Source organism: Actinoallomurus sp. NBC_01490, from assembly GCF_036227085.1.
Taxonomy (GTDB): Bacteria; Actinomycetota; Actinomycetes; order Streptosporangiales; family Streptosporangiaceae; genus Actinoallomurus; species Actinoallomurus oryzae.
Genome location: NZ_CP109433.1, coordinates 1696994 through 1752683 on the forward strand (window position 1 = coordinate 1696994; position 55690 = coordinate 1752683).

Genomic DNA, 55690 nt, shown 5'->3' on the forward strand with positions numbered 1-55690 from the left:
AGTTGGTGATCTTCTCGTCCGACGACGCCCAGGACACGCTGTTCCAGCAGCCGCTGCCGGTCTTGCCCTCGTACAGGTCGGTGGCGTAGTCGGCGAAGGACTCGTCCAGCCAGGGGCTGTTGTACTCGTCGTCGCCCACGATGCCGTACCACCACTGGTGGGCCAGCTCGTGCGCCAGCGAGGTCGAGCCGACCAGATCCAGCACGAAGCCGGGATACTCCATGCCGCCGAACCAGAAGTTGTTGTCGAGCACGACGTCGGCCTCGCCGTACGGGTAGGCGCCGAACCGCTGCGCGTGCGCGTCCAGCGCCGCCGTGGCCGTGTTCAGCATCGACGTCGCCGAGCCGGCGGAGATGCCGCTCACCCGGTACACGTTGACCTTCACGCCGCCCGGTGAGGTGCCCGACGTCGCCGCGAAGGGTCCGGCCGCCCAGGCGAAGTCACGCACCTTCGCGGCGGTCGCGGTCGTCACCGTACGCCCCGAGGCGCCGGCCCGGTCCGTGGAGGTGCCCGTCGCCGGAACCTTCAGCGAGGTCGGGTGGTCGAGCGTGACGGTCCAGTCGCTCGCGAGCGAGTAGAAGGACTCGCCGTGGTTCGTGTACGGGTCCAGGTGCCAGCCCGACGCGTCGCGTACCGCGAGCACCGGCAGCGCGTTGCCGAGGAAGTAGTAAGCCCCGTCGTGGCCGAACCGGTCGGCGCCGCTCGGCACGACGATGCTCAGGTCGAAGCCCACCGTGCCCGACGCGCCCTGGGGGAGCGGCGCGGGCAGGGTGACCTTCAGCGCGGTGCAGCCGACCTCCGGCGCGCCCGCCGTGCCGCCCGTCACGTTCGTCACCGTGACCGGCGTCGACGGGCAGCTGCCGTGGTAGTTGTCCCACAGCCGCAGGTAGACCTCGGTCAGCGGCGTGGCGGAGGCGTTGGTGAAGGTCACCGACTCGTGCCCGGTCCACGTGCCGCCGGTGGCGTTGCTGGTCAGGCTGACCGTGTACGACGGCGACTCCGGCGTACGGGTCGAATCGGCGGCCTGGTGCGTGGCGCTCGCCGCCCGCGCGGCGACGAGCGGCGCCGTCGCCGCCACCACGGCGGCGACGATCGCGATCTTCGTTCTCATCAAGTACTCCCGAGGATGCAAGGGCCTGGGGTGACGAGCATTGTCACGTGGAGGCACCAGACGATTACAGCAGGTGTCCACGACAAAACCAGCCGCGCAAGGGGTCGGCACCCACGGCGCGGCGTTCGCCGGGGGAGAAGGCCCGGCGAGCCGCGCGGCGGCTCGCGCGCGGCTCACCGGGTCGTTCGTCCAGGGCCCTTCAGGCCGTACGGGTCAGGACGCGTTCACCGCGACGTCGTCGAGGACGAAGCTGGTCTGCAGGTAGGCGTCCTCGGTGCCGCTGAACGACAACGTGACCGTCTGGCCGGCGTAGGAGGACACGTCGAAGGTCCTGGCCGTGTAGCCGGAGGCGGCGTTGGCGTTGCTGTAGGTGGCGAGGGTCGTGCCGCCGATCTTGACGGTGAACTTGTCGTAGGCGGTGGACCCGCTCTCACTGGTGTCGATGTGGAGGTAGAAGGTGAGGGAGGCGTGGCACCCGGAGGGGATGCTGATCGACTGGGTGGCGGTGTCGGTGTGGGTGGTGCCGTAGCCGTCGAACCAGGCGAAGTGCGTGCCGGAGTGGGCGCTCTCACCGCTGCCGTTGGTCGAGACGACCCCGGACGTGGTCGTCCACGGTGACGTGCCGGACTCGAAGCCGCCGTTGCTCACCTTGTCGCCGGTCGAGGAGCATCCGCCGCCGACCGGGCTCACCGTCCAGGTGAACGTCGTCGAGCCGGTCGCGTTCGCGGTGTTCTTCGCGGTCACCGTCACCGATGAGGTGCCGGTCGTGGTCGGCGTGCCGGAGATCAGGCCGGTCGAGGCGTTGACCGACAGGCCGGCGGGCAGGCCCGTGGCGCTGTAGGTCAGGGTCTGGCCGTTCGGGTCGCTCGCCTGGATCTGCAGGCTGACGGCCGTGCCGACGGTGGTCGTCTGGTTGCCGGGGTTGGTCACCGACGGGCTGCCGGGCTGGCCGGGGCAGGTGCCGGGGACCGGGTCGGTGCCGGTGACGCTGACGGCCGCCCAGGCGGCGTTCACCGTGTCGTACTCGGTGCAGTGGGTGCCGTACAGGTCGGCGGCGGCCTTCAGCGAGTCGGTGCGCGCGCGGGCGTAGTTCTCGCCGCTGCTCGCGTACGAGGCGAGCGCGCGGTACCAGATCTTGGCGGCCTTGTCGTTGCCGATGCCGGTGACCGTGGAGCTGTTGCAGGTCGGGCTGTTGCCGTACCCGTGGTTGCCGCTGCCGACGGCCAGCAGGAAGAACCAGTGCGCCAGCGGGCCGAGGGAGTAGTGCGGGTCCAGCGAGCCGTTGCCGCTCGTGTAGCAGTTCGGCGACGCGCCGTCGAGCGACGGGTTGTACATGTAGCGCAGCGGCGTGCCGTCACCGTTGATGTTGATCAGCTCGCCCATGGTGTAGTCGGGCGTGTCGTGGGAGTTGTTCGCGTAGAACTCCACCATCGTGCCGAAGATGTCGCTGGTGCCCTCGTTCATGCCGCCGGTCTCGCCGGTCTCGTCCCAGCCGGTGAGGGCGCCGCTGACGCCGTGGCTCATCTCGTGCCCGGCGACGTCGATCTCGACGAGCGGACGGGCGTTGCCCGAGCCGTCGCCGTACGTCATCTGCGAGCCGTCCCAGAAGGCGTTGACGTAGCTGTTGCCGTAGTGCGTCCGCGACGGCACGCCCGCGCCGTTGCCGAAGATGCCGTTGCGGCCGTGCACGTTCTTGTAGTAGTCGAACGTCTCCGCGGCGCCGAAGTGCGCGTCGACGCCGGCCGACGCCGCGTCGCTGTTGCTGCCGTTGCCGAACGTCCCGGTGGAGTTGCTGAAGATCGTCCCGGTGCCGCTCGTGGCGTGGTTCAGGTTCGTGGTGTACCCGTTGCCGTGCGACGGGTCCCTCATCTGGTACGTGCCGCCCGACTGGGTGAGGTCGATCGGCACCGTACCGCTGTAGATCGAGTTGCCCGTGCCGGCGACGAGCGGCGTGACGCTCTTCCGCGCGGCGGCGGCCTTCTCCTGGGCGGGGGAGAGCAGGGTGTCGACCTCGTCCCGCTGGGTCACGACCTTGCCCTTGAACGCGTCGACCAGGACGTGCAGGACGCTCGGCGTCTGGTCGGCGCGCACGCCGCGTACGACGGTCTCCCAGACGAGCTGGGAGGACCGCCCGGTGGCCCAGACCGCGAGGTGCGGCTTGCCGACCGAGGTCACCGTGCCGCGCAGGCGCGCGCGGGACGTGCTCGCGGCCGCCGACGCGGCGATCTTCGGGGTGGTGGACACCGAGGCGGCGGGCGTCGCGATGTTCAGCGCGCGGTAGGAGCCACCCGGCTTGAGGTGGACGATCAGGTCGCCGCCGTACACGGGCAGCCCGTGGAAGGTCCGGTCGAAGCGGACGTCGGCGGCGCCGTTCCCGGCGACGACGACCGTACGCGGCGTGAACGCGTCACCGGCCTTCACGTGGGCGGTGCCCTTGTGCGCCGAGAGCGCCTTGCGCGCGTCGGCGATCGCCCGCTTGCGCGTGCTCGCGGGCGGGTCGGTGGTGAAGTCGTCCGGGGTGAACGCCGAGCGCCCCGCGTTCGCGGTGGGCTTGGGGGCGGCGGGGCGCTGCGGTGATGCGCCGGCGGACGGGGTCACCGTCAGCGCGGCCACGACGGCGAGTACGGCGGTCGCCGACACCGTCGCGATGCGTGGTCTGGACATGGGCGGAGGGTTCCTTTCGCCGTTGAGCGACGGGCCCGCGGTAGCGGGCCGGCGGAAAGGACAGGGCCGGAGACCGCCCCGGGGGACGGGACGGCCGTGGTCGCGGGGGCCTGGCGGGCGTGCCGCCCGCTCCGGAGGGCCTTGGCGGGGGAGGTCCAGGGAGCGGGCACCGCGGCGGCGACCCGGACACCGCTCGCCGGCCCCGGCGCGCGTTCCGGCATCCGGCGGGCGTGTTCCGGCGGCGAGCCTCCTTCCGGATCTCGGCGAAGTGACGCCGTTCGCCGCCTCCTGGGCAGGAGTCTCCGTACGAAGGCCGAAGCGGTGAAGGCCCAACCGCGAGCCGTAGGGATATCCCTAGGGGCGCCGACCGAGACCCGTCGCCGTGTCGGCGAGGCCCTCGGCTCGTTGGGCTTGGCAAGGTGAGGGGCTCCCTCACCACCGCGCCGTCTCCGGCGGCTGACCGGCCGGGTTCAGGGAGGTGGTCGGCGGTATGGCCGAGCGGCGGGTACTCGGGGCAGACGTGTGTGCGTCCGGATGGGTGGGCGTGGTCCTTGGCGACGGTCCTCCCGCCGCGTACTTCGGTGCCGACATCGACCGTCTTCTCGCGAGCGTGGTTCAGGACGGGCCGGTCGCGGTGGTGGGTGTCGACATGCCCATCGGGCTGGCCGACCACGGGCCGCGGCAGGCGGACCTGCTGGCGCGGGCGTACGTCGGTGCGCGGAGGGCCTCGGTGTTCATGACGCCCGTACGGGCCGCCATCGAGGCGACAACGCACCCGGAGGCGGTGCGCGTCAACCGCGGCCTGGCCGGAGCGGGCGTGTCGGCGCAGGCGTTCGCGCTGCGGACCAGGATCCGCGAGGTCGACCGATGGGTGAGGCGGGCGCCCTTCCGGGTCGTCGAGGTCCATCCCGAGGTGTGTTTCGCCCGTATGGCGAACCGCCGCCCGCTGCCGCGCAAGACGACGTGGGCGGGCGCGGAGACCCGCCGGCGGTTGCTGACCGACGCCGGCATCGTCCTCACCGGCGACCTCGGACCGGCGGGCGCGGCGGCCAAGGTCGATGACGTCCTCGACGCCGCCGCGGCCGCCTGGACGGCACGGCGCGTGCTGGAGGGCGAGGCCGAGAGCCTTCCGGACATTCCGGAGGTCTTCAGCGACGGGCTCCGGTGCGCGATCTGGGTCTGACCGTCCTTTCGTCGACGACGGCCGCAGAATTCAGCGCGCCGCACCGTGCCGGAGCCTCACGACATTCCGGGAAGGGGCCAGCGACGATGACCGAGATGCGGACAGGGTCGGAGGGACGCAGGGGGGACCGCCGCGCGCGGCGGCGAAGGCGTTCCTCGCCGGTCTCACCGACGACCAGAAGTCCAAGACGCAGTTCACCGTCCACTCCACCGAGTGGCGGCTGCGGAGCGACCTCGACCCCGGTGGGTTCAAGCGGCAGGGCGTCTCCCCGGCCGACCTGACGGACGCGCAGAACAAGCTGGGCACCGCCCTGCGCAAAGCCGCCCTGAGCGCCGACATCGTCGAAGCGTTCGCGGCACGCGGCACGGCGGATGTGGCGAAGGTCCGCATCGCGGAGGTTCGCAGGCACCTGAACGACACGTACACGGCCTGGATCGGCGGCACCGGGCCGTGGTGCGCTGCGGGCCGTCAGCGCGCACCCCGGCTGCGAAGTCTGGTGTGCTTGAGCAGCATCCGGCGCATCAGCCCGTAGCTACGTTGATATGAGAAAAATGCCGCTGGCCTGGAAGTCAAGTCCGCAGCGGAGCCGATCAGGATCACCGGGGCACATGTTCAGCTGTTCATCTGTCCCGGGCCTATTTCGAACCATATTTGGGGCGGTCGAGTGTCGATACTCTGCTGACATTCCGGTCAGTGCGCGAGCGAACCTGGCGTCGGAACCATCAATAGGTAGATAGCCACAAGAGACACGGTGATGATGACTATCGACCACAGTGGGAATGCGTTCATAAAGGTGAATTGACCGGCGACGGCAAGCAGCATGAGTGCGATTCCTGCCGTTCTCGCCCACGTTCGTCTTGCAAAGATCGAAGCACCAACGAAGATCTGCAAGATTCCCACAATGATCCAGATCCAGCCCCAGGCGGTGAAATTAAAGATGAGTAGCTTGCTCGATGGGACCAGATAGAGGCTCCTCTTATTCAAGGAGGTAAGGCCATCCACTATGTTAAAGAAGCCTACTATCCCAATGAGAAAACCGGCGAATGACAACAAGCCCGATGTGATCGGTTCGCGGGAAGTGTGACCACCGGCAGTACCCGGCATGGCAGCCCTCCGGTCGACGGACCTGTACAGCTACCCCCGTTCCCTGCCCGCTCTCCGTCCTAAACGGCAGGAGTCACTTAATAGCCGATTCCATGGGATGGTCTTGACACATCGAAACGATCCGCGGGAAGCCGACTAGTGGCGCGGCCACCGCGGGGCAAGGCCGTCGCGCCGTTCGAACATCGCTCGGTAGCTGGACACCGTGTCAGATGCCCCGAAATGCTCGCCGATCCAGGTGCACGTCTTGGCCGGCCTCAGATGAAAGTGAGGTGGCGAGGCGGGCGAGGTCGACGCGGGAGCGGATGTTCAGTTTGCGGTATGTTCGGGTGAGGGCGGCTTCGACGGTCTTCACGCTCACGAACAGGCGGGCTGCGATTTCGCGGTTGGTGGCGCCGTCGGCGACCAGGACCGCCACGCGGCGTTCGACGCCGGTCAGCGTGCGCAGCGGGTCGGTCTCGCCCGTCGTCCTGCGTACGCCCACGTCCAGGTGGTCCAGTTCGGCGGCGACGGCCGCGACCCAGGGCGCGGCTTTCGTGCGGGAGAAGATCCGGTGGGCCGCGCGCAGCGACTCGCGGGCGGTCGCCGGGTCGTTCATCCGGGTGCGCAGGCGGCCGAGTTCGAGGCGGGTCCGGCCCTCCTCCAGCGGATACGGTGAGGCGGCCAGTGCGTCCACGGCGCGGGTCAGGCCCTCGGCCGCGCCCTCCAGGTCGCCGCGTGCCGCCGTCACCAGGGCCGACGCGCGCTCCAGCACCGCCAGCACGCCGCGGCGGCCGAGGCGTACGGCGTTGCGCCTGGTCTCCTCGATCAATTCGGCCGCCTCATCGGCCGCGCCGGTCGCGACGAGAGCCTCCGCCAGGTCGGCGTGCCAGCGGCGCATCGCCGGCTCGACCAGGCCCTGCGTGCGCTCCAGCCGGCGTACGCGGCGCAACACCTCGGCTGCTCCGGCCGCGTCGCCGCGCAGCAGCCGGATGTGCCCGGCCGCGTGCAGCGAGTGCGGCAGGAACAGCAGGTCGCCGTCGTCCTCGTTGTGCGCGACGCCGCGCTCGGCCGCGTTCAGCGCGCGGTCGAGCGAACCGCCGGCCGCCTCGGCGAAGGCCACCGCACACCAGGCCGGCCCCCGGCTCAGCTCGCTGTCCTCGGCGAGCCGCAGGCACTGCTCGGCCAGGTCCAGCGCCCGGTCGCAGCGGCCACGGAAGATCTCCACCTGCGAGGACCCGTACAGGCACATGAACAGGCTCTCCACCGCGCCCCGCTGCCGTACCGCGTACGTCAGCGAGCGGAGCTCGGCCCGCGCCTCCTCCACCCGGTCGTGCAGAAGGTGGTGCCGGTGGCGCAGGTACACCGGGCCGTTGTGGTCGAACCGGATGGCCGGGTCCTGCGGGCCGGCGAGCGCGCGTTCGAGGGTGCGTTCGGCCGCCGGCCGTCCGGTGCCGAACTCCGCGAGCGCCTGCTTGGTCAGCGCCAGCACCTCGGTACGGCGGTCGCCCGCCTCGGCGGCGAGCCGGGCCGCGGTGGCCGCCTCGTCGCGGGCCCGCGCCGCCGATCCCTTCACCAGCCACGCCCGCCAGGCGAGCCGGTAGTGCAGCGGGGCGAGCAGCGCGGGGTCGTCGCGGGCGTCCGCGAGCGCGCGGGGGAAGACGTCGTCCAGTTCGGCGAGCGCCTGGCCGCCGGAGTCGAGCAGCACGATCCAGGCCCGTACGCGCTCCGCCGGGATCGAGGCGTGTGCGAGCACCTCCTCGGCGATGCCGCGGGCCAGCGCGTACTCGCCCGCGGCCAGGGCGTCCTCGGCGGCCGTGAGCCGCAGTCCGGTCTCCTCCTCAGCCCGTGTGGTGCGGTCGGCGGCCAGCAGGCCGAGCCGTGCCGCCGCCGCGGGGGCGCCCCGCCGCCGGGCGGCCGCGGCGGCCTCGCCCAGCGTGGCGGCCACCTCCGCGTCGCGGCCGGGAGAGACGAGGGCCAGGTGGCGGGCCCGCTCGACCGGGTCGGTGACGACGTCGGCCAGTGCCGCGTGCACGGCGAGCCGGTCGCGTTCGGGAGCCTCGGCGTACAGGACGTCGGCCAGCAGGGGATGCGTGAACCGGATGCCCTCTCCCGGCGCGACGATGCCGGCCTCCCGCGCCTCGGCGAGGTCCGCGTCGGCGCCGGGGCATCCGGCGCCGCGCAGCAGGGCGAGGGTGGGGCGGGCCACCGCGCAGGCGGTGAGCAGGGTGCGCCGGGCCCCGGCCGACAGGGCCAGCAGCCGGCCGAGCATGAGGGAGCGCAGGCTGTCGGGTACGGGCAGCGGCGCCGCCGGGTCCAGCGGGCCGTCGTGTTCGGCGAGCGCGCGGCCCAGCTCGACGGCGAAGAACGGGTTGCCGCCGCTGGCGCGGTGAACCTTCGCCAGCACGGCACGGGGCAGTTCGCGCTCGCCGAGCAGCCGGGTGATCTCGGCGGCGGTCATCGGCGGCACGTCGAACGTGCGGACCGGCGGGGGACACAGCCGGGTGCCGCCCGCTCCGGAGCGCTGCCCGACCAGGGCCCGCAGCGGCATCCCGCGGGCGCGGCGCGCGATGAACGCCAGCAACTCGGCGCTGGGCGCGTCGAGCCACTGGGCGTCGTCGACCACGATCAGCACCGGGTCGCTCGCGCACAGGGCGCGGAAGGTGGCCAGCACGGCCATCCGGAGGCCGAGCCCGTCGCGCTCGCCGACCGGGTCGCTGCGCCGGAGCAGCGCGGACTCCAGGGCGGCGCGCTGGGGCGCGGGCAGTGCGTGGAGGATCTCGTCGCCGGTGCCGGCCAGCAGGTCGATGAGGCCGAGGAAGGGCAGGTGGCGCTCGGTCTCCGACAGCGCGCAGCGCAGGATCCGGTGGCCGGTGACCTCGGCGGCCAGCGCGGACAGCAGCGTAGACTTCCCGATGCCCGCCGGACCGGTCAGCAGCACGCTGCCGCCGGTCGCGAGCTGCGCACGGGCCTCCGCGAGTAACGGCCCGCGGTCCACGAGGGCATGCGCCGAGGGCCCGCCGACCGATCCCGCCGCCGTTGGCGGGCCGGTTCTCCCGCGGACCGCTCCGATCGCTTCGGTCATGCGCGTCGGCCCTCCGGACGCTGCACTCTCAGCGTGAGCCCAGGCGCGAAAGTTAACAACCGGGCATACCGCCGTCAACACCTCGAGTTGGGGTCGCCTCATACGGGGAATCTGGTACGTGTTCCACCTACCGTCGGTGCGCGCGTCCTGGCTGCCCGTACTTGGAACTAGAACACGTTACAGTTTTGTGTGTATTGTCGAAGACGTGCGGACACGAGCCACGGAACTCTTCGGCATCGAGTACCCGATCTTCGCGTTCAGTCACTGCCGCGACGTGGTCGCGGCGGTGAGCCGCGCGGGCGGCATGGGCGTCCTCGGCGCCCTCTACTTCACTCCGGACGAGCTCGAGACCGAGCTGGCCTGGATCGACGAGCACGCCGGCGGCCGGCCGTACGGCGTAGACGTCGTCATGCCGGCCAAGTACGAGGGCGCCGGCCTCGGCGACGCGGGCGAGATCCTCAGCGGGCTGCAGGGCATGATCCCCGACGAGCACCGGCGGTTCGTGAACGAGCTGCTCGAACGGCACGGCATCGCCCCGCTCACCGAGGAGAGCGCCGGGCGCTACCTGCTCGGCTGGACCGACGCCACGGCCCGCCCCCAGGTCGAAGTGGCGTTGAAGCATCCGATCGCGCTGCTCGCGAGCGCCCTGGGCCCACCTCCGGCGGACGTCGTCGAGGAGGCGCACCGGCACGGCGTGACCGTCGCCGGCCTGGCCAGCAGCGCCCGCCACGCGCGCAAGCAGGTCGACGTCGGCGTCGACGTCATCGTCGCCCAGGGCACCGAGGCCGGCGGCCACACGGGCGAGATCTCCACGATGGTGCTGATCCCCGAGGTGGTCGACGCCGTCGGCCCGGACACGATGGTGCTCGCCGCGGGCGGCATCGGCCGGGGCCGCCAGATGGCCGCCGGAATGGCGCTCGGCGCCGACGGCGTGTGGACCGGCTCGATGTGGCTCACCGTCGAGGAGGCCGACACCCCGGAGGCGTCGCGCGACCGGCTCCTCGCCGCGACCTCCCGCGACACCGTACGCTCGCGATCCTGGACGGGGAAGCCGGCGCGGATGCTCAAGACCGCGTGGACCGACGCGTGGGAGGCGCCCGAGTCGCCCGGCACGCTCCCGATGCCGATGCAGTTCATGCTGATCTCCGACGCGCTCCAGCGCATCAACCGCGCCGGCGCCGGCGAGCTGACGACCTTCCCGGTCGGCCAGATCGTCGGCACCATGAACCAGGTCAAGCCGGTCTCGCGGGTCATCTACGAGATGGTCGAGGAGTACATCGAGACGATGGAACGCCTCGGCGCGCTCGCTGAAGACTGACCTGCGACTGTCCGATTTGACGCGAGATACTCGCGGCGGGGCACATGCCGCTCCGGGCCGTCAGCCCGTCTCGACCGGCCCGGCGGGACGTACGGCGTCGAGCTCGGCGAGGAGCGCCTGCTTACGGCTTTCGGGGAGGAACGACGCGCGAATGCCGTTGCGGGCCAGTTCGGCGACGCCGTCCGCGCCGAGGCCGAGGTCGCGCGCTGCGACGCGGTACTCATTCGTCAGCGTCGTGTTGAACATCGGCGGGTCGTCGCTGTTCAGCGTGACGTACAGGCCGTCCTCCAGCAGCCGGGGCAGCGGGTGCGCGGCGATGGAGGGCACCTGCCGCGTGCAGACGTTCGAGGTCGGGCAGACCTCCAGCGGCAGCTGCGTCTCGCGCAGGTAGGCCATCAGCTCCGGGTCGTCCACGCAGCGGATGCCGTGGCCGATCCGCTCGGCGCGCAGCTCGCGGATCGCCTCCCAGATCGTCTCCGGCCCGCTCATCTCGCCCGCGTGCGGCACGCTGTGCAGGCCCGCCGCGACGGCCGCGCGGAACGCGTCGCGGATCGCCTCCTCGTGGCCGATCCGGTCCTGCTCGATGCCGCCGATCCCGAAGCCGACGAGGCTGCGCGGCGGGTGGCTGAGCGCGTGGTCGATCGTCGCGCGGGCCGCCTCGTCGCCGAACTCGCCGGGGATGTCGAAGACGTACGCGACCTCGATCAGGTCCGCGACCTCGCGGGCGGCGACGTCCAGCGCCTCGGTGACCGCGGGTGCCGGCATCCCCATCATGACGACGTGCGTGTGCGGCGTGACGGTCAGTTCGACGTAACGGACGTTCTGCGCGGCGAGGTCGCGGGCCGCGCCGACGACGAGCGCGGCGACGTCCTCCGGCTCGCGGATGAGGCCGTTGACGGCGAGGTAGACCTCGGCGAAGTGCGGGAAGTCGCGGAACTCATAGAAGTTCCGCAGCGCCTCCTCCTCGGTCGGGACCGTGTGCCCGGTGTGCCGGTTGGCCAGCTCGAGCACGGTCGGCAGTGAGGCGGAACCGACCAGGTGAACGTGAAGTTCCACTTTCGGCAGTGCGTCGATGAAATCGTCAAGGGCGGTCATGGCCCCCGAAGCTAACAGCGGCTGTTCCGTTCAGGCGAGGGTAAATAGCGGTATCTGACACAAATGTGGAAGATTCCGCGACAAGGCACTCCGTGAGGGTCTTGGTGCCTCGGTCCTCGAGCGCGGTCAGCCGAGCTGCCTGACCCGCTCGATGATCTCCGGGGCCGCCTCGTTCGTACGGCTCAGGTAGTCGAGGATCACCGTGAGCTGCTCGTCGGTGTAGCCGTCGAGGAGCTTGCCGTACGCCTCGGCCACCGGCGCGAACCGTTCGCTCAGCTCGACCGTCGGGGCGCCCTCGGTCGCCTCCACGATGACCCGGCGGCGGTCCTCCTCGTCGCGGCGGCGGCGCACCATGCCGGCCTTCTCCAGCCGGTCGATCACCGCCGTGATCGCGCCGCCCGTGGTGAGGAATATCGCGTCCGCGAGCTGGCCCGGCGTCATCGGGCCGCGCAGCTGGAGCAGGTTGATGCACTGCATGTCGGTGACGTTGGTCCCCGACCTGCTGGCGATGGCGTTGTGGAGCAGAACCGTCCACAGGGTGCGGACGCGTGCTTGGTGGCCCAGCTCTTCGATGAGCCGCGCCCGGTCGGGCGCCGTCATGGGACCCACCTCCGCAGGGTTCATCTCTCGGAGATAGAGAGTGTTCTGGTTCCGAGTCTACCGGCGCGGAGGCCGCCGCGCGTGACCGTGCCGGCACGGGGAGTCGCACCGCCACACCGGCCTCTGACCCCACTTCCGTCGCCCTGTTGATGGAATAACAGCAGGTCAGCGGCGGTTATGTTAATTAGGCTGCCTAACTGAATCGAGGTGCGCATGACCCCAGCCATCCTCCTCACCGACGATGTGACGTCCGCCACCTGGCTGCCCCTGCACGGCGTCGAACCCGGCGCACGTGGCACCGTCTCCGTCTCCGTCACGTTCAACGGCCCCGCCGACGCCGGCGTCGCCATGTACTCCCAGGGCGACGCGACCGGCCCCCTCGCCCAGCGGCTGCGCCTTTCGATCTTCGAGAGCACCCCGTCCCTCATGCCGTTCCCCGTCTTCACCGGAACCCTGGCCGACTTCACCGGCCGGACGTGTTACGACCAGGGCATCGGCCGGTGGACCGGCCACGGCGACCGCCACGACCACACGGTGACGTACGAGGTGATCTGGAGCCTCCCGAAGGACGCCGACGCCCCGGACGACGAGCCGAAGCTCGGCCTCGTCTGGGAGGCCCGCGCCGCGGAGGCGACCGCCGCCTGAGCGTGCCCGTCAGACCAGAGACACAAGGCGCCCGGCGATCGTGGCCAGCCGGTCCAGCGTGGCGTCGACCTGGTCGAGCGGAACGCCGGGCGTCAGCAGCGCCGGGGCCCACGTCAGGATGGCCGTACCCGAGATGCGCCACGCCAGGGCGGGCCCGTCGAGCAGAACCGCGGCCAGGTCGCGCAGGGCCCCACCCGCCCACGCCGGGTCGTCGGCGTGGACGTGGAACCGCCCGTCCACGCGCGGATCGCCGATCGTGACACCCGGCCGCGCGGGTGGCACCGGCGTGCGAGGCGTCACCTGGAGACGCGGCACCGGAGCCGGCAGGTCCAGCAGGGCGGCGACCCAGTGGCCGGAGTTCTCCCGGCCACGGCGCCCGAAGCCGTCGTCGAGGATCTCCTGCTCACGCGTGTAGGCGAAGACGACCGCGGACCGGTCGCGGTAGGCGCCGCGCATCACGTCCGACAGCCGGTGCCGGTGACGGCCGAGCACCGGGTACGGGAACGCGTCCGGAGGCCGCCCGGGCAGGTGGAACGGCTCGCCACGCAGCCGATCGAGGAGCGCGTCTTCTTCCCGGCCCGAGGCGGCGAAGGTCCAGCCGCGTTCCGCCGCGAACGCCCGTGTCGCGCGAAGTCTCCGGCCGAAGCCGTCCATGGATCCCATCCGCTCGCGGTCACGCCTCTTGGGCGGTCTTCCGGGCCCAGCGGTAGTCGGCCTTGCCCGCCGGGGAGCGTTCGATCCGCTCCACGAAAGCGTACGTGCGGGGGACCTTGTAGCCCGACAGCCGGGCGCGGCAGTGGGCGTCCAGGTCCGCCGCCGCCGGCGCCTCGTCGTACGGCTGGACCACGGCGGCCACGCGTTCGCCGAAACGGTCGTCCGGTATCCCGGTGACCACCGCGTCGAAGACCGACGGGTGGCCCTTCAGCACCGCCTCGACCTCCTCGGGGAAGACCTTCTCACCGCCCGTGTTGACGCACTGCGACCCCCGCCCGAAGATCGAGATCGTCCCGTCGGCCGCGACCGTGGCGATGTCGCCGGTCAGCAGCCAGCGCGTGCCGTCGATCTCCACGAACGTCCGCGCCGTCTTCTCCGGGTCCTTCCAGTATCCCAGGGCGATCGGGCCGCTCTTGGCCACCTGGCCGATGACGCCGGAACCGGGCGTGACCGGACGCAGACTCTCGTCCAGCACCTGAATATGCGCGTTGTTCGGCCGGTACCGCAGGCCCGACTCCGGCGTGGAGCCCTCCACCCCCGAGGCCGTGTAGCCCGACTCCGACGAGCCGAAACTGTCGATGATCATCACCTGGGGCAGCAGTGCCTGCAGCCGCTCCCGTACGGCCCCGGACAGGATCGCGCCGGTCGAGCTGATGGCCGCCAGCGACGAAAGGTCGTACGCGCCCGTGGCGATCTCCTCGGCGAGCGGCCGGCCCATCGCGTCGCCGGTGATGCCGACCGTGACGACCTTCTCCCGCTCGATGGTCCGCAGCGTCTCCGCGGCGGTGAACCGGCGGTTGAAGACCATCGTCCCGCCCATCCACCAGGTCAGGAACATCGTCATCTGGGCCGCGCCGTGCATGAGGGGCGCGGTCGTCATCATCGTCACGCCGCCCGAGGCGCACGCCGCGTCGATCACCTCCTGCGGCGTCGCACGCGGCTCCCCGTACGGGTTGCCGCCGCCGAACGCCATGAACAGGTCCTCGCACCGCCACATCACGCCCTTCGGCATCCCCGTCGTGCCGCCGGTGTAGATGATGTAGAGGTCGTCGCCGCTGCGCGCCGGAAAGTCGCGCGAGGCGGAAGACGACGACAGCGCGTCCGCGTACCCGACCGCCGACGGCGACGATCCGCCGCAGACCACGCGGTGCCGCAGCGTCGGGGCCTCCGGCGCGGCGGCGGTCACCCTCTCCTCGAAGGCCGCGTCGTAGACCAGCGCCACGAGCGATGCGTCGCGGTAGAGGTACGCCAGCTCCGCCGCGACGTACCGGTAGTTGACGTTGACCGGCACGGCACGGATCTTCAGCGCCGCCAGCACCGTCGCGACGTACTCCAGCCCGTTGTACAGGTGGACGCCGACGTGGTCGGCCGGGCCGACGCCCGCCTCCGCGAGGTGGTGGGCCAGCCGGTTGGCGTGCGCGTCCAGTTCGGCGTAGGTCAGGCGGACGATGCCGTCCGTACCGGAGGCGACCAGTGCGGTACGGCCCCCGATCGCGTCGGCGACCCCCTCGAACAGGTCGGCGTGGTTGAACTCCATCGCGTCCCTCCGCCGATCGCTCAGGGCCGGTCCGACCCGACCACCCACATGGCGTAGAACTGCGCGCCGCCGCCGTACGCGTGGCCGAGCGCCCGCCGCGCGCCGTCCACCTGGTGCTCGCCGGCGAGCCCGCGCACCTGCTGCGCCGCCTCGGCGAACCGGATCAGTCCCGACGCGCCGATCGGGTTGGAGGACAGTACGCCGCCGGAGGCGTTCCAGGGGATGTCGCCGTCGAGCGCGGTCGCGCCGGCCTCGGTCAGCTTCCAGCCCTCGCCCTCGCCGCAGAAGCCGAGGTTCTCCAACCACATCGGCTCGTACCAGGAGAACGGGACGTACACCTCGGCGCAGTCCAGCTCGTTCCGCGGGTCGGTGATGCCGGCCTGGGCGTACACGTCGGCCGCGCAGTCCCGGCCGGCCCGCGGGTTCACCGTGTCGCGTCCGGCGAAGAAGATCGGCTCGGACCGCATCGACCCGCCGTGCACCCACGCGGGCGGGTTCGGCGCGCGGCGCGCCGCGTCCGCGGAGGCCAGCACCATCGCGGCGGCCCCGTCGCTGGACGGGCACGTCTCCAGGTAACGGATCGGCTCCCACAGCATCGGCGTCGACTCGACCATCTCGCGCGAGATGCCGGGGATGCGCAGATGCGCGTACGGGTTCTTCAGCGCGTTCCGCCGGTCCTTGACCGCGACGAGCGTGCCGATGTGGGCGGGCGCGCCGGTGCGCCGCATGTACGCGCGGATGTGCGGCGCGAAGTAGCCGCCGGCGCCCACGACGATCGACGGCGTCAGCGGCGGATGCGTCGACAGCGCCCAGGTGGCGTTGGACTCCGACTGCTTCTCCCACGCGACGACGAGCACCCGGTCGTGCACCCCGCCCTGGACCAGCCCGGCCGCGACCAGCGCGGTGGACCCGCCGACCGAGCCCGCCGTGTGCACGCGCATCATCGGCTTGCCCCGCGCGCCGAGGGCGTCCGCGAGGTAGGACTCCGGCATCATCACGCCCTCGAACAGGTCGGGCGCCTTGCCGACCACGACGGCGTCGATGTCGCCGAACGTCAGCCCGGCGTCCTCCAGCGCCCGCAGCGCCGCCTCGCGTACGAGCCCGGCCATCGAGACGTCCTGACGCCGCGACCGGTACTCGGTCTGCCCGACGCCGATCACGGCGCACGCCTCACCCATGGTTCTACGCCTCCATCACGCACACGAGGTTCGACTGCAGGCAGGGGCCGTGCGACGCGTGGGCCAGGACCCGGCCCGCCTCGCCGCTGCGGATCCGGGCCGCCGCCTCGCCGACGCGGATCAGGCCCGTCGCCATCACCGGGTCGGCGGCCAGCGGCCCGCCCGACGGGTTGACGCGCACGTCGTCACCGAGGCCGAGCGCGTCGCGCAGGATCAGCTCCTCGTGGCTGAACCGCGCGTGCAGCTCGGCCACCTCGACGTCGCGGGCGCCGGCCTTCTCCCCGGCGAGCGCGGCCGACTCCGACCGGGCCAGGTCGCGGGCGCCGAACGCGTGCGCGTCCGTACGGTGGTCGATCCCGCGGATCCAGGCGGGCCGTTCGCACAGCTCACGGGCCCGGTCGCCGGTGGCCAGCACGATCGCGGCCGCGCCGTCGGTCACCGGCGGGCAGTCCGACGGACGCAGCGGCGCCACCTCGTACTCCTCCTCACCCGGTTCGGCCAGGTCGAGCGCGTACGGGTTGGCGCGCCCGGCGGCACGCGAGCGTACGGCGACGGCGCGCAGGTCGTCCTCCTTGTGCCCGGCGTCGAGGTACGCCCGCGCCTGGAGCGCGGCCAGGGAGGTCTGGTCGGGTCCGAGCGGCGCCAGGTAGTACGGGTCGAGCTGGAGCGTCATCAGCTCCGGCAGGCCGGACTCGCCGTCCTCCCGTACGACCTGGGTGGACTTGCCGAACCCGTACACGAGCGCGGTGTCGATGTCGCCGTGCCGCAGCCGCACCCACGCCTCGTACAGGGCCCAGGCGGCGTCCATCTCGACGTGGCTCTCGGAGATCGGCGGCCACGCGCCGACCGCGTCGAGCGCCGAGACGAACGAGAACGGCGCCCCGGCGAGATAGTCGAGCGACCCGGAACAGGTGAAGCCGAACCGGGTCAGGCCGGTGCTCTGCTTCACCTCGGTGATGACCGGGGCGAGCATCTCGACCTCCGACAGCCCGGAGTCCTCGCCCTGGTGCTCGGTCTGCGCGAACGCCACCACCGCGATGTCGTTCATAGGTGGTCCTTCATGTCGTCGAAGGGGACGTCGGGTTCGCCGGTGGGTTCGAACCACTTGATGTTGGCCATCGTCTGACCCCACTCCTCGCGCGGGCGCCACGCGGCGCGTACCCGCATGCCCATCCGGACCTGATCGGCCGGTACGCCCGCCACCAGCGCGACCATCGCGATGTCGGAGCCGTCGAGAAGGACGTACGCCGACACGAACGGCACGTCGGGCGCGCGCGGGTCGGGGATGTTGTTGACCGCGAAGGTCGTGACCGTGCCGGTGTCGGGCACCTCCACCTCCTCGGTGGTCGGTACGCCGTCGACCGGGCACATCCCCTTCATCGGCACGTAGACCTTGCCGCAGACCCCGCAGCGGTGACCCAGCAGCCGCCCCTCGGCGACGCCGCCGAGGAACCGGCTCAGCGCCCGGCCCGCGCTCAGCCGGTAGTCCGCGCGGACCGGAGCGTTGATCATCGTCACGTCGGGCCGGAAGGCCTCGATGTCGCCGACCGTGCCGGTGCGCTCCGCCCGCCACTTCGGGCGCACGCGCAGCCCGGCGCGCAGCGTCTTCGGGGGCTTCGCCCCGGGTTCGAAGACGCCGAGGTCCAGGACGTGCAGCATCGCGGTGTCCGCGCCGTCGGGGGTGATCAGTGCCCACGCGAACGGCCGGTCGAGCGGATGGCCCGGGCGCGGACGAGACACCCAGGCGTACGCGCCGACCACGCACTCGGGCCCGACGTCGACGAACTCCCCGGTGACCGGCGTGCCGTCGGTGTCGTACTCCACGGGCGGGAACAGCACCCTGCCGTCGGCCGTACGGACGCCGACGAGCCGCCCGTCGCGCAGTTCGGTGAGGAACCGCCCGATCACCGGCCCGACGGAGCGCGTGTAGCCACCGGGGAACTCCAGCGCGTGATCCGCTGTGAGCGAGTCAAATCGCGTGTTCATGGCCCTTCCAATAAGGATCGCGGAGGCGGCGTTTGAGGAGCTTGCCGTTGGGTTCGCGCGGCATGTGCTCGACGAAGTCGAACGACTTTGGCCACTTCATCCGGGCCAGCCGTCCGTCGAGCGAGGCGAGGATCTCCTCCGCCAGCTCCGGGCCGGGCGGTACGCCCGCGGCCGGCTCGACCACGGCCTTGATCTGCTCTCCCCAGTCCTCGTCGGGGATGCCGAAGACCGCGACGTCGGCGACCTTCGGGTGGACCATGATCTCGTTCTCGATCTCGGCCGGGTAGATGTTCGCCCCGCCGGAGATGATCAGGTCGGCCTTGCGGTCGGACAGGAACAGGAAGCCGTCCTCGGTGAGGTAACCGATGTCGCCGACGGTGAAATGGTCCTTGAGCCGGGAGGCCTTGGTCTTCTCCTCGTCGCCCTTGTACTCGAACTCGATCCCGGCCATCTTCATGTAGATCGTCCCGGGCGTTCCGGCGGGCACCTCGGCGCCGTCGTCGTCCACGATCAGCAGCTCGCTGATCGGCCACGCCTTGCCGACCGTGCCCGGATGCTCCCGCCAGTCCTGCGGGCTCGCGATGGTGCCGCCGCCCTCCGTGGCGGCGTAGTACTCCCAGATGCAGTCGCCCCACCAGTCGAGCATCGCCTGCTTGATCGGCACCGGGCAGGGCGCGGCGGCGTGGATCGCCCAGCGCATGGAGGACACGTCGTAGCGCTCCCGCACTTCGCGAGGGAGCGTGAGGAGCCGCTTGAAGTGGGTCGGCACCATATGGGTGTTGGTGATCCGGTACCGCTCGATGAGCCGGAGCGTCTCCTCGGCGTCCCACTGGTCCATGTAGACGAGCGTGTGGCCCATGTGCAGCGCCGAGCCGCCGAACTGGGTCACCGCCGTGTGGTAGCTCGGCGAGGTCACCAGGTGGGCGTTGGGCGGGCCCGGGGTGAAGCCGAAGAACGTCAGCAGGAACGTCATCAGCTCGGCCGAGTCGTCGGGGTCGATGCCCGACAGTGCCCGGCGTACGCCCTTGGGCCGTCCGGTGGTGCCGGAGGTGTAGTGCATGGTCGCACCGGCCGTACGCTCGTCCGGCAGCGTGTCGGGCCGCCCGTCGACCAGGTCGTCCAGCGGCCGGAACCCCGGCAGCTCACCCGCGATCGCGAACCGGCGCCGCTCGTCGGTCTCCGCCGCGCCGGGGACGCCCTGGGCGGCGTAGCGCTCGTGCACGAAGAAGGCCTTGGCCTCGCTGTCGGCGACGATGTAGGCGATCTCGGGACCGGTCAGGTGCCAGTTGATCGGGGTGTAGTACCAGCCGGCCTGGAGCGCGGCGAGGTAGAGGACCAGCCCGTCGACGCCGTTGGGCACCAGGCCGCAGATGCCGTCGCCGGGCCGCAGGCCGAGGTCGCGCAGGCCGTGGACGAGGCGGTTGGAGCGTGCGAGGAGCTCACCGGCCGTGTAGGTGGTGCCGTCCGGATCGACCGCCGCGACCCGGCCGGGGTCGTTCGCGGCCAGCCGCCAAAAGCCCAGCGAGCCCATCGAATCCCTCCTGCTTCTCGCGTACGGAGGTGCCCTGAACCGCAGTGAATCATGTTCTCGTTTTGGGCGACAACCCCTGTTCGATGCGTGATCTCAACACTAGAATCCGTTCTCGTTACCGGTCCTTGAGGAGGCGGTCATGGCCGAGCCGCTGCCGATCAGCACCGCGCACTGCGTCGTCGAACGCGAGGGACACGTGGTCACGGTGACGATGCGCCGGCCGGAGGCGCGCAACGCGCTGAGCACCGACATGCTCGTGGGGATGGCCGACGCCTGGGCCTACATCGACGCCACCGACGACGTACGGGTGGGCATCCTGACCGGCGCGGAGGGCCACTTCTGCGCGGGCGCCGACCTGAAGGCGATGGGCGAGCCGTCGGCGGACGAGCGGGTCCGGCGCCGCGCCGCCGAACTGACCGACTTCCACTGGAAGGGACTGCTCCGCGACACCCGGCCGGGCAAGCCCCTGATCAGCGCGATCGAGGGCTACGCGGTGGCCGGCGGCACCGAACTGCTGCTCGGCACCGACATCCGCGTGGTCGCCGAGAGCGCGACGCTGGGCCTGTTCGAGGCGAAGCGCGGCCTGTTCCCGATGGGCGGCTCGGCGGTGCGGCTGCCGCGGCAGATCCCGTACACGTTCGCGATGGACATCCTGCTGACGGGCCGCCCGGTGACCCCGCAGGAGGCCCTGCGGATGGGCCTGATCACGCGGGTGGTGCCGGACGGGGAGGCCCTGACGGCGGCCCGCGAGGCGGCGGACCAGATCGCCGCCTGCGGCCCGCTGTCCGTCCAGGCGATCCTGCGGACCCACCGCCGCACGGAGGGGCTCGACGAGGACGCGGCCCTGAAGATCTCCGACGAGATCGGCTGGCCGGTCTTCGCCTCCGAGGACGCCAAGGAGGGCACCCGCGCCTTCCGCGAGAAGCGCCCCCCGAACTTCACGGGCGCGTGAGCTGATCCGCGACGACGGCGTTGCGGGGACCGCTCGGCGCGTGTGCTCCGGCGTCCGGCCGTAGACTCGGCGGTTGTGGCGGACACCCAGTACGAAGACCTGTTGAGGCTGGTACTCACCTCCGGGACGGCCAAAGCCGACCGGACGGGCACGGGCACCCGGAGTGTGTTCGGGCACCAACTGCGCTACGACCTGTCGCAGGGGTTCCCGCTGATCACCACCAAGAAGGTGCACCTGAAGTCCATCGTGTACGAACTGCTGTGGTTCCTGCGGGGCGAGTCGAACGTCCGCTGGCTCCAGGAGCACGGCGTCACCATCTGGGACGAATGGGCCGATGCGAACGGCGAACTCGGCCCGGTCTACGGCGCGCAGTGGCGCAGCTGGCCCACTCCGGACGGCCGGCACATCGACCAGATCAGCGAGGTCCTCGACACTCTGCGCCGCGACCCGGACTCCCGCCGGATGCTCGTCTCCGCCTGGAACGTCGCCGAGCTGACCAAGATGGCACTCGCGCCGTGCCACGTGCTGTTCCAGTTCTACGTCGCCGACGGCAGGCTGTCCTGCCAGCTGTACCAGCGCAGCGCGGACCTGTTCCTCGGCGTCCCGTTCAACATCGCCGGCTACGCCCTGCTCACGCACATGGTGGCGCAGCAGGTCGGCCTCACGCCCGGCGACTTCATCTGGACGGGCGGCGACTGCCACATCTATGACAACCACGTCGAGCAGGTGACCGAGCAACTCTCGCGCACGCCGTTCGACTTCCCCCGGCTGCGTCTACGCCAGGCCGACTCGCTCTTCGACTACGCCTACTCCGATGTGGAAGTGCTCGACTACCGGCACCACCCGGCCATCAAGGCCCCGGTCGCGGTTTGACTTCCTCCCCCTCTGAACGAGGGGATTCCTACGGCTCACGCCGCAGGGTTTCCTGCTTCAGTGCCGACAGCCCCGAGCGGGAGGAGCCCCGCCCGAGGTCTTACACCGGCTCCACAGGCCGACACCGCCAGTCCGGCGGCCAGAAGGTTCTTCGCCGCGTTCACGTCCCGGTCATGGGTCGTGCCGCAGCCGCACGTCCAGGAACGGACGTTGAGGGCCATCGCCTCGGCCACGGTTCCGCAGGCCGAGCACAGTTTGGAGGAGGGGAACCAGCGGTCGACCACGATGACCTCGCGGCCATACCATCGCGCTTTGTACTCGAGCATGCTGCGGAACTCGCTCCATGCGGCATCGGCGATGGTGCGGGCCAGATGGCCGTTTTTCAGCATGTTCTCAACGGTCAGGTCCTCGATCACGATCGTTTGGTTCTCACGAACGAGTCGAGTGGTGAGCTTGTGCAGCGTGTCGCGGCGCCGGTCGGTGATCCGTGCGTGGATCCGGGCGACCTTACGCCGGGCCTTGGCCCGGTTGGAACCATCCCCTTTGGTCTTGCGGGACAGTTCCCGTTGCGCCTTGGCCAGGCGCTTGCGGTCCCGGCGTTCGTGCCGGGGGTTGGTGATCTTCTCGCCGGTGGACAGGGTCAGCAGATGTACCAGCTCGGCATCGACCCCGACCGCGTTGCCGTTGCCGGGGAGCGGCTGGATGTCGGGGTCTTCGCACAGCAGGGACACGAACCAGCGCCCCGCCGCATCCTGGGACACCGTCACCGTCGAAGGCTTCACGCCCTCCGGAAGAGGCCTCGACCAGACGATGCCCAGCGGCTCTGCCATCTTGGCGAGGGTCAGTGTCGCTGCCTGCGCATCGGTGGGATAGAAGCGGTACTTGAAAGCACGCTTCACACGGGGGATGGTCACAGTCCGCAAACTAGCGCGTCAGAGTGTGACCGTCTGCGGGTTTTCGGGGACTGGATGCCGGATCGCCGTGACGGCGATCCGGCTACCCATGCCCTGCTCCGCAGGGGTCCGATTCCTCCCCGCCCTGAACGGCGGGGTCTCCTCGGAGGATTCAAATGAACGTCGGGCTGATCTGGGCACAGACCCTCGATGGCGTGATCGGGGCGGACAACGCGATCCCGTGGCGGCTGCCCGAGGACGTGGCGCACTTCAAGGCCGTCACCCTCGGCCATCCCGTGGTGATGGGGCGCCGGACCTGGGATTCTCTGCCTCCGCGCTTCCGCCCGCTCCCCGGCAGGCGCAACATCGTGGTGACCCGCGACCCGCACTGGACGGCCGAAGGCGCGGAGCGCGCGGGGTCCGTCGCCGAGGCCCTGGAACTCGCGGCCGAGTCGCCGGAGCCGGCCGCCGCCACGGAGTGCTGGGTGATGGGCGGCGGGGAGATCTACCGCGCCGCCCTGGGACACGCCACGATGCTCTGGGTGACCGAAGTCGACACGCCGGTGGCCGGCGACACGTACGCCCCGCCACTGGATCCGGCTTGGAAGGTCACCGAGGACCAGGGCTGGCAACTCTCGAAGTCCGGCCTGCGCTACCGCACCCGCAGATACACCCGCTGACGACCACCGAGCGTGGCGACGATGCCGCGGTCACCGACATCGTTCAGAGAGTCGGACGCGCTTACTCGTCCTTGATGTACGCGCCTGCCCGGGCCGCGGCCGTGGCCGCTTTCGCCGCGCGGTCGGCCGTGGCTTCGTCCAGCGGGTCGCCGCTGGCCAGGAAGCGGTAGTACAGCGGGGCCGACACCGCCCGGACGACCTCCTCGGCGTCGGTGCCCTTCGGGAGCTCGCCGCGGTCGATCGCCTCCTCCACGCATGGGACCCATTCGCGGATGCGCCGGGCGTAGAACCGGTGCAGGGCCTCGGCCGTACGGGTGTCGGAGGTGGCGGCCGCGATGATCGCGCCGAACAGGGCGCCCTGGCGCGGGTCGGCCAGCGTCTTTCGGACGAGGCGGGCGTTCGCCCGCAGGTCGTCCTCCAGCGAACCCGTCCGCGCGCGGGGGAGCGACTGTTCGGCCATGTCGGTGAGCAGGTCGGCGACCAGGCCGGTCACCGTGCCCCAGCGGCGGTAGACGGTGGTCTTGCCGACCTCGGCGCGGCGGGCGACGTCGGTCAGGTCGAGATGGGCGAAGCCGCGCTCGGCCAGGGCGTCGCCGGCCGCGCGCAGCACCGCCGCCCGGACGCGTGCCGTACGGCCGCCGGGGCGGATCGAGCCAGGTTCCTCCATAACGGGTCCATAGTTCCATTAAGCGTCCCTGTCGTGCTACTGTCCCGACACTAACGGAACTACAGAACCATTAAGGAGCGTCGGCATGGACTATCGACGGCTGGGCGCGTCCGGGCTCCAGGTGCCCGCGCTGAGCTTCGGCGCGGGCACGTTCGGCGGCCGGGGCGAGCTGTTCGGCAACTGGGGCGACACGGACGCGCGGGAGGCGCGGCGGCTCGTGGACATCTGCCTCGACGCGGGCGTCACGATGTTCGACACCGCGGACGTCTACTCCGACGGCGCATCGGAAGAGGTGCTCGGCGCGGCGATCAAGGGCCGCCGCGACCAGGTGATCATCTCCACCAAGACCGGCCTGCCGATGGGGGATGGCCCGTACGACGCCGGCACGTCGCGCTCCCGTCTGATCAAGGCCTGCGAGGACGCGCTGCGCCGGCTCGGTACGGACCACATCGACCTGTTCCAGCTGCACGCCTTCGACGCCGGCACCCCGATCGAGGAGGTGCTCGCCACGCTGGACGACCTCGTACGCGCGGGCAAGATCCGATACACGGGCGTGTCCAACTTCTCCGGCTGGCAGCTGATGAAGTCGCTCGCGGTCGCGGACCGCGACGGCCACCCCCGCTACGCCGCCCACCAGGTCTACTACTCGCTGGTCGGTCGCGACTACGAGTGGGAGCTGATGCCGCTCGGCCTGCGGGAGGGCGTCGGGGCGGTCGTGTGGAGCCCGCTCGGCTGGGGCCGGCTGACCGGCAAGGTCCGCCGGGGCCGCCCGCTGCCGGCGGGCAGCCGCCTGCACCGTACGGCCGCCTTCGGCCCGCCCGTGGACGAGGAGCGGCTGTACGCCGTCGTCGACGCGCTCGACGAGATCGCCGAGGAGACCGGCCGGGCGATCCCGCAGATCGCCATCAACTGGCTGCTCCAGCGCCCGACCGTGGCGTCGGTCCTCATCGGCGCCCGCGACGAGCACCAGCTGCGCCAGAACCTCGGCGCCGCCGGCTGGTCGCTGACCCCGGACCAGGTGGCCCGCCTGGACCGGGCCGGCGCGACGCCCGCTCCGTACCCGTACTTCCCCTACGAGCGACAGGAGGGCTTCGCCCGCCTGAATCCCCCGCTCACGGGCGTCGGCGCTCGCTGACCGCCGGCGCGGCGAGCGGGGTCAGACGGAGTGGAACTCGCCGGTCGTCGCGCCCGCCTCGGCCAACGCGTCGAGCAGGGCGGCGGTGGCCGGGGGCTCGGGCGGCTCGCCGTATGTCGCGGCCAGCACGTGGCGGGTCGCGTCGGGCAGCACGGCCGTGTGCACCGCCTCGTTGCGGGCGGCCAGCAGCGGCAGGCCCGGCAGGGCCGTCACGCCCAGGCCCGCGGCGACCATCGCCTGGACGGCCACGAAGTCGTCCGTCGTGAACGACACCCGTGGGGTGAAGCCCGCCCGCGCGCACATGGCGAGCAGGTGTGTGCGGCAGCGGTCGCAGCCGGCGATCCACTCCGCGTCCGCGTGGGCCGTCAGGTCGGGGGTGGTCTCCTCCGCCGTGACCAGGTAGCTCGGCTCGTCCAGCAGCCGGCGGGCCGTGATGCCGTCGTCCTCGTTCTCCCGGTCGTAGCGGAAGATCACGGCGACGTCGACGTAGCCGGCGCGCAGCATGCGGATCGCCTCCGGCGGCTCGGCCTCGCTCAGGCTCACCCGCAGGCCGGGATGGCGGTCGGCCAGCAGCGCCGCCGCCCGCGGCACGAACGTGCCCAGCGCCGACGGGAACGCGGCCAGCCGTACCCGGCCCTGGCTCAGGCCCACGTGCGCGGAGAGCTCGGCCTCGGCGGCGTCCAGGCGGCCCAGGATCTCGGCGCCGCGCTCGGCGAGGGTGCGGCCGGCCTCGGTCAGCCGGATGCCGCGCCCGACGCGGCGTACGAGCTGGGCGCCGGTCTCGGCCTCCAGCCGGGCGAGATGGTGGCTGATCGACGGCTGGGAGTAGTGCAGCTGCTTCGCCGCAGCCGTCACCGACCCCGTACGGGCGATCGCCACGAGCACGCGCAGTCGAGAAACTTCCAGCACAGAGCCAACATATCAACCAGATCTATCGTTCTGCGTCGATGTTGGCATTAGACCGATGATTGGCCCGGGAGGGACTATGGAGCGAGAAGGAGGTGGCCGAAATGGCAACACTGGTGCGCGGAGACGTACGGCCCGGACTGCAGGACCTCGTGACGGGCGTGCGCGGCGCCGTGGACCGGCACGTCGGCTGGCGGGAGACCGCGCTGCTCGTCGCCGGCGAACTGCGTCGGCACCTGCCCACCCCCGACGTGATGACCGCGGAGGAGCGGCTCGGCGACCCCGACCACTACCAGTGTCACACCCTGTACGCCGCGCCCGACGGCGCGTTCTCCATCGTCGGCCTCGTGTGGCGCCCCGGCCAGATCACGCCGATCCACGACCACGTGACCTGGTGCGTCTTCGGCGTCCTTCAAGGCGTCGAGCACGAGGAACTGTTCGTCCACGAGGGCGACCACCTGCTCAGCGCGGGCGTGAACGACAACATGCCGGGAGACGTCAGCGGCTTCGCCCCGCCCGGCGACATCCACCGGGTGCGCAACTCCGGCGACATCACCGCGCTCTCGATCCACATCTACGGCACCGACATCTCCCGCATCGACTCCAGCGTCCGCCGCGTCTACGAGCTCCCCGTACGCGGCTAAGCCCCGAGCCGTACGAACCGCTTGGACTCGGTCAGCTCGTCCAGGTAGTCCATGATCGGCTCCACCCCGAGCCCGGGGCCGGAGGGCACGGTCATCAGGCCGTCCACCAGCCGGAACGGCTCGGTGATGTCACGCGTGTAGTAGCGCTCGGACGCGGAGACGTCGCCCGGCAGGGTGCATCCGGGCATCGCGGCGAACGCCAGGTTCGCCGCGCGGCCGAGGCCGGTCTCCAGCATGCCGCCGCACCAGACGGGCACCCCGTGCGCGACGGAGACGTCGTGGATCCGGCGCGCCTCCAGGTAGCCGCCGACCCGGCCGGCCTTGACGTTGATGATCGAGCACGCGCCGAGCGACAGCGCGTCCGCGGCGGCACGCGCCGACACGATCGACTCGTCCAGGCAGATCGGCGTGGTCAGGGTGGCGGCGAGCTTCGCGTGTCCGAGCAGGTCGTCCTCGGGCAGCGGCTGCTCGATGAGCAGCAGCCCGAACGGCTCCAGCTCCGCGAGGTGCCGCGCGTCGGCCCGCGTGTACGCGGTGTTCGCGTCGACCTGGAGCAGGATGTCGCCGAAGCGCTCGCGTACCGCGCGTACCGGCTCGACGTCCCAGCCCGGCTGGATCTTGAGCTTGATCCGCGCGTACCCCTCGGCCAGGTAACGCTCGACGTGGTCCAGCAGCTCGGGGATCGAGTCCATGATCCCGACCGACACGCCGGCGGGCACCCGGGCCACCGTGCCGCCGAGGTAGGCCGCGTACGACATGCCGGCGGCGCGCAGCTCCGCGTCCAGCACCGCCATCTCGACCGCGGCCTTGGCCATCTCGTGCCCCTTGACCGGCGCGAACGCCGGGCCGAGCGCCCCCGCGGTGACGTCCGCGGGCAGCCGGGGCACCAGGAAGTCGCGGATGACCTGCTCGGCGCCGTCGACGTACTCGGGGGAGTACAGCGGCTCGGTGATGGCCACGCACTCGCCCCAGCCCTCGGTCTCCGTGCCGACGACACGTACCAGCAGTATCTCCCGCTCGGTCTCGGTCGCGAAGGACGTGCGGAACGGCGACACCAGCGGGAGACGGATCCGCCGCAGCTCGACGCCGGAAAGCTTCATCGGGAGACCTCCAGGAGGTAGTGGCCGGACCGGTTGAACCCGATCACGTGGTACCCGGCGTCCAGCGCGCCGGCGAGCGCCGTCCGCTGGGCCCGCCGCCAGGCGAGGGCGAGCGGCGGGTCATCGGCGCGCAGCGCGGCGACGTCCGCGGGTGTGCCGACCGCGATCCGGGTGGCGCCGGCCGATGAGCGTTCGACCGGGCGGCCGACCGCGTCGTCGGTGAGCACCGTGACCCCGGCGGGCGGGGGCTCGGCCGGCGGATCGCCCTTCATGGCCGAGGCCACCTCCGGAGCGTCGAGGTGCCAGAAGAGCAGCAGGCGGTCGCTCGGATCGCCCGCGTTCAGCTCGTCCGGCATCTCGCCGTAGAAGTCCGGCAGGTACTCGGTCGGCCGTGCCGCCAGTTTCGCCAGGTTGAAGTACGCGTTGCGCCGGACCAGCGGGTCGAACGTCCAGGTGATCGTCCGTATCCCGTGGGCGAGCGCCCATTCGCGCTGGTGCCGTTTGATCGCGAAGCCGGCGCCCCGGCCGCGGGAGGCGACGCCGGTGATGTGCGAGTGCAGGCTCCCGTCGGCGGCCGGGAAGGCCGCGCAGGCCCCCACCATCGCGCCGCCCTCGAAGACGCCCGAGATATAGCCGCCCAGGTGCTGGAGGACGCGCATCATCTCGTACGGCATCGGGTCGGTGGGCCGCCAGATCCCGGCGAGCACCTCCGAGGCCGTGCGCAGGTCATCGGGCGTGGTCAGCTCGCGTACGTCCATAACCCGATCGTGCCGCGTCATCGGATCGAGCGCACGACCGGGCTCACTTGACGATGGGCAGCGGGTTCCCGTTCGACGGCGTGGACGGGCTCGGAGTGGCCGCGGACTTGCTCTTTCCGCCCGACGCGCCGGGGAGCTTCACCGACGCCGGCAGCGGGATGAGGTTCTGCAGGTAGACGTCGAACCAGCGGCCGGTGCCGGTGAAGTCGGCCACCTCGCCCATGAACGGCCCCATCGCCTGGAAGGACTTGTCGAGGTTCTCCTGGTTGCGGGTCAGGATGTTCACCGTGCGGTGGAGGTTCTTGAGCGCGGGGCCGAGCGTGGCCTGGTTCTCCTGGATCGTCCCGGTGATCTGCTGGGACAGCGTCACCGTGCCGGTCAGGAGCTGGCTGATCACCTGCCGGCGCGCGTTGATCTCCTGGAGCAGCAGCCCGCCGTCGCTGACGAGCGTGGCCAGGTCGCCGCTGCGGTCGGCGAGCAGCTTGGTCACGTTGTTGGTGTGCTGGAGCAGCTCGGACAGCTCGTCGTCGCGCGAGGCGACCGCACGTGAGATCTTCTGCAGCCCGGCCAGGGTGCCGCGGACGTTCTCCGAGGACCCCTGCATCGTCTGCGACAGCGTGTCGAACGACTGGGCCAGCTGCTTGGTGTCGATCTTGCCGAGCTGCGCGCTGGCGTCCTGGAGCGCGGGCACCACGTCGTACGGCGCGGTGGTGCGCGACACCGGGATCTCCCGGTGCGGCGACTGGTGTCCGGGCCCCTTCGGCTCCAGCGCCAGGTAGTGCGAGCCGAGCAGGGTCTTGATCTTGATCTGCGCGCGGGTGTCGGTGCCGAACGGCCGGCCGCTGGTGAACTTCACCTTCACGTGGTCGCCTTCGAGGTCGACGCTCTCGACCTTGCCGACCTTGACACCCGCGATGCGCACCTCTTCGCCCGACTTGAGCCCGGCGGCCTCGCTGAAGGCGGCGGAGTAGGTGGTGCCCCCGGAGAAGTGCTGGAGGTTGAAGGCGAGCGCCGCGACGACGCCGACGGTCGCCAGTCCGGCGATTCCCATCGGCAGCGGGTTACGTTCACGGAAGGGACGCATGCGGGGGCACCTCGCGTCGATTCTCAGAGCCTGCGACGCGGCGGGGACCTGCCCGGTCACGTGAGGCCTTCACGCCCCGTCGCGGTCACCATCGCGTCCGTGAACCCTACTGACGCGTATTTTCCCACGACAAGGACGAGAGCCGGGAAAAATGCGGAAGAAAGCTACGGCATCGCGTTCTCCCAGGTCAGCAACGCCTTACTGACGTGGGGGAGTGATGGACATCACGCCCGTCCGGTCCGCGGCGGCGGTCGTGGCGACCGGCCCTCGTGCACGGTCCCCACCGGCGGAAACGCGCACTCCCAGCGCCGCGACGAGGGCGACCGCGAGCAGCGCCACGCCGTACACGACGGTCGCCGACCAGTGCCCGTGCTCGTACGCCAGGCCGCCGGCCGACCCGCCGACACTGCTGCCGAGGTAGTAGGCGAACAGGTAGAGGGCGGACGCGTGGGCCTTCGCGGTGGTCGCGCGGCGCCCCACCCAGCCGCTGGCGACCGTGTGCGCGGCGAAGAAGCCGGTGGTCATGACCAGGAGGCCGGCACCCACCGCCGGCAGCGAGTCCGGCAGGGTCAGCAGCAGGCCGCAGGCGGCGAGCGCGCACGCGCCCAGCAGCACCCGCCGCCGTCCGATCCGGTCCGCGAGCGATCCCGCGACGGGGGAGCTGAAGGTGCCCGCGAGGTACATGAGGAACACCAGCGCGACGACCGACTCCGGCAGGCCGAACGGGGCGGCGATCAGGCGGTACCCCAGGTAGTTGTAGACCGTGACGAACATGGCCATCAGGACGAGCCCCACCACGTACAGGCGGCGCATGCCGGGGTCGGCCAGGTGGCGCGCCGGCCCGCCGAGGCCCGGCCGCGACGGCGTGAAGAAGCGCGAGCGCGGCAGCAGGGCCCAGAACGCCGCGGTGAGCAGTGTGACGGCGAGCGCGGTCGCGGCCAGGCCCCAGCGCCAGCCGGCCAGATCGGTGACGAAGCCGGGCAGCAGCCGCCCGGCCAGCCCGCCGACCGTGTTGCCGGCGATGTAGCGGCCCATCGCGCCGCCGAGCGCCTCCGGATGGACCTCGTCCGCCAGGTACGCCATGGCGACCGCGGGGACGCCCGCGAGCGCGACGCCCTGCACGGCGCGCACCGCGGCCAGCGCCGGGAACGACGGGCACAGCGGGATCAGCAGGCCGAGCGGCGCCGCGATCGCCGAGGAGACCAGCATGACGCGGGTCCGGCCGAATCGCTCCGACAGCGCGCTGACCGGGATCACCGCCAGGGCGAGCGTGCCGGTGGTGAGCGAGACGAGCAGGCTGGAGGTGGTCGGGGAGACGCGGAAGGACGCGGAGAGGGCCGGCAGCAGCGCCTGGGTGCAGTAGAGCGACATGAACGTCGTCAGCCCGGCGACGAAGAGCGCCAGGTTGACGCGGCGCAGCGCGGGGGAGCCGCGGCGGTGCCGCTCGCGAGGATCTTCGAGGTCGCGACGGGACGAGCCGGGGACGGGAGACGAGCGCACGTCTTCCACAGTGCGTGACGCAAGGTTGATGCGTCCAATGAAATTTTTATCGGAAAGCTATGCTTGGCACGCATGGATCTGGTGACGGTTCGCTGGTTCCTCGCCGTGGCGGAGATCGGCAACGTCACGCGGGCGGCCGAGGAGCTGCGCGTCTCCCAGCCGGGCCTGTCCCGCGCGATTGCCCGGCTCGAACGCGAGCTGCACGCCCCGCTGTTCGACCGGGAGGGCCGTACGCTCCGGCTCAACGCGTACGGCGAGATCTTCCGCGCGCACGCCGAGCGGCTGGTCGACACCGAGAAGGCGGCCCGGCGGGCGCTCGCCCAGGCCGCCGACCCCGAGCATGGCGAGGTCGGCCTCGCGTTCCTGCACACGCAGGGCACCGCGCTCGTGCCGGAGCTGCTCCGCGCCTACCGGTCCGCGCACCCGAGGGTGCGCTTCCGGCTGACCCAGGGCAGCGCCGAGCACCTCGAGGCGGAGGTCGTCCACGGCCGCGCGGACATGGCGATCACCAGCCCGCGCCCGGAGGGGCTGGCCTGGCATCCGCTCACCACCGAACGGCTGCGCCTGGCGATGCCCGCCGGCCACCGCCTCGCCGAGGCGCGCCGCGTGAGCCTCGCCGACGTGGCGGACGAGCCGTTCATCGTGATGCGGCGCGGGTACGGCCTGCGCTCCATCGCCGATGCGCTGTTCCGCGAGGCCGGGATCCGGCCGGAGATCGCCTTCGAGGGCGAGGAGGCCACGACCCTGCGCGGCCTGGTCGCGGCGGGCCTGGGCGTCGCGCTGGTCCCGCCCGGCGACCCGGTGACGGGGGTGGCGGAGCGCGAGATCCCGGGCGCGCGGCGGACGATCGGCCTGGTCTGGGTGGAGGGGCGTACCCGCCCGCCGGTGGTGGAGGACTTCCGCCGCTTCGTGCTCGAACGCGCGGCTTCGCCTACCGGGTGAAGTAGCGGCGAGGGTTGTCCACCAGCATCGTGGCGATGTCCTTCTCGCTCACCCCGGCCTCGCGCAGGGCCGGCAGGACGTCGTTGTGAATGTGCTCGTAGTGCCAGTTCGGCATCAGCTGGTCCCGAATCCCGGTGAAGTCGTCGCCGAACCAGTCGATCCAGCACATCGCGTCGTGGCTCAGCACCATCCGCTCGGCGTAGCCGCGCTCGCACAGGGCCACGATCGTCTCGACGCGTTCGGGGGTCGTGCGGAACGCGTCGAGGCCGAACCGGTCCATGCCGAGCAGCGCGCCCGTGTCGGCCAGCCACGTCAGGTAGTCCAGGTCGCCCGAGTCGCCGCTGTGCCCGATGACCACCTTGGTCAGGTCGGCGTGCTCGGCGCGGAGCAGGTCCACGACCCAGCGGCCGGTCTGCCGGTGGGCGTTGGTGTGCACGGTGATCGGCGCGCCGGTCTCGCGGTGGGCGTAGGCCACGGCGCGGCAGACGCGTTCGACGCCGGGGGTCGGGTCGGGGTGCTCGACGGCGCACTTGAGGAACGCCGCCTTGACCCCGGTGTCGGCGATCCCCTCGGCGATGTCGCGGACGAACTCCCGGGCGAGCGGGTCCGGGGTCGCGTCGAAGATCAGCCCGGGCCCGCGGTTCATGAACTGGATCGGCGCGTCGGTGTAGTGGTAGTAGCCGGTCGCGACGATGATGTTCAGCTCCGGGACCTGCTCGTTGATCCGCTGGATGCGCGGGATGTAGCGGCCTCCGCCCCACACCGTCGGGTCCACGAACGTACGGACGCCGCGGGCCGCCACCGACCGCAGGCGCTCGATCGCGTCCGCGACCCGTTCCTCCTCGTCCCACCAGCCGGCGCCGTAGTTCTGCAGGTACTCCGTGCCGACGAAGAACACGTGCTCGTGCATGAGCGTCGGCCCGAGCTCGGCGACGTCGACGGCTCCGCGTACGGTCTCGACCGTGGGCATGCCCAGAAACTAACTCCGATTCTGGATCCCGGCCACCATCCGGCGAATACCCGATAGCCACCGATCGTGGTCGGAGGCCTTCCGGCGCACGTACTCGGCCACCTCCGGGTGCGGCAGGATCAGGAACTTCTCCGCCTCCAGTCCGGCGATCACCGTGTCGGCCACCTCCTCGGGCTCCAGCACCTTGCCCGCCGCGGCGACCGCCTTGGCCGCGAGGTGCCCGTCGAGGCCGCCGGTGAGCAGCGGCGTCCGGACCCCCTGCGGGCAGAGCGCGCTCACCCGGATGCCCCGGTCGCCGTACGTCAGCGAGAGCCACTCGGCGAACGCCACGGCGGCGTGCTTGGTCACCGCGTACGGCGCGTCGCCCGGCTGGCTCAGCAGGCCCGCCGCCGAACACGTGTGCAGCAGGTACCCTTCGCCGCGTTCGAGCATCGAGGGCAGCACGGCGCGTGCGGCGTACACGTGGGCCTGGACGTTGACCGCCCACGCGGCCGCCCACTGCTCGGCCGTGGCCTCCAGCCCGGCCCCGGTGCCGATGCCCGCGTTGGAGCACATGAGGTCGACGGGGCCCAGTTCGCCGGTGGCGGCCTCGACCATGGAACGCACCTGGGACTCCTCGCCCACGTCGGTGCGGCGTACGACCGTACGGCACTCCAGCCCGGCGGCGACTCGGGCGGCGGCGTCCTCGTCGAGGTCGGCGAGGCAGATCCCGGCGGCGCCCTCGGCGGCGAACCTCCGGGCCAGCGCGGCGCCGATCCCGCTCGCGGCGCCAGTGATCACGATGTTCTTCCCAGTCACCCGCATGGCAGGAACGTAACATTTGTCACTAGGCTGAACCTGATTCGGGTATCAGCATGAGAAGCCTGGAGCGAGAGGCGAGAGCAGCATGGGACTCGAGACCGGCCTGGCGGGCAGAACCGCGCTGATCACCGGCGCGTCACGCGGCATCGGCAAGGCGACCGCGGTGGCGCTCGCCGCGCAGGGGTGCAACGTGGTGCTGTCCTCGCGCAAACAGGACGCGCTGGAGGAGGTCGCGGCGGAGATCCGGGCCGCGCATCCGGGCGCCGGGGTGCTCCCCAAGGCCGCCCACGTCGGCGACGAGGACGCCGCGCGGGCCTGTGTGGGGGCCGCCGTCGAGGAGTTCGGCGGCGTGGACATCCTGGTCAACAACGCGGGCACGAGTCCGTACTACGGCCCCATGGTCGACCTGGACGCCTCGCGCGCGGCCAAGACCGTGGAGGTCAACCAGTTCGCCATCGTCCTGTGGACCCAGCTCGTGTGGAAGCTGTCGATGGCCGACCGCGGCGGGGCGATCGTCAACGTCGCCTCGGTCGGCGGCATGGTGACCGAGCACGGCATCGGGTACTACAACGCGACGAAGGCCGCCGTCATCCACCTCACCCGGCAGTTCGCCATGGAGCTGGCGCCGAAGGTGCGCGTCAACGGGATCGCCCCCGGCCTGGTGCGGACCCACCTGGCCAAGGCGCTGTGGGAGGAGAACGAGGCGGCGATCAACAAGTTCATGCCGCTCGGCCGGATCGGCGAGCCCGAGGACATCGCCAAGGCCATCGTGTTCCTGGCCGGCGACGCGTCGAGCTGGATGACCGGCCAGACCATCGTCGTCGACGGCGGCGGCACGATCCGCCCCGTGATCGCCTGAGGAGGCCCCGCATGTCGCGATGGGGACTGACGATCCCGCTCACCGGCGTGCCGCTCGCGCGGCACCAGAAGATCGTCTCCGAGCTGGAGGACCTCGGTTACACCGACGCGTGGTCGGCGGAGACCAACGGCACCGACGCGTTCACGCCGCTGGCCCTGGCCTCGCAGTGGGCGCCCGGCCTCCGGCTGGGACCCGCCATCGTTCCGGTCTACACCCGCGGTCCCGGCCTGCTCGCCCAGCAGGCGGCGACGCTCGCGGGCCTCGCGCCGGGCCGGTTCGTGCTCGGCATCGGGACGTCCTCGCCGGCGATCGTGCAGCGGTGGAACGGCATCCCGTTCACCGAGCCGTACCAGCGGGTGCGCGACACCCTCCGGTTCCTGCGCCGCGCGCTGGCCGGGGAGAAGGTCACCGACGAGGCCCTGAACGTCAAGGGCTTCAAGCTGGACAACGTCCCGGAGACCCCGCCGAAGATCGCACTCGCCGCCCTGCGGCCCGGCATGCTGCGCCTCGCCGCCCGCGAGGCGGACGCCGCGATCACCAACTGGCTGTCGCCCGCGGACGTACGCCAGGTGCGCTCCGAGGTGGGCGGGGACAAGGAACTGCTCGCGCGGATCTTCGTCTGCCCGACCACGAACGCCGACGAGGCGCGCGCCCTCGGCCGCTGGATGATCGCCGCGTACCTGACCGTGCCCGCGTACGCGGCCTTCCACGAGTGGCTCGGCCGCGGCGAGCGGCTCGCCGCGATGAACAAGGCCTGGGCGGAGGGCGACCGCAAGGGGGCCCTGGCGGCCGTTCCCGACGACGTCGTGGACGAGCTGATCGTGCACGGCTCGCCGGAGGCCTGCCGGGAACGCGTCCGGGAGTACGCCGAGGCCGGGCTGGACACCCCGATCCTCGCCGTCCTGCCCGCCGAGGGCGTCGACCTGCCGGAGGCGGTGCGCGCGCTCGCGCCGCGAACGTGAAGCGTTACACCGGTTACGTGGCGAATCCCGACGTTTGCGGGTCGTGATGCGGGGCATGGCAGGCGCAAGCACGGCCCCGGTCGTGTGACTCACGAACCCGACCAGAAGGAGCTGTTGACTGTGCTCACGCTGACCGACTCGGCGGTTCAGGTGATCCGTACCGTCACAAGCCAACCCGAGCTCTCTCCGCAGACCGGGCTGCGGATCGCGACGCAGTCCGAGCCCGAGCAGGCGGGCACACTGGCCCTGGCGGTGGCCGAGGGCCCCCAGGCGGGCGACGAGGTCGTCGAGGAACAGGGGGCGCGTGTCTACCTCGAACCGGACGCCGCGTCGATCCTCGACGAGATGACACTCGACGCGAGCGTCGACGAACAGGGAGATGTGACGTTCCGCCTCGCCGACAAGTCCGTCTGACCGAACGGAGCCGATCGCCCCGGACCGCCTGGTCCGGGGCGATCGGCGTTCCGGGTGGTGTTCGGGGGCCGTTAGGAACGCGTCAATGACGCGCCCGCGGGCGTGAGGGATCCGTACGTACCCGCCCGACCTGCCGTTTTCATCCCTAACGTCGGTCGCATGGATGTCATGGGACACCCGCCGGCGCCGAGCGCACTGGTGGCGCTGGTCCGCGTACGGCTGGTCGGCGGCGCCGAGCATGAGGTCTTCGAGAGGCACCTGCGCGCCGAACCCGCCGTCATGGACGCCTGGCGTCTCGCCGGCGACTGCGACTACGAGGTACGCCTCACCTGCCCGGCCCTCGCCGACCTCGACAGCGCCGTGAACGAGCTGCGCAACGCCGGCGGTCACACCTCCACCACCCTGGTCCTGCACCGCGTGACGCTGGGCGACCGATGAACATCTGGCCCCTCACCGCCGACCCCGCGCGCTCCGTGGGCGGCGTGCCCCTCACCGAGATCGCCGAGCGCTTCGGCACCCCCGTCTACGTCCTCGACGAGGAGCACGTACGGCACCGGTGCCGTGAGTACCGCAAGGCCCTCCACCCGCACCGCGTCGCGTACGCGGGCAAGGCGTTCCTCTGCCGGGCCATGGCCCGCTGGGTGGACGAGGAGGGCCTGTGGCTCGACGTGTGCTCCGCCGGCGAACTCGCCCTGGCCCGGTCGGTCGGTTTCCCGGCCGAGCGGATCCTGCTGCACGGCAACGGCAAGACGCCGGAGGACCTGGCCGCCGCGCTGGAGTACGGCGTGGGGCGGATCGTGGTCGACTCGGCGGGGGAGGTGGCGCGCCTGGCCGCGCTGGCCGGCGACCGCCGTCACCCGCGGAAGGTCCTCGTACGGGTGACACCCGGGGTCGACCCGCACGTCCACCGCGCGATGGCGACCGGCCTCGAGGACCAGAAGTTCGGGCTGTCCCTCGCCTCGGGCGCCGCCGGCGACGTCGTACGCCGCGTGCTCGGCCAGCCCGCGCTCGCGCTCGCCGGCCTGCACTGCCACCTCGGCTCGCAGATCGGCGAGCCGGACGGCTACGCGACGGCGGCGCGGCGGCTCGTCGCCTTCATGGCGGGGTTCGGTGGCCTGCCGGAGCTGAACCTCGGCGGCGGCCACGCGGTGGCGTACCGGCCGGACGAGCACGGCCTCGACGTCCACACCTTCGCCGACCGCGTGGTCGTGGCCGTCGCGCAGGAGTGCGCCGTACGCGGGGTCCCCGAACCGTCGCTGACCGTCGAGCCCGGCCGCGCGATCGTCGCGTCCGCGGGCGTGACGCTCTACCGGGTCGTCGCGGTCAAGCACGGCGCCCGGACGTTCGTCGTGGTCGACGGCGGCATGAGCGACAATCCCCGGCCCGCCCTGTACGGCAGCCGCTATTCGGTCGCCCGGGTCGGGCCGGGCTCGAGCGCGGGCGAGGCCCCGGCCACGGTCGTCGGGCGGCACTGCGAGGCGGGCGATGTGATCGCCGCGGACGTGCCGCTGCCCGCGGACGTACGGCCGGGCGACCTGCTCGCCGTGCCGTGCACCGGCGCGTACCACCACTCGATGGCCTCCAACTACAACCAGGTCGCCCGGCCGCCGGTCGTCGCCGTACACGGCGGGCGCGCCCGGCCGCTGGTCCGCCGCGAGACCCTGGAAGACCTGATCCGCCGCGACGTCGGCTGAGCCGGGACCAGGACGGCGTGAAAAGATCGTTGGAGCCGAAAGATGGGGTGAGAGGAATGCAGCTGACCAAGCTGGGCCACGCCTGCGTGCGCCTGCGCAAGGACGATCGCACTCTCGTCATCGACCCCGGCGGCCTCACGCCGGAGGACGACGCGATCACAGGCGCCGAGGCCGTGCTCATCACGCACGAGCACTTCGACCACCTGGAGGCCGAGCGCCTGCGCCGGGCCCTGGCCGACGATCCGCGTCTCACCGTCTACACGTGCCGGGCCGTCGCCGGCATCCTCGGCGACGTCGGCGACCGGGTCCGTGCGGTCGGGGAGGGCGACTCGCTCACCATCGCGGGCTTCGAGGTCTCCGTCGTCGGGCAGAAGCACGAGATCGTCCACCCGGACGTGCCGCCGGTGGACAACGTGGGCTTCTTCATCGACGAGGAGGTCTTCCACCCCGGCGACGCGTTCACCGTCGTACGGGCGCCGACGCTGCTGGTCCCCGGCCAGGCGCCGTGGATGAAGGCCCCGGAGATGATCCAGTACCTGCGGGAGGTCGAACCCAGGCGTGCGTACGCGGTGCACGACGGCCTGCTGAACGAGGCCGGCCTGGGCCTGCTGGAGAGCCAGCTCTCCGGCGAGGGCAAGCGACAGGACGCCGACTTCCAACGACTGCGGCCGGGCGAGTCCGTGGAGATCTAGTCCATCGAGACTAGGGCTCAGCGGGTGCCAGGTCTGTTCGGGAACGTGCGCGGGCCCGGAGGAACCAATGCGCGGCGACCAACGGGATGACGCCGACGGGGTACCAGGCGACATCAATGAGGTCGAACTGGGCGCCTAGCAGCTGGCGCGCGAGCCAGCTGCGTTGCGAGAGTGCCGCGGGTATGGGGGTGAGCTGTGCGAACTCGATGAACCAGCAGTATGCGATCGCGGCGCTGCCGGCGGGCAGTGGGGAGATCGGCGGCCAGATGAAGATCACTATCGTGTAGACGATGGCCGCGGAGAAGGCGGCGCCTGAGTACTGTTCGACGGGCCCGTCCATCGCGGCGCGAATCGCGTAGGCCGCGCCTGCGAAGCCGGCCGCCGATATCACCATCAGCAGCCGAGTCCGGAGCACTGCGAGCGACATCGCGCAATCATAAGTGGTAGCGCAGAGGTCGGCCCGTACGCCGGCGCGGCCACCGGCCCGCCCGTCTGGTCAGGCTTCGGGTGGGAGGTGCCAGACCTCGGGGAGGCTCTGGTCCGCGTCGGAGTAGTCGTGGATCACGTCGAGGTAGCCCGCCATCCGCGCCTGCCAGGCGACGTTGACCGGGAGGTTCTCCAGGGCGGCCAGCATGGCCGCGTAGTCGTCGCAGTCGATGACGTGGAACAGGTCCAGGCCGTCGCGCCAGATCGTCCAGTCGTGGGCGCCCGCCGCCCTGATGGCGGCCACGAGTTCCGCCGGCACCGACCGGTGGGCCTCTTCGTACTCCTCCTCACGCCCCGGTGCGAGGCGTGTGTGCAGCGCGATCCGCAACGATCCGTCCTCCTTCACTCGACTCCTGATGGATCCTCGCCGGCCTGGCGGCGGGCCCAGTCCTCGACCGCGCCGATGTGGACGGCCGCCGCGACGCGGGCGCCGTCCGGGTCGCGTTCGGCCAGGGCGCGGTAGATCTGGTCGTGTTCGGTGAACGTTCGCGGGAACACGCCCTCCTCCCGGTACCCCCGCCAGACCCGGGCGCGGAAGGTGCGGCTGTTCAGGCCGCCGAGGATCGCCGCCAGCACCGGGTTCGCCGCGGCCTCGGTGACGATCCGGTGGAACTCCAGGTCGTGTCCCACGATCTCCTCGGCGGTCGTGCCGCGCTCCATCGCGTTCATCTCGGCGCGCAGGCGGGCCAGGCCGGCCTCGTCGATGCGCGCCGCCGCGGCGGCGGCCGCCGCCGGTTCGAGGATCTTCCTGACCTGGACGAGGTGCAGCAGCGTCGAGCCCCGCGAGATCTCCGCCACCACGCCGAAGGTCTCCAGCAGGTCGCCCGGCTCCAGCCGGGTGACGTAGATGCCCGCGCCGTGCCGGGCCTCCAGCACGCCCATGACGGTCAGCGCCCGGATCGCCTCGCGCATCGAGCTGCGCGACAGGCCGAGCTCGGCCGCGAGGTCGCGTTCGGTCGGCAGCCGCTGCCCAGGCTCCAGCTCCCCGGAAGCGATCTTGGCCTTGATCTTCTCGATCGCCCGCTCGGTGACCGTGGTCCTGGCGGCGGTCTCATCCGGCACTCGCTCCTCCCTCCCCGCGCCTGATCAGCGTCTTGAGCAGCATTCTGTACGAGCGTGACAGATCCGACCAATCCGCGCAATGTAACAAATCTGCAACAGGGTATTGCCAGGAGATCGGCGGTTGATGGTGTCATGTCCGTACCAGAGGTCCGATGACTGACTCAGAGGTCGGACCAGTACACGATCCAGGAAGGACGGCTCCGTGAAGCTGCTGCGTGTCGGACCGGAGGGCGCCGAACGGCCCGCGATTCTGGCCGAGGACGGGACGCTCCTCGACCTGTCCGGCGTGACCCGCGACATCGACCCCGCCTTCCTCGCGACCGGTCTGGACGACCTGCGGGCCGCGTACGAGGCGGGTGAGCTGCCCCGGATCCAGAACACCAAGCGGGTCGGCGCGCCCGTGGCGCGGCCCGGCAAGGTCGTCTGCATCGGCCTGAACTACCGCGACCACGCCGAGGAGACCGGGGCCGCGATCCCGGACGAGCCGATCATCTTCATGAAGGCCGTCAACACCGTCGTCGGGCCGACCGACGACGTCCTCATCCCGCGCGGCAGCGAGAAGACCGACTACGAGGTCGAGCTCGCCGTCGTGCTGAAGGGCCGCGCCCGCTACCTGGACTCGCCGGAGGAGGCGCGGGCCCTCATCGCGGGCTACGCGATCGCCAACGACGTCTCCGAGCGTGAGTACCAGCTCGAACGCGGCGGCACCTGGGACAAGGGCAAGTCGTGCGAGACCTTCAACCCGCTCGGGCCCTACCTCGTCACCGCCGACGAGGTCTCCGACCCGCAGAACCTCGGCCTGCGGCTCTGGGTCAACGGCGAGCTGCGCCAGGACGGCAACACCAAGGACATGATCTTCGGGATCGACCACCTGATCTGGTACCTCAGCCAGTTCATGGTGCTGGACCCCGGTGACGTCATCAACACCGGCACCCCGGCCGGGGTCGCGATGGCCCGCCCCGGCACCCCGTACCTCCGCACGGGCGACGTCGTCGAGCTGGAGATCGACGGCCTCGGCCGGCAGCGGCAGAGGCTGGCATGAGGATCACATCGCTCGACGTCCACGACGTCCGGTTCCCGACCTCACGGCGGCTCGACGGCTCGGACGCCATGAACCCCGACCCCGACTACTCGGCCGCGTACGCCGTGCTGCACGCCGACACGGGCGCGGAGGGGCACGGCTTCTGCTTCACCATCGGGCGCGGCACCGAGGTGTGCACCGCGGCCATCGAGGCGTACGCGCCCCTCGTCGTGGGCCGTGAGCTGGACCCGGCCGACCTGGGGGAGTTCGCCCGGCGGCTGACCCACGACTCGCACACGCGCTGGCTCGGCCCGGAGAAGGGCGTCGTGCACATGGCCGCCGCCGCCCTGATCAACGCCGCGTTCGACCTCGCCGGCCGGGTCGCGGGCAAGCCCGTCTGGCGGCTGCTGGCGGACCTGCCGCCCGAGCAGGTCGTCGATCTCGTCGACTGGCGGTACCTCACCGACGCGCTGCGCCCCGCCGAGGCCCTCGACCTGCTCCGGGCTGCCCGGGACGGGCGGGCCGAGCGCGAGGCCGCGCTGCTCGCCACCGGCTACCCCGGGTACGCGACCACGCCCGGCTGGCTCGGCTACACCGACGACAAGCTCGTACGCCTCTCCCGCGAGGCGGTCGCCGACGGCTTCACCCAGATCAAGCTCAAGGTCGGCTCCGACCTGGACGACGACGTACGCCGCATGCGTCTGGCGCGCGAGGCGGTCGGCCCGGACATCCGGATCGCGATCGACGCCAACCAGCGCTGGGACGTCGAGCAGGCCATCACGTGGGTCAACGCGCTCAAGCCGTACGACCCGTGGTGGATCGAGGAGCCGACGAGCCCCGACGACGTCCTCGGCCACGCCGCGGTCCGTGCGGGGGTGCGCCCGGTGCGGGTCGCGACCGGCGAGCACGTCGCCAACCGGGTGATCTTCAAGCAGCTGCTCCAGGCCGACGCGATCGACTTCCTGCAGCTCGACGCGTGCCGGGTCTCCGGCGTCACCGAGAACGTCGCGATCCTGCTGCTCGCCGCCAAGTACGGCGTGCCGGTCTGCCCGCACGCCGGCGGCGTCGGCCTGTGCGAGGTCGTCCAGCACCTGTCCATGTTCGACTACCTCGCGGTCAGCGGCTCCACCCAGGACCGCGTGATCGAGTACGTCGACCACCTGCACGAGCACTTCACCGATCCCGTACGGGTGCGCGACGGCCACTACCTCGCGCCGGACGCCCCGGGGATGTCGGCCGAGATCAAGGCCGAGAGCCGAGCCGAGTACGCCTATCCCGACGGCCCTGTCTGGAGGTCATGACACCGTGGAGTTCACCGGCATGAGAGCGCTGGTCACCGGCGGCGCGTCCGGCATCGGGCTCGCCACCGCGCGGCTGCTCGCCGAACGCGGCGCGTCCGTCGCCTGCCTGGACCTGTCCGGCCCGCCGGAGCCGCTGTACGGGGTCAAGGCGGACGTCCGGGACGACGCGCAGGTCCGTGCGGCGGTCGAGGACGCGGCCGAGCACCTCGGCGGCCTCGACGTCCTGGTCAACAACGCGGGCATCGGCGCGCAGGGCACGGTCGAGGACAACGACGACGACGAGTGGCGGCGCGTCTTCGACGTGAACGTGTTCGGCATGGTGCGGACGAGCCGGGCCGCCCTGCCGTACCTGCGCCGGTCCGAGCACGCCGCGATCGTCAACACCTGCTCGATCGCGGCCACCGCAGGGCTGCCGGCCCGGGCGCTGTACTCGGCGACGAAGGGTGCCGTGCTGTCGCTCACCCGCGCGATGGCGGCGGACCACCTGCGGGAGGGGATCCGTGTCACCTGCGTGAACCCCGGAACCGCGGACACACCGTGGATCGGCCGGCTGCTGGAGGCGGCCGACGACCCCGAAGCGGAACGGGCCGCGTTGGAGGCCCGCCAGCCGACCGGGCGCCTGGTCAGCGCGCAGGAGGTCGCCGCGGCGATCGCCTACCTGGCCAGCCCGCTCGCGTCGGCCACGACAGGAACGGCGCTGGCGGTCGACGGGGGCATGGACGGCCTGCGACTGCGACCAGACAAATCCTGAGGAGATCGCTATGAAGCGAAAGACCCTCGCGGCCGGCGCCTCGCTCGCCGCCGCAGCGCTGCTGGTGTCGGCCTGCAACAACAGCAGCGGCGGTGGTGCGGGAGGGGGCAAGGTCGTCGGAGTCGACTACCCCCGCTCGGACACCGACTTCTGGAATTCATACATCAAGTACGTTCCGCAGTTCGGCAAGCAACTCGGACTGGACCTCAAGACCACCAACTCCGAGAACGACATCGCCAAGCTCACCGCCAACGTCCAGACGCTCATCGGCCAGGGCGTCAAGGGCGTCGTCCTCGCCCCGCAGGACACCGCCGCGGTCGCCCCCACCCTGAGCCAGCTCAAACAGAAGAAGATCCCCGTCGTCAGCGTCGACACCCGCCCCGACAAGGGCGACGTGTACATGGTCGTCCGCGCCGACAACGTGGCGTACGGGCAGAAGGCCTGCAAGTTCCTCGGCGACACGCTGAAGGGCAAGGGCAAGGTCGCCATGTTGGAGGGCGACCTGGCCTCGATCAACGGCCGTGACCGTACCGACGCCTTCAACCAGTGCATGGCGCAGAACTACAAGAACATCAAGGTCATCGGCCTGCCGACCGAGTGGAAGGGTGACGTCGGGGCGAACAAGCTGCAGACCGCCCTCGCCGCCAACCCCGACATCAACGGGATCTACATGCAGGCCGGCGGCGCGTTCCTCGCCCCCACGCTGAACGTGCTCAAGCAGAAGGGCCTGCTGGTCCCGCCGAGTAACCCCAAGCACATCGCGATCATCTCCAACGACGGCATCCCCGAGGAGATGAAGGCGATCGCGGCCGGGCAGATCGACGCGACCGTGTCCCAGCCCGCCGACCTGTACGCCAAGTACGCGCTGTACTACATCAAGGCCGCCATCGCCGGGCAGAAGTTCTCCCCCGGCAAGACCGACCACGGCTCGACCATCGTCGCGCCGCGGCCCGGCGTGCTGGAGGACCAGCTGCCCGCACCGCTGGTCACCAAGGACGGGTCCTACCCGGGCTCGCTGAAGTCGACCGACCCCTCACTCTGGGGCAATCAAATCAAATGACGGCTCCCGAAGGCGCCGCGCCCGGCCGTGCGGAGACGACACGGCCGGTCGCGGCGGCACACGCGATCAGCAAGCGGTTCGGGGTGACCGTCGCGCTGGATGAGGTGTCGCTGGAGGTGACCGGCGGGCAGGTGCACGCGCTCGTCGGCCGCAACGGCGCGGGCAAGTCGACGCTCGTGTCGGTCCTCACCGGCCTGGTGCCGCCGGACTCCGGATCGGTGGAGTTCGGCGGCGAGCCCGCGCCGCCGGTGGCCGACCGCGAAGCGTGGCGCAGCCGCGTCGCCTGCGTCTACCAGCGATCCACCGTCATCCCCTCGTTGTCCGTCGCCGAGAACCTCTATCTGAACCGGCAGGGGGCGGGCCTGATCTCCTGGGGCGGGCTCCGCCGCCGCGCCCGCGAACTCCTCGACGCCTGGGAGGTCGACGTCGACGTACGGGCGCCGGCCGAGCGGCTCAGCGTCGAACAGCGTCAGCTCGTGGAGATCGCACGAGCCCTGTCGCACGGCTCGCGGTTCATCATCCTGGACGAGCCGACCGCGCAGCTCGACGGCAGCGCGATCGAGCGGCTGTTCACCCGCATGCGCTCGCTGCGCGAGGCCGGGGTGACGTTCCTGTTCATCAGCCACCACCTCGACGAGGTGTACGAGGTGTGCGACACCGTCACGGTGATGCGCGACGCGCGGCACATCGTGACCTCGCCCGTGGCCGAGCTGGACAAGCCGGCGCTCGTCGCCGCGATGACCGGGGAGGCGACCGGCCTGATCGAACCGCCCGCCGAACGCCCGGCGCCGCGGGAGGGTGCCACGCCGGCACTGCGGGTCGACGGCCTCGGCCTGCCGGGTGTCTTCCACGACGTGTCGCTGACGGTCGCCGCCGGCGAGGTCGTCGGGCTGGCCGGGTCGGGCGGCTCGGGGAAGATGGCCGTCGGCGAGTCCATCGTCGGCCTGCGCCGCGCCGGTTCCGGCACGGTCGAGATCGGCGGCGTACGGCCCCGGCCGGGCAGCGTGCCCGCCGCGCTGAAGGCCGGCGCCGGGTTCGTCCCGCAGGACCGCCACCGCGAGGGCCTCGTACCGGACCTGTCGATCGCCGAGAACGCCACGCTCACCGTGCCCGAGCGCCTCGGCCGGTTCGGGTTCGTCGGGTCGCGGCGGCGCGACCGCCTCGGCGCCGAGGCGATCGAGCGGCTGACCATCAAGGCGGCCGGCCCCGGGCAGCCCGTCGCCGCGCTGTCCGGCGGAAACCAGCAGAAGGTCGTGATGGCTCGCGCGCTCGCGGGCGACCCGACGGCGCTGGTGCTGCTCCAGCCGACCGCCGGCGTCGACGTACGGGCCAAGGAGACGTTGCTCGCGGCGGCCTCGGCCGCCGCGGCACGCGGCGCCGGCGTGCTCGTCGTCTCCGACGACCTCGATGACCTTCGGCCGTGCGACCGGGTGATCGTCCTGTTCAAGGGCGAGATCGTTACCGAGATGCCCCGGGGCTGGGCCGACCACGAGCTGATCGCCGCAATGGAGGGCATCCGTGACGGAAACTGAGACGGTCGTCGCCGCACCGGCCGGGAACCGGATCGCCGCGCCCCGGCTGGCGCGCCTGCGTGACCTCGCGCTGGTGCCGGCGATCATCGTGATCGCGATCGTCGGCTACTTCGTCAGCCCGGTGTTCCTGCACTGGGACAACCTCGTCAACGTCCTGCAGCAGCAGTCGGAGATCTCGCTGCTGGTGCTGGCCGAGGCGCTCGTGCTGATCTGCGGGCGGATGGACCTGTCGCTGGAGTCGACGTTCGGCCTGGCCCCGGGCATCGCGGCGTGGATGACGCTCGCGCCCGGCGTCGCGCACGGCCTCGGCTGGCTGTCCGGCGCGTGGTCGATCCCGCTGACGCTGGCCGTCGGCGCGGTCATCGGCGCGGTGAACGGCCTGCTGATCGTGCGGTTCCGCCTCAACGGCTTCATCGTCACGCTCGGCATGCTCATCGTGCTGCGAGGCCTGCTCACCGGCATCACCGGCGGCAAGACGTTCTTCAACCTGCCGAGCTCGATGATCTACCTGGGCAACGCCGTGTGGATCGGCCTGCCGGCCTCGGTCTGGATCTGCCTCATCCTGTACGCCGTCGCGATCGTGGTGACCGGCTACACGCGGTTCGGCCGGTCGCTGTACGCCGTCGGCGGCAACGCCGACGCCGCCCGCGCGGCCGGCATCCGCGTGGACCGGGTGCTGTGGTCGACGCTCGTGCTCGGCGGGCTGCTCGCCGCCCTCGGCGGCCTGCTCCTGACCGGCCGTCTCGCGTCGGTGGCCGCCAGCCAGGGCAACGGCGCGATCTTCACGGTGTTCGCGGCGGCGGTCATCGGCGGCGTTTCGCTGAACGGCGGACGCGGCACGGTCTTCGGCGCCTTCACCGGCATCCTGCTGCTCTACATGATCCAGAACGTGCTGACCCTGGCCGGCGTGCCGGCGCAGTGGATCAACGCGCTGAACGGCGCGATCATCCTGATCGCCCTGATCATCAGCCGGATCACCTCGGGACAGGCACAGGACTAGGGATGGAACTGCGCCGACTCGGTGACACGACGGTCGAGGTCACCACGCTGGGCCTCGGCGGTGCCGGGATCGCCGGCCTGTACCAGGCGGTCTCCGACGCCGAGGCCACCGCGACCGTACGGCGGGCGTACGAGCGAGGGATCCGCTACTTCGACACCGCGCCGCACTACGGCGCCGGGCGGGGCGAGCGCCGGTTCGGCGCCGCCCTGCCCGGCGGGTGCGTGATCTCCACGAAGGTCGGGCGGCTACTCGTCCCGCTGGGTTCCGGCGAGCCCCCGGAGCCGGAGGGTTTCGCCGACCCGCCGCCGCTGCGCCGCATTTGGGACTGGAGCGCCGAGGGCGTCCGGCGTTCGCTGCACGAGTCGCTGGAGCGTCTCGGGGCCGACCACGTGGACATCGTCTTCCTGCACGACCCCGACGACCACGAGGACGAGGTGTACGCCTCGGCGTACCCGGCGCTGGCCGCGCTCCGCGAGGAGGGCGTCGTCCGCGCCATCGGGGCGGGCATGAACCAGTCCGCGATGCTGACCCGGTTCGTCGAACGCCTCGACCTCGACGTCGTCCTGTGCGCCGGCCGCTACACGCTTCTGGACCGGTCGGCGCTGGAGGACCTGCTGCCGGCCTGCGAGCGCCGCGGCACGTCGGTCGTCGTCGGCGGCGTCTACAACACCGGGCTGCTCGCGGGCGGCACCCGGTACGACTACCGGCCGGCCCCGCCCGGGCTGCGGGCGCGGGTGACCCGGCTGGAGGAGATCTGCGCCGCGTACGGGGTGCCGCTGCGCGCCGCCGCCCTGCGGTTCCCGCTGCGGCATCCGGCGGTGGCCTCCGTGCTGGCCGGCTGCCGGTCCGCCGCCGAGGTCGACGACAACGCCGACCTGCTCGAACTCGACATCCCCGACACCCTCTGGGACGAGCTTTGATTCACGTTGACGCGCACCACCATCTGTGGGACACGGCCGTACGGGACTACTCCTGGATGGACGGGCCGTGGGCCGACCCGATCCGGGGCCGCTTCGACCTCGCCCGCTACGCCGAGGCCGTCCCGGCACGCGAGAGCGTCGTCGTGCAGGCGGTGATGGACGAGGCGGAGACCCGGGAGCTCCTCGCCGCGCCCGTGGCGGGTGTCGTCGGCTGGACCGACCTCACGGCGCCGGACGTGGCCGAGCGCCTCGCGGACCTGAAGGCCGCCGGGCCGCTCGTCGGCATCCGGCATCTCGCACAGGACGAGCCGGACCCCGGGTGGCTGACCCGCCCGTCCGTGGTACGCGGCGTCGCGGCCGTCGGCGCCGCCGGACTCGTCTACGACCTGCTGGTCAAGCCGCCGCAGGCGGCCGCGGCCCTCGACCTGGCGCGCCGGCTGCCCGAAGTGTCCTTCGTCCTCGACCACGCCGGCAAACCGGACATCGCGCATGGCATGTGGGAGCCGTGGGCCGGCTGGATCACCGACATGGCGGCCCTGCCCAACGTCACCGTCAAACTGTCGGGCCTGGTCACCGAGGCGGCACCGGACTGGAAACCGGCCGACATCCTGCCGTACGCGCGTCACGTGCTGGCGGCGTTCGGCGCGAGCCGGACGATGTACGGCTCGGACTGGCCGGTGTGCACACTGGCGGCCACGCCCGCCCAGGTGACCGCCCTGGTCGAAGAGGTGGTCGCGGACGACGAGGCGTTCGAGGTGATGGGCGGAACCGCTCGCCGGGTCTACGGACTAAGTTGACCTTATGCGCGTCGCGCTCTTTCTCACCTGCGTCAACGACACGCTCTTCCCCGAGACGGGCAAGGCGGTCGTCCGGCTGCTGGAGCGGCTCGGCTGCGAGGTCGACTTCCCGCCCGGCCAGACGTGCTGCGGCCAGATGCACTTCAACACCGGCTACCGGGACGACGCGCGGCCGATGGCCCGGCGCTTCGTCTCGACGTTCGGCGGTTACGAGGCCGTCATCGTGCCGTCCGGCTCGTGCGCGGCGATGGTCCGCGAGTGGTACCCTACCCTCGGCGTCGCACCGCCCGGCGGGGTTTACGAGCTGACGGAGTTCATCGTCGACGTCCTCGGTGTGACCGACGTCGGGGCGTACTTCCCGCACACCGTCACCTACCACCCGACCTGCCACTCGCTGCGCTCGCTGAAGGTCGGGTCGCGCCCGCTGGACCTGCTGTCCTCGGTGCGCGGGCTGACGCTCCTCCCGCTCGGCGGGGCGGAGGAGTGCTGTGGCTTCGGCGGCACGTTCTCGCTGAAGAACCCCGCGGTCTCGGCCGCGATGTGCTCCGACAAGGTGCGCGGAGTGCTCGACACCGGCGCCGAGGTGCTCTGCGCCGCGGACAACTCCTGCCTGATGCACATCGGCGGCGCCCTGTCGCGGCAGCGCACAGGCGTCCGGGTGATGCATCTCGCGGAGATCCTCGCCAGCACCGAGGAGGGCTCATGACCGAGCGGAGCGAAGGAATCGAAGACGCGCCCCGGTGGTCACCCTCCCCGACGAAGGAGGCCTCATGACCGCTTTCGTGGGGATGCCCGCGTTCCCGGAGGCGTCTTCGTCGGCCGTGTCGGACGCGCAGCTGCGGTACAACCTGCGCAAGGCCACCCACACGATCCGCGCCAAGCGGGCCGCCGTCGTCGGCGAGCAGCCCGACTGGGCCGCCCTGCGCGCGGCGGGCGCCGCGATCAAGGACCGTACGCTCCGGCACCTGGACGTCTATTTGGAGCGGCTGGAGGCCGCGGTGACGGCGGCGGGCGGCACCGTGCACTGGGCCGCCGACGCCGCCGAGGCCAACCGGATCGTCACGGACCTGGTGAAGGCCACCGGCGAGACCGAGGTCGTGAAGGTCAAGTCGATGGCCACCCAGGAGATCGGCCTGAACGAGGCGCTGGAGGCCGCGGGCATCCGGGCGTACGAGACCGATCTCGCGGAGCTGATCGTGCAGCTCGGCGACGACCTGCCCTCCCACATCCTCGTCCCGGCCATCCACCGCAACCGCGCGGAGATCCGCGAGATCTTCGCCTCGAAGATGGCCTCGTGGGGACGGCCGGCGCCCGCCGGCCTGGCGGACGACCCGCGCGCGCTCGCCGAGGCGGCGCGCCTGCACCTGCGCGAACGCTTCCTGTCCGCTCGTGTGGGCATCTCCGGGGCCAACTTCGCCGTCGCCGAGACCGGCACGCTCGTGGTGCTGGAGTCGGAGGGGAACGGGCGGATGTGCCTCACGCTCCCCGAGACGCTGATCTCCGTGGTCGGCATCGAGAAGATCGTGCCGACGTGGCGGGACCTCGAGGTGTTCATGCAGCTGCTGCCGCGCTCGTCCACCGGCGAGCGGATGAACCCCTACACCTCGATGTGGACCGGCGCCACCGAGGGCCAGACCTTCCACCTCGTCCTCCTCGACAACGGGCGCACGTCGGTGCTGGCCGACGAGGTGGGGCGGCAGGCGCTGCGGTGCATCCGGTGTTCGGCGTGCCTCAACGTCTGCCCGGTGTACGAGCGCGCGGGCGGCCACGCGTACGGCTCGGTCTACCCCGGCCCGATCGGCGCGATCCTGACGCCGCAGCTCCGTGGCCTGGCGAGTCCCCTGGAGGAGTCGCTGCCGTACGCCTCGACGCTGTGCGGCGCCTGCTACGAGGTGTGCCCGGTGGCGATCAACATCCCGGAGGTGCTGCTCGACCTGCGCTCCAAGGTGGTCGCGCACGGGCACGTCGGGCAGCGGATGGCGATGGGCGCGGCGCGGCGGGTGCTGAACTCCCCGCGGTGGCTGTCGGTGACGCAGCGCTCGGCGGGCCGCCTGCGCCGCTGGACGCCGCGCCGCCTTCCCGGGCCGCTGTCGGCCTGGTCCGACACACGGGACGTCCCCCGGCCGCCGAAAGAATCGTTCCGTCAATGGTGGGCGGCGAACCGATGAGCTCCCGAGACCGCATCCTGGCCCGCGTACGGTCGGCCCTGTCGGATGTCCCGCGCGAGGAGAACCCGGATGACGTGCCGGTGCCGCGCGAGTACGAGCGCTCAAGGTCCGGCGTCGACGTGGTCGAGCTGCTGGTGGACCGGCTGACCGACTACCGGGCGCAGGTGCGCGAGGTGCCGGACGTGGCGGAGGCCGTGGTGGAGGCACTGACCCGCCGCGACGCGCGACGGCTGGCGGTACCGGCGGGCGTGCCGGACGCGTGGCTGGGCTCCGTCGAGGCGATCCGCGACGACCCGCCGCTGCCGAACGTCGAGCTGAACGGCTTGGACGGCGTGCTGACCGGCTGCGCGGTGGCGATCGCCGAGACCGGCACCATCGTCCTGGACGCCGGCCCCGACCAGGGCCGCCGCGCGCTGACCCTGGTGCCGGACTACCACCTGTGCGTGGTCCGGCGCGACCAGATCGTCCGCACGGTCCCGGAGGCGGTCGAACGCCTCGACCCGTCCCGCCCGCTGACCTGGATCAGCGGCCCGTCGGCGACCAGCGACATCGAACTGAACCGCGTCGAGGGCGTTCACGGCCCCCGAACCCTGGAAGTCCTGATCGTCTGACGCTCAAGTGCGGCGAGGCTCGCCGCGGTTCAGCGAACGTGCTGCTGCGGGCTCAGCCGGGGGATGTCGTGGTGGCTGTCAGGCTCTGGCCCGGAACACGAGCGCCCGCACGGCCGAAAGCGAGTTTGCCGGGATGGTCGACCGGCCGCACATCGGTTAAGCCGACGGATGGCTTCCGCCACGTCGTTTCCCGTGTAGACCACTCGGTCGTCGAGCGGCAGAGTCACCCAGTAGACGTCGGGCTGGTGCTGCCATCTTCGCGGCAGACCTGGCTCGCCGGCCGGATACCTCATCTTTCTGCACGCCAGTGGCTCAGTGCACTCGCCAAGGCGTGCATCAAACCTCTCGGTGGTGGCGGGCCGGCGTCGGCGAAGGCTCTATCGACTTCGGCGGTGAAGAAGTCCTCAGCCTCGTCGCCTCCGGTGATGGCGCCTCGCGCGGCTCGGGCTTTCGCCCAGAAGGCGTACATGTCGCGGCTCGCCATCAGATGCCGAAGCGCACCACGCAACTCGGCCAGTTCTATCGTGTGCGCTTCGTAGGCGACCTTCTGGAGGTTGAGGATCAGGTTGCAGTAGTGATCCTTCTTGGTCTCGGCGACACCTGGTGCGATGGGCGGCCAGACCTCACGCAGCTCGCGGTCACTGATGGCCATCTTGATGAGGTCGGTATGCAGTTGTCGCAGCGCGACCTCGCTGTTCCGCTGTTGCTCTTCCCTGGTGATGGCCAGTTCCTCCCGCTGGTTCTGGAGGTCGCGAGCTTGGAGGAAGAGCGTCAGGGCGATGCCGATGAACGCTACGCCTGAGAAGAAGACACCGACAGGTTCCAGTGCCTGGCCGATCTGGGACCACCGATTCAACGTCGCATCGTCCAGACGCAGGAGCATGAGGATGGGCACGGCCACACTGGCCGCCACCAGGGCCAGGCCGACCACCAGGGCGGTGGCGATGACTGCGGGTCTCATCCCCCGGCGCCTCACCGCTCGACCATAACAGCGGCGCGGGCACAACCGCCCTGAGCGTCGGATGAGGACGAGCGCTGGCCGCCTCTGCTACGACTGTTCGGTCCGTGCTTGGCGCAGATACTGCTGGAGCGGGACCGCCCCCTCGCGAAGCGCCAAGATCATCTCTTCCAGGCGAGCGAGGACATGCGGTTCGTGGGTGAGCCAACCGCCGCTCTGCCGTCCGACCTCTCCGGTGCCATAGTCGTGGATGAGGGCTGTACGCCGGTCGAACAGGAGAACATCGAAATATTCGTCGCTCGGCAGGCGAAGTGCCGGATCACAGCGAACGACCTCGATGTTCTCGCCCATCTCGGCGCGGATACCGTAGCTCAGCAACTCGTACCGCAGGTAGGGATTCAAGGGCTCTTGGACGAGGCGTATGCGCGCATAGTCCAGATGCCGTTTGTCGACATCCTCATACAGCGGCCGGTCGGCCTCCGCTTCACGCCGCAGCAGCTCACAGGCAGTTTCGATGTCGCCGTGCTCGTAAACCTCCTGTGACTCACAGGCCTGTGCCTCGCGGTACGCCTGCCAGCATTCGAGCTTCAGGAAGCGTGACTCCGTCTGCGACCATGCACGCGAGAACGCGGTGCTGAATTCCTGGAGGTCGAGCCGAGTGCTGCCCGATAGCGCCCATGTCGGCGGAAGCATCTAGTCTTCCGGGATGTCGTTCTTGGCGGCTGTGAGGGTGTTGCGGGGAACTCTCACCACCCGCTCGTTCGGAGCACAGCGTGCACCGAACGAATCAAGATCGCTGATCTGATCGGTGATGTCCACGCCGATCACTGCGAAAGCGCCGTCATCCAGCTCCACGATGTCAGGGGAACCGCTGACACCTGTGGTGTTGCCAAGCTCGGCCGGAGTCTTGCCAATGCGGCGAACGGCTTTCATTCGGCGCTCCTCGATTGCGTCGCTGAGGTATCCCCAGCGTATCATCCCATTGTTTTGGACTAAGAAAATGCGCATATCGGCTATATCGCTGCACCTCGCCGGTTGCCTGTTGAGGGACGGTGTCGCCAGAACGACGGTCACTGAGCCTCTCCGCGGCGTCCATCTAGCAGATCGCGTCCGCGCCGCACGAACCGGCGCCTGCGGAGCGCATTAACCAAAGCTTAGCCGGCAGGGCACCTCAAGATTCTCTGTATACCGAATTCTTCGGGCCACCGTCGTCTGCCAAATTCGCACGGGCGAGCTTTGAACGTTCGGATCGCATACGTGCGATAGTCGAAGAACGGAGACATGGCCGTGCACCAGCTGAACAGTTCATCGGATGGTCAGTGATGACCAGTCCATTCGTACGCCGGCGGCGGCTCGCCGTAGAGCTCCGTACGCTGCGCGAGGAGGCCGGCATGACCACGGATCGGCTGGCGAAGCTGATCCATCAGTCACGCATGAAGATCAGCCGCCTGGAGAACGCCCGCATCCGCCCGGACCTCGCCGAAGTGATGAAGATCCTCGACATCCTCGGCGCGAAAGGCGACCGCTGGCACGACATCGTCCGCATCGCCCGCGACGCCGCCGAAAAAGGCTGGTGGGACGCCTACGGCGATGCCATGGGCCCCGCCAACGCCTCTACGCCGACCTGGAATCCGGCGCCGAGACCATTCGCGAGTACAACCAGACAGGTATCCCTGCTGTCCTCCAAATCCCTGACTTCGTCTGGGCATTGGTAGAGCTGGATCGGAGCGAAAGGCCAATAACCTACAGTCCAGAACGCATGGCTGAGGCTCGCCTGCGACGGCAACGAGCGATGCTGCGACCGGACGGGCCAACGTACGAGGTCATCCTTGAGGAGTTCGTAGTACGTCGGTTGAATGTGCCCGTCTCGGTGATGGGGCACCAGCTGCGGCACCTGGCTGACATCGTCGCGGGACAGCCCAATGTGACACTGCGTGTACTTCCCTACAACGCACGGCTTGTCGGTGGGCTGTTGCCCAAGTCTTCCTTTGCCCTGTACACCTTCGCAGACCCCGCTATGGCGGTAGCCGAAACCATCAACTCCGATCTCGTCTATACCGACCCGAGCGAGACACAGCGCTATGAAGGGCATTACAGTCGCCTTCGACTGGCTTCGTTGCCCGCCGCTGACAGCAAGCTGATCCGGTCCAAGACGAAGTTTTGGCAGATGATCGGCCTGGGCACCCGGTTGCGGCCGGATCTGTTCGGTCCCGGTCAGGACAAGAAGCAGTTCCTCGTCTTCGACCTCGCCCGGAACGTCGAGTTCTTCGACTCCGACATCCCCGAGGCAGACGGCAGAGTCCAGCCCTCGCTGGGGGAGCGTCTGTTCGCCCAACGCGCCGAGCTGCTCTACACCCTCCACCAGCTCTAAGTGCGCCAGCACCTGCGTGAGGTCGACATGTACCTCGACGCCGACTGGTGGAGGCAGATCACCGCCGAGAAGCGGGACGAGCTGAAGGAGAAGCTGGCCGGTCTGCCGAGTGCGTACAAGGATGAGGAGAACAGCGAGGAGGCCAAGCGGTTCGACCTGCTGGCGCTCCGCCTCCAGCTCGGCTTGCTGGTGGGCGATCCCGGCTACGACGCCCTCCGGCAGCAGGTGCAGCGCATCGCCGAGGACCTGCTGGACCCGACGACGCTCAACGACCCGGTCGTCAGCCGGCACGCCGGCTTCATCACCGAGGTATCCGGTGACGACTGGTGGCAGGACGTCACGCTGCCGATGCTGGAGCACATGCGGCGGGTGATGCGCGGTCTGGTCCGGCTCATCCCCGTCAAGCGCCGCGGCGTCGTCTACACCGACTTCGAGGACGAACTGGGCGAGCCCACTCCTGCCGAGCTCAAGGGCATCGTCGTGGGAACGAACCGCAGCAGGTTCGAGCGCAAGGTCCGTAACTACCTGCGCCATATCCGGGGGGTCAACTGACCTGCAATGCGCGGAACTCGTCGGCCCAGGTGCGGTTCTCTCCCACGCGGCCGTTCTGGCCTTTCTGAACCGTGTACGGGCAAAGGAGGCTGTTGAGGAGCCAGGGCGTCGACTTGGGGCCGAAGTTCTGCACCATGGCGGAGCCCTGGGTCATGCCGTAGGCGGCCACCGCGAGACGTCCCGTCGCGCGGAATCTCTTGACCTGGTCGCGTAGGAAATTCTTGTTCGCCGCGAACCACGGACACGCCAACAGGAAGTCGTCCCATTTCTGCTGCGGGAACGGAGAATCGATGGACTGCCTGATGACCTGCCATACCGGCGTTCCCGGTCGCATGCTGTAGCGCTGGGCGAACCCGGCCGGTACCGCGTCGCTCAGGTGCTTCTTCCAGAACAGCACCAGGGAGAACTCGGTGGCAAGAAAGCGCTGGTCGGAGCGCATGCGAGGGAGAATGTAGTCGAGGTAGGCCCGGTCGGCGTGAGGAGCGGGCAGGTGGGGATGGATGTCGACGCCGTCGATGGCCGCAGTGCTGCGCACGAACCTCATCCAGCGCTCGGTCGCGGGCGTACGCCACGCGGGCAGGTCGAGATGGTTGAGCGCCCCCATGTAGATCCGGGTCCTGGACTTCGCGCCGTAATGCTTGTTCCGATAGTCGATGACGTGCCGGGCGAGCGCCTCGTAGAAGGCGTTGAGCCGGCCGTGGTCCTCGGCGCGGGTTTCAATGAACGGTTCATTGCCGACGGCCAGGATGTCGACCTTGTTCATAACGGCCGGAAGCAGCTTGTCCAGGCGCTGGAACTCGACGTCCATGGCAGAGCCGCCGGGCGACGGGAGAGGCCGGTGATTGTA

The 55690-nt window shown here is 70.9% G+C and carries 56 protein-coding genes and 1 pseudogene (2 of these 57 cut by a window edge); 29 read left to right on the top strand and 28 right to left on the bottom strand.

The features are described 5' to 3' along the window. Together OG417_RS08540 and OG417_RS08545 are read right to left on the bottom strand one after the other, a co-directional pair. Window positions 1–1111, bottom strand: partial view of a M1 family metallopeptidase gene (locus tag OG417_RS08540; RefSeq protein ID WP_329252229.1) — the 5' portion only. The gene continues 242 nt to the left of window position 1, outside the view; only the first 1111 of its 1353 coding nucleotides appear in the window; its start codon is at window positions 1109–1111; its stop codon lies off the left edge, out of view. A gap of 213 nt (window positions 1112–1324) precedes the next feature. After that, window positions 1325–3775 carry a M4 family metallopeptidase gene (locus OG417_RS08545; RefSeq protein WP_329252232.1) on the bottom strand — a complete coding sequence of 817 codons (2451 nt, stop codon included), beginning with the start codon at window positions 3773–3775 and terminating at the stop codon, window positions 1325–1327. Window positions 3776–4265: 490 nt separating this feature from the next. Here OG417_RS08545 and OG417_RS08550 point away from each other — a divergent pair, with 490 nt between their 5' ends. Continuing rightward, entirely contained in the window at window positions 4266–4958 is a 693-nt protein-coding gene (locus OG417_RS08550; RefSeq protein ID WP_329252235.1) for a DUF429 domain-containing protein, read from the top strand. A 690-nt stretch (window positions 4959–5648) separates the two neighbouring features. Here OG417_RS08550 and OG417_RS08555 read toward each other — a convergent pair. Both OG417_RS08555 and OG417_RS08560 read right to left on the bottom strand, forming a co-directional pair. Next, window positions 5649–6062 (bottom strand): DUF7144 family membrane protein, encoded by a 414-nt coding sequence (locus OG417_RS08555; protein ID WP_329252238.1) that lies wholly within the window; start codon window positions 6060–6062, stop codon window positions 5649–5651. A gap of 205 nt (window positions 6063–6267) precedes the next feature. After that, window positions 6268–9123, bottom strand: a complete 2856-nt coding sequence (locus OG417_RS08560) for an ATP-binding protein (protein ID WP_329252242.1) — start codon at window positions 9121–9123, stop codon at window positions 6268–6270. 205 nt (window positions 9124–9328) lie between these two features. On the opposite strand from OG417_RS08560, the gene OG417_RS08565 reads away from it, so the two are divergent. Next, on the top strand, window positions 9329–10441 hold the full coding sequence (locus OG417_RS08565; RefSeq protein WP_329252245.1) for an NAD(P)H-dependent flavin oxidoreductase: 1113 nt from the start codon (window positions 9329–9331) through the stop codon (window positions 10439–10441). A gap of 60 nt (window positions 10442–10501) precedes the next feature. Here OG417_RS08565 and add read toward each other — a convergent pair whose 3' ends face one another. Further along, window positions 10502–11536, bottom strand: coding sequence for an adenosine deaminase (gene add / locus OG417_RS08570; RefSeq protein WP_329252249.1), 1035 nt, complete (start codon window positions 11534–11536; stop codon window positions 10502–10504). Window positions 11537–11662: 126 nt separating this feature from the next. Then, a complete protein-coding gene (locus OG417_RS08575) occupies window positions 11663–12136 on the bottom strand; it encodes a MarR family winged helix-turn-helix transcriptional regulator (RefSeq protein WP_329252252.1) in 474 nt (157 codons plus the stop codon). A 213-nt stretch (window positions 12137–12349) separates the two neighbouring features. On the opposite strand from OG417_RS08575, the gene OG417_RS08580 reads away from it, so the two are divergent. After that, window positions 12350–12781, top strand: a complete 432-nt coding sequence (locus tag OG417_RS08580) for a hypothetical protein (RefSeq protein WP_329252257.1) — start codon at window positions 12350–12352, stop codon at window positions 12779–12781. A gap of 9 nt (window positions 12782–12790) precedes the next feature. Here OG417_RS08580 and OG417_RS08585 read toward each other — a convergent pair whose 3' ends face one another. Genes OG417_RS08585 through OG417_RS08610 form a run of 6 tightly spaced genes read right to left on the bottom strand, consistent with a single transcriptional unit; the run spans window position 12791 to window position 19727 of the window. Further along, complete coding sequence (locus OG417_RS08585) at window positions 12791–13435, bottom strand: hypothetical protein (protein WP_329252259.1); 645 nt, start codon at window positions 13433–13435, stop codon at window positions 12791–12793. Between the two features lie 19 nt (window positions 13436–13454). Further along, window positions 13455–15032 (bottom strand): acyl-CoA synthetase, encoded by a 1578-nt coding sequence (locus tag OG417_RS08590; protein ID WP_329252261.1) that lies wholly within the window; start codon window positions 15030–15032, stop codon window positions 13455–13457. 20 nt (window positions 15033–15052) lie between these two features. Continuing rightward, window positions 15053–16210, bottom strand: a complete 1158-nt coding sequence (locus OG417_RS08595) for a thiolase domain-containing protein (protein WP_329252264.1) — start codon at window positions 16208–16210, stop codon at window positions 15053–15055. 4 nt (window positions 16211–16214) lie between these two features. Beyond that, complete coding sequence (locus tag OG417_RS08600) at window positions 16215–17258, bottom strand: thiolase domain-containing protein (protein ID WP_329252267.1); 1044 nt, start codon at window positions 17256–17258, stop codon at window positions 16215–16217. Continuing rightward, a complete protein-coding gene (locus OG417_RS08605) occupies window positions 17255–18196 on the bottom strand; it encodes a Zn-ribbon domain-containing OB-fold protein (protein ID WP_329252270.1) in 942 nt (313 codons plus the stop codon). Before OG417_RS08605 ends, OG417_RS08600 begins: the two co-directional genes overlap by 4 nt. Next, a complete protein-coding gene (locus OG417_RS08610) occupies window positions 18180–19727 on the bottom strand; it encodes an acyl-CoA synthetase (RefSeq protein WP_329252274.1) in 1548 nt (515 codons plus the stop codon). The genes OG417_RS08605 and OG417_RS08610 overlap by 17 nt, the downstream gene beginning before the upstream one ends. Before the next feature lie 139 nt (window positions 19728–19866). Here OG417_RS08610 and OG417_RS08615 point away from each other — a divergent pair, with 139 nt between their 5' ends. After that, entirely contained in the window at window positions 19867–20679 is an 813-nt protein-coding gene (locus tag OG417_RS08615) for a crotonase/enoyl-CoA hydratase family protein (protein WP_329252277.1), read from the top strand. A gap of 75 nt (window positions 20680–20754) precedes the next feature. After that, on the top strand, window positions 20755–21552 hold the full coding sequence (locus tag OG417_RS08620) for a thymidylate synthase (RefSeq protein ID WP_329252280.1): 798 nt from the start codon (window positions 20755–20757) through the stop codon (window positions 21550–21552). A 28-nt stretch (window positions 21553–21580) separates the two neighbouring features. Here OG417_RS08620 and OG417_RS08625 read toward each other — a convergent pair. After that, window positions 21581–22448: pseudogene (locus tag OG417_RS08625) on the bottom strand (RNA-guided endonuclease TnpB family protein); the annotation flags it as partial. Between the two features lie 173 nt (window positions 22449–22621). Between OG417_RS08625 and OG417_RS08635 the strand changes: the two are divergent. After that, entirely contained in the window at window positions 22622–23125 is a 504-nt protein-coding gene (locus tag OG417_RS08635) for a dihydrofolate reductase (protein WP_329252283.1), read from the top strand. Between the two features lie 61 nt (window positions 23126–23186). On the opposite strand, the gene OG417_RS08640 is transcribed toward OG417_RS08635, so the two are convergent. After that, entirely contained in the window at window positions 23187–23792 is a 606-nt protein-coding gene (locus tag OG417_RS08640; protein ID WP_329252286.1) for a TetR/AcrR family transcriptional regulator, read from the bottom strand. A gap of 85 nt (window positions 23793–23877) precedes the next feature. Here OG417_RS08640 and OG417_RS08645 point away from each other — a divergent pair, with 85 nt between their 5' ends. After that, a complete protein-coding gene (locus tag OG417_RS08645; protein ID WP_329252290.1) occupies window positions 23878–24927 on the top strand; it encodes an aldo/keto reductase in 1050 nt (349 codons plus the stop codon). A gap of 21 nt (window positions 24928–24948) precedes the next feature. Here the strand turns inward: OG417_RS08645 and OG417_RS08650 are convergent, their stop codons facing one another. Beyond that, entirely contained in the window at window positions 24949–25836 is an 888-nt protein-coding gene (locus OG417_RS08650; RefSeq protein WP_329252293.1) for a LysR family transcriptional regulator, read from the bottom strand. A gap of 101 nt (window positions 25837–25937) precedes the next feature. Between OG417_RS08650 and OG417_RS08655 the strand changes: the two genes are divergently transcribed. Beyond that, complete coding sequence (locus OG417_RS08655; protein ID WP_329252296.1) at window positions 25938–26477, top strand: cysteine dioxygenase family protein; 540 nt, start codon at window positions 25938–25940, stop codon at window positions 26475–26477. On the opposite strand, the gene menC is transcribed toward OG417_RS08655, so the two are convergent. From menC to OG417_RS08675, 4 genes are all read right to left on the bottom strand, one after another. Beyond that, complete coding sequence (menC, locus tag OG417_RS08660; protein ID WP_329252299.1) at window positions 26474–27577, bottom strand: o-succinylbenzoate synthase; 1104 nt, start codon at window positions 27575–27577, stop codon at window positions 26474–26476. The genes OG417_RS08655 and menC overlap by 4 nt on opposite strands. Then, window positions 27574–28335, bottom strand: coding sequence for a GNAT family N-acetyltransferase (locus tag OG417_RS08665; RefSeq protein WP_329252303.1), 762 nt, complete (start codon window positions 28333–28335; stop codon window positions 27574–27576). Before OG417_RS08665 ends, menC begins: the two co-directional genes overlap by 4 nt. 43 nt (window positions 28336–28378) lie before the next feature. After that, window positions 28379–29419: an MCE family protein gene (locus OG417_RS08670; protein ID WP_329252306.1), complete on the bottom strand. Its 1041-nt coding sequence runs from the start codon at window positions 29417–29419 to the stop codon at window positions 28379–28381. A gap of 198 nt (window positions 29420–29617) precedes the next feature. Next, complete coding sequence (locus OG417_RS08675; protein WP_329252309.1) at window positions 29618–30919, bottom strand: MFS transporter; 1302 nt, start codon at window positions 30917–30919, stop codon at window positions 29618–29620. Between the two features lie 72 nt (window positions 30920–30991). On the opposite strand from OG417_RS08675, the gene OG417_RS08680 reads away from it, so the two are divergent. Further along, on the top strand, window positions 30992–31861 hold the full coding sequence (locus OG417_RS08680) for a LysR family transcriptional regulator (RefSeq protein WP_329252311.1): 870 nt from the start codon (window positions 30992–30994) through the stop codon (window positions 31859–31861). Here the strand turns inward: OG417_RS08680 and OG417_RS08685 are convergent. Together OG417_RS08685 and OG417_RS08690 are read right to left on the bottom strand one after the other, a co-directional pair. Continuing rightward, on the bottom strand, window positions 31851–32831 hold the full coding sequence (locus OG417_RS08685) for a phosphotriesterase family protein (protein WP_329252315.1): 981 nt from the start codon (window positions 32829–32831) through the stop codon (window positions 31851–31853). The two genes, OG417_RS08680 and OG417_RS08685, sit on opposite strands and share 11 nt — an antisense overlap. A 9-nt stretch (window positions 32832–32840) precedes the next feature. Beyond that, on the bottom strand, window positions 32841–33635 hold the full coding sequence (locus tag OG417_RS08690) for an SDR family oxidoreductase (protein ID WP_329252318.1): 795 nt from the start codon (window positions 33633–33635) through the stop codon (window positions 32841–32843). A gap of 82 nt (window positions 33636–33717) precedes the next feature. Between OG417_RS08690 and OG417_RS08695 the strand changes: the two genes are divergently transcribed. The 6 genes from OG417_RS08695 to OG417_RS08720 all read left to right on the top strand — a co-directional run bounded on the left by OG417_RS08695 (window position 33718) and on the right by OG417_RS08720 (window position 38253). Continuing rightward, on the top strand, window positions 33718–34491 hold the full coding sequence (locus OG417_RS08695) for an SDR family oxidoreductase (protein ID WP_329252321.1): 774 nt from the start codon (window positions 33718–33720) through the stop codon (window positions 34489–34491). An 11-nt stretch (window positions 34492–34502) separates the two neighbouring features. After that, entirely contained in the window at window positions 34503–35453 is a 951-nt protein-coding gene (locus OG417_RS08700) for an LLM class F420-dependent oxidoreductase (RefSeq protein ID WP_329252324.1), read from the top strand. Between the two features lie 120 nt (window positions 35454–35573). Then, the gene (locus OG417_RS08705; protein ID WP_329262195.1) at window positions 35574–35867 is read left to right on the top strand and encodes an iron-sulfur cluster biosynthesis family protein; all 294 of its coding nucleotides are present in this window, start codon (window positions 35574–35576) and stop codon (window positions 35865–35867) included. 159 nt (window positions 35868–36026) lie between these two features. Continuing rightward, window positions 36027–36305, top strand: a complete 279-nt coding sequence (locus OG417_RS08710) for an Lrp/AsnC ligand binding domain-containing protein (protein WP_329252327.1) — start codon at window positions 36027–36029, stop codon at window positions 36303–36305. After that, entirely contained in the window at window positions 36302–37561 is a 1260-nt protein-coding gene (gene lysA, locus OG417_RS08715) for a diaminopimelate decarboxylase (RefSeq protein WP_329252330.1), read from the top strand. Before OG417_RS08710 ends, lysA begins: the two co-directional genes overlap by 4 nt. 56 nt (window positions 37562–37617) lie before the next feature. Further along, entirely contained in the window at window positions 37618–38253 is a 636-nt protein-coding gene (locus OG417_RS08720; protein ID WP_329252333.1) for an MBL fold metallo-hydrolase, read from the top strand. Between the two features lie 10 nt (window positions 38254–38263). On the opposite strand, the gene OG417_RS08725 is transcribed toward OG417_RS08720, so the two are convergent. The 3 genes from OG417_RS08725 to OG417_RS08735 form a co-directional block, all read right to left on the bottom strand. Continuing rightward, window positions 38264–38680, bottom strand: a complete 417-nt coding sequence (locus OG417_RS08725; RefSeq protein WP_329252337.1) for a ribosomal maturation YjgA family protein — start codon at window positions 38678–38680, stop codon at window positions 38264–38266. Window positions 38681–38749: 69 nt separating this feature from the next. Beyond that, on the bottom strand, window positions 38750–39085 hold the full coding sequence (locus OG417_RS08730; protein WP_329252340.1) for an L-rhamnose mutarotase: 336 nt from the start codon (window positions 39083–39085) through the stop codon (window positions 38750–38752). Further along, on the bottom strand, window positions 39082–39801 hold the full coding sequence (locus OG417_RS08735; RefSeq protein WP_329252342.1) for a FadR/GntR family transcriptional regulator: 720 nt from the start codon (window positions 39799–39801) through the stop codon (window positions 39082–39084). The genes OG417_RS08730 and OG417_RS08735 overlap by 4 nt, the downstream gene beginning before the upstream one ends. 202 nt (window positions 39802–40003) lie before the next feature. Here OG417_RS08735 and OG417_RS08740 point away from each other — a divergent pair, with 202 nt between their 5' ends. The 11 genes from OG417_RS08740 to OG417_RS08790 all read left to right on the top strand — a co-directional run bounded on the left by OG417_RS08740 (window position 40004) and on the right by OG417_RS08790 (window position 50962). Beyond that, on the top strand, window positions 40004–40843 hold the full coding sequence (locus OG417_RS08740; protein ID WP_329252344.1) for a fumarylacetoacetate hydrolase family protein: 840 nt from the start codon (window positions 40004–40006) through the stop codon (window positions 40841–40843). Continuing rightward, entirely contained in the window at window positions 40840–42123 is a 1284-nt protein-coding gene (locus OG417_RS08745; protein WP_329252347.1) for an enolase C-terminal domain-like protein, read from the top strand. The genes OG417_RS08740 and OG417_RS08745 overlap by 4 nt, the downstream gene beginning before the upstream one ends. A 19-nt stretch (window positions 42124–42142) precedes the next feature. Next, window positions 42143–42874, top strand: coding sequence for an SDR family NAD(P)-dependent oxidoreductase (locus tag OG417_RS08750; protein ID WP_329252350.1), 732 nt, complete (start codon window positions 42143–42145; stop codon window positions 42872–42874). A 10-nt stretch (window positions 42875–42884) separates the two neighbouring features. Continuing rightward, entirely contained in the window at window positions 42885–43934 is a 1050-nt protein-coding gene (locus OG417_RS08755) for a sugar ABC transporter substrate-binding protein (protein ID WP_329252353.1), read from the top strand. Beyond that, on the top strand, window positions 43931–45466 hold the full coding sequence (locus OG417_RS08760) for a sugar ABC transporter ATP-binding protein (protein WP_329252354.1): 1536 nt from the start codon (window positions 43931–43933) through the stop codon (window positions 45464–45466). The genes OG417_RS08755 and OG417_RS08760 overlap by 4 nt, the downstream gene beginning before the upstream one ends. Then, entirely contained in the window at window positions 45453–46466 is a 1014-nt protein-coding gene (locus OG417_RS08765; RefSeq protein ID WP_329252357.1) for an ABC transporter permease, read from the top strand. The genes OG417_RS08760 and OG417_RS08765 overlap by 14 nt, the downstream gene beginning before the upstream one ends. Window positions 46467–46468: 2 nt before the next feature. Further along, on the top strand, window positions 46469–47386 hold the full coding sequence (locus OG417_RS08770) for an aldo/keto reductase (RefSeq protein WP_329252361.1): 918 nt from the start codon (window positions 46469–46471) through the stop codon (window positions 47384–47386). Further along, a complete protein-coding gene (locus tag OG417_RS08775; RefSeq protein ID WP_329252364.1) occupies window positions 47383–48183 on the top strand; it encodes an amidohydrolase family protein in 801 nt (266 codons plus the stop codon). The genes OG417_RS08770 and OG417_RS08775 overlap by 4 nt, the downstream gene beginning before the upstream one ends. Before the next feature lie 4 nt (window positions 48184–48187). Further along, window positions 48188–48889 (top strand): (Fe-S)-binding protein, encoded by a 702-nt coding sequence (locus OG417_RS08780; protein WP_329252367.1) that lies wholly within the window; start codon window positions 48188–48190, stop codon window positions 48887–48889. 64 nt (window positions 48890–48953) lie between these two features. After that, window positions 48954–50351: a lactate utilization protein B gene (locus OG417_RS08785; RefSeq protein WP_442875666.1), complete on the top strand. Its 1398-nt coding sequence runs from the start codon at window positions 48954–48956 to the stop codon at window positions 50349–50351. Then, entirely contained in the window at window positions 50348–50962 is a 615-nt protein-coding gene (locus tag OG417_RS08790) for a LutC/YkgG family protein (protein ID WP_329252370.1), read from the top strand. Before OG417_RS08785 ends, OG417_RS08790 begins: the two co-directional genes overlap by 4 nt. Before the next feature lie 289 nt (window positions 50963–51251). Here OG417_RS08790 and OG417_RS08795 read toward each other — a convergent pair whose 3' ends face one another. From OG417_RS08795 to OG417_RS08805, 3 genes are all read right to left on the bottom strand, one after another. Then, complete coding sequence (locus OG417_RS08795) at window positions 51252–51923, bottom strand: DUF6082 family protein (protein ID WP_329252373.1); 672 nt, start codon at window positions 51921–51923, stop codon at window positions 51252–51254. Between the two features lie 87 nt (window positions 51924–52010). Continuing rightward, window positions 52011–52613, bottom strand: coding sequence for a DUF6879 family protein (locus tag OG417_RS08800; RefSeq protein WP_329252375.1), 603 nt, complete (start codon window positions 52611–52613; stop codon window positions 52011–52013). Continuing rightward, window positions 52614–52853 carry a hypothetical protein gene (locus tag OG417_RS08805; RefSeq protein ID WP_329252378.1) on the bottom strand — a complete coding sequence of 80 codons (240 nt, stop codon included), beginning with the start codon at window positions 52851–52853 and terminating at the stop codon, window positions 52614–52616. It abuts the gene before it with no gap. 458 nt (window positions 52854–53311) lie between these two features. Here OG417_RS08805 and OG417_RS08810 point away from each other — a divergent pair, with 458 nt between their 5' ends. The 3 genes from OG417_RS08810 to OG417_RS08820 are packed head-to-tail and all read left to right on the top strand — an operon-like array spanning window position 53312 to window position 54843. Then, a complete protein-coding gene (locus tag OG417_RS08810) occupies window positions 53312–53635 on the top strand; it encodes a helix-turn-helix domain-containing protein (RefSeq protein ID WP_329252380.1) in 324 nt (107 codons plus the stop codon). Next, window positions 53590–54291, top strand: coding sequence for a DUF5753 domain-containing protein (locus OG417_RS08815; protein ID WP_329262199.1), 702 nt, complete (start codon window positions 53590–53592; stop codon window positions 54289–54291). Before OG417_RS08810 ends, OG417_RS08815 begins: the two co-directional genes overlap by 46 nt. Then, window positions 54292–54843: a hypothetical protein gene (locus OG417_RS08820; RefSeq protein ID WP_329252383.1), complete on the top strand. Its 552-nt coding sequence runs from the start codon at window positions 54292–54294 to the stop codon at window positions 54841–54843. It abuts the gene before it with no gap. On the opposite strand, the gene OG417_RS08825 is transcribed toward OG417_RS08820, so the two are convergent. Then, window positions 54836–55690 carry the 3' portion of a hypothetical protein gene (locus OG417_RS08825; RefSeq protein WP_329252386.1) on the bottom strand. 384 nt of this gene lie beyond the right edge of the window, so 855 of the gene's 1239 nt are visible here — the last part of the coding sequence; its start codon lies off the right edge, out of view; it ends in the stop codon at window positions 54836–54838. The two genes, OG417_RS08820 and OG417_RS08825, sit on opposite strands and share 8 nt — an antisense overlap.

Excerpts from the sequence above, each read along its gene's own strand:
- OG417_RS08655 (WP_329252296.1), top strand. The coding sequence starts at position 25,938 with ATGGCAACACTGGTGCGCGGAGACGTACGGCCCGGACTGCAGGACCTC.
- OG417_RS08595 (WP_329252264.1), bottom strand. The coding sequence starts at position 16,210 with ATGGGTGAGGCGTGCGCCGTGATCGGCGTCGGGCAGACCGAGTACCGG.
- OG417_RS08780 (WP_329252367.1), top strand. The coding sequence starts at position 48,188 with ATGCGCGTCGCGCTCTTTCTCACCTGCGTCAACGACACGCTCTTCCCC.
- OG417_RS08760 (WP_329252354.1), top strand. The coding sequence starts at position 43,931 with ATGACGGCTCCCGAAGGCGCCGCGCCCGGCCGTGCGGAGACGACACGG.
- OG417_RS08805 (WP_329252378.1), bottom strand. The coding sequence starts at position 52,853 with ATGAAAGCCGTTCGCCGCATTGGCAAGACTCCGGCCGAGCTTGGCAAC.
- OG417_RS08770 (WP_329252361.1), top strand. The coding sequence starts at position 46,469 with ATGGAACTGCGCCGACTCGGTGACACGACGGTCGAGGTCACCACGCTG.
- OG417_RS08670 (WP_329252306.1), bottom strand. The coding sequence starts at position 29,419 with ATGCGTCCCTTCCGTGAACGTAACCCGCTGCCGATGGGAATCGCCGGA.
- OG417_RS08790 (WP_329252370.1), top strand. The coding sequence starts at position 50,348 with ATGAGCTCCCGAGACCGCATCCTGGCCCGCGTACGGTCGGCCCTGTCG.
- OG417_RS08795 (WP_329252373.1), bottom strand. The coding sequence starts at position 51,923 with ATGAGACCCGCAGTCATCGCCACCGCCCTGGTGGTCGGCCTGGCCCTG.
- OG417_RS08640 (WP_329252286.1), bottom strand. The coding sequence starts at position 23,792 with ATGGAGGAACCTGGCTCGATCCGCCCCGGCGGCCGTACGGCACGCGTC.
- OG417_RS08750 (WP_329252350.1), top strand. The coding sequence starts at position 42,143 with ATGAGAGCGCTGGTCACCGGCGGCGCGTCCGGCATCGGGCTCGCCACC.
- OG417_RS08615 (WP_329252277.1), top strand. The coding sequence starts at position 19,867 with ATGGCCGAGCCGCTGCCGATCAGCACCGCGCACTGCGTCGTCGAACGC.
- OG417_RS08720 (WP_329252333.1), top strand. The coding sequence starts at position 37,618 with ATGCAGCTGACCAAGCTGGGCCACGCCTGCGTGCGCCTGCGCAAGGAC.
- OG417_RS08755 (WP_329252353.1), top strand. The coding sequence starts at position 42,885 with ATGAAGCGAAAGACCCTCGCGGCCGGCGCCTCGCTCGCCGCCGCAGCG.
- OG417_RS08600 (WP_329252267.1), bottom strand. The coding sequence starts at position 17,258 with ATGAACGACATCGCGGTGGTGGCGTTCGCGCAGACCGAGCACCAGGGC.
- add (WP_329252249.1), bottom strand. The coding sequence starts at position 11,536 with ATGACCGCCCTTGACGATTTCATCGACGCACTGCCGAAAGTGGAACTT.
- OG417_RS08590 (WP_329252261.1), bottom strand. The coding sequence starts at position 15,032 with ATGGAGTTCAACCACGCCGACCTGTTCGAGGGGGTCGCCGACGCGATC.
- OG417_RS08635 (WP_329252283.1), top strand. The coding sequence starts at position 22,622 with ATGAACGTCGGGCTGATCTGGGCACAGACCCTCGATGGCGTGATCGGG.
- OG417_RS08800 (WP_329252375.1), bottom strand. The coding sequence starts at position 52,613 with ATGCTTCCGCCGACATGGGCGCTATCGGGCAGCACTCGGCTCGACCTC.
- OG417_RS08690 (WP_329252318.1), bottom strand. The coding sequence starts at position 33,635 with ATGCGGGTGACTGGGAAGAACATCGTGATCACTGGCGCCGCGAGCGGG.
- OG417_RS08680 (WP_329252311.1), top strand. The coding sequence starts at position 30,992 with ATGGATCTGGTGACGGTTCGCTGGTTCCTCGCCGTGGCGGAGATCGGC.
- OG417_RS08560 (WP_329252242.1), bottom strand. The coding sequence starts at position 9,123 with ATGACCGAAGCGATCGGAGCGGTCCGCGGGAGAACCGGCCCGCCAACG.
- OG417_RS08785 (WP_442875666.1), top strand. The coding sequence starts at position 48,954 with ATGACCGCTTTCGTGGGGATGCCCGCGTTCCCGGAGGCGTCTTCGTCG.
- OG417_RS08745 (WP_329252347.1), top strand. The coding sequence starts at position 40,840 with ATGAGGATCACATCGCTCGACGTCCACGACGTCCGGTTCCCGACCTCA.
- OG417_RS08810 (WP_329252380.1), top strand. The coding sequence starts at position 53,312 with ATGACCACGGATCGGCTGGCGAAGCTGATCCATCAGTCACGCATGAAG.
- OG417_RS08575 (WP_329252252.1), bottom strand. The coding sequence starts at position 12,136 with ATGACGGCGCCCGACCGGGCGCGGCTCATCGAAGAGCTGGGCCACCAA.
- OG417_RS08645 (WP_329252290.1), top strand. The coding sequence starts at position 23,878 with ATGGACTATCGACGGCTGGGCGCGTCCGGGCTCCAGGTGCCCGCGCTG.
- OG417_RS08585 (WP_329252259.1), bottom strand. The coding sequence starts at position 13,435 with ATGGACGGCTTCGGCCGGAGACTTCGCGCGACACGGGCGTTCGCGGCG.
- OG417_RS08665 (WP_329252303.1), bottom strand. The coding sequence starts at position 28,335 with ATGGACGTACGCGAGCTGACCACGCCCGATGACCTGCGCACGGCCTCG.
- menC (WP_329252299.1), bottom strand. The coding sequence starts at position 27,577 with ATGAAGCTTTCCGGCGTCGAGCTGCGGCGGATCCGTCTCCCGCTGGTG.
- OG417_RS08725 (WP_329252337.1), bottom strand. The coding sequence starts at position 38,680 with ATGTCGCTCGCAGTGCTCCGGACTCGGCTGCTGATGGTGATATCGGCG.
- OG417_RS08710 (WP_329252327.1), top strand. The coding sequence starts at position 36,027 with ATGGATGTCATGGGACACCCGCCGGCGCCGAGCGCACTGGTGGCGCTG.
- OG417_RS08555 (WP_329252238.1), bottom strand. The coding sequence starts at position 6,062 with ATGCCGGGTACTGCCGGTGGTCACACTTCCCGCGAACCGATCACATCG.
- OG417_RS08580 (WP_329252257.1), top strand. The coding sequence starts at position 12,350 with ATGACCCCAGCCATCCTCCTCACCGACGATGTGACGTCCGCCACCTGG.
- OG417_RS08605 (WP_329252270.1), bottom strand. The coding sequence starts at position 18,196 with ATGAACACGCGATTTGACTCGCTCACAGCGGATCACGCGCTGGAGTTC.
- OG417_RS08610 (WP_329252274.1), bottom strand. The coding sequence starts at position 19,727 with ATGGGCTCGCTGGGCTTTTGGCGGCTGGCCGCGAACGACCCCGGCCGG.
- OG417_RS08695 (WP_329252321.1), top strand. The coding sequence starts at position 33,718 with ATGGGACTCGAGACCGGCCTGGCGGGCAGAACCGCGCTGATCACCGGC.
- lysA (WP_329252330.1), top strand. The coding sequence starts at position 36,302 with ATGAACATCTGGCCCCTCACCGCCGACCCCGCGCGCTCCGTGGGCGGC.
- OG417_RS08545 (WP_329252232.1), bottom strand. The coding sequence starts at position 3,775 with ATGTCCAGACCACGCATCGCGACGGTGTCGGCGACCGCCGTACTCGCC.
- OG417_RS08550 (WP_329252235.1), top strand. The coding sequence starts at position 4,266 with ATGGCCGAGCGGCGGGTACTCGGGGCAGACGTGTGTGCGTCCGGATGG.
- OG417_RS08700 (WP_329252324.1), top strand. The coding sequence starts at position 34,503 with ATGTCGCGATGGGGACTGACGATCCCGCTCACCGGCGTGCCGCTCGCG.
- OG417_RS08685 (WP_329252315.1), bottom strand. The coding sequence starts at position 32,831 with ATGCCCACGGTCGAGACCGTACGCGGAGCCGTCGACGTCGCCGAGCTC.